General features: G+C 39.1%; 39 protein-coding genes, 6 pseudogenes and 1 riboswitch (1 of these 46 running past the window's edge). Of the genes and pseudogenes, 39 read left to right on the forward strand and 6 right to left on the reverse strand.

From position 1 onward, the window contains the following. Nucleotides 1-597, forward strand: a pseudogene (locus FLP15_RS04420) (M1 family metallopeptidase); it begins 1,943 nt to the left of the window's first position. 324 nt (nucleotides 598-921) lie between these two features. Further along, nucleotides 922-2,253: an NADP-specific glutamate dehydrogenase gene (gene gdhA, locus FLP15_RS04425; RefSeq protein WP_142766157.1), complete on the forward strand. Its 1,332-nt coding sequence runs from the start codon at nucleotides 922-924 to the stop codon at nucleotides 2,251-2,253. Nucleotides 2,254-2,933: 680 nt separating this feature from the next. On the opposite strand, the gene FLP15_RS04430 is transcribed toward gdhA, so the two are convergent. After that, entirely contained in the window at nucleotides 2,934-4,154 is a 1,221-nt protein-coding gene (locus tag FLP15_RS04430) for a cation diffusion facilitator family transporter (protein ID WP_142766158.1), read from the reverse strand. A gap of 517 nt (nucleotides 4,155-4,671) precedes the next feature. Between FLP15_RS04430 and FLP15_RS04435 the strand changes: the two genes are divergently transcribed. The 6 genes from FLP15_RS04435 (at nucleotide 4,672) to FLP15_RS04460 (ending at nucleotide 12,115) form a co-directional block, all read left to right on the forward strand. Then, nucleotides 4,672-5,007, forward strand: coding sequence for a PadR family transcriptional regulator (locus FLP15_RS04435; protein WP_142766159.1), 336 nt, complete (start codon nucleotides 4,672-4,674; stop codon nucleotides 5,005-5,007). 98 nt (nucleotides 5,008-5,105) lie between these two features. Beyond that, nucleotides 5,106-6,287: a DUF4097 family beta strand repeat-containing protein gene (locus FLP15_RS04440; RefSeq protein WP_142766160.1), complete on the forward strand. Its 1,182-nt coding sequence runs from the start codon at nucleotides 5,106-5,108 to the stop codon at nucleotides 6,285-6,287. Nucleotides 6,288-6,568: 281 nt separating this feature from the next. Further along, complete coding sequence (locus FLP15_RS04445; RefSeq protein ID WP_142766161.1) at nucleotides 6,569-8,290, forward strand: ABC transporter ATP-binding protein; 1,722 nt, start codon at nucleotides 6,569-6,571, stop codon at nucleotides 8,288-8,290. 3 nt (nucleotides 8,291-8,293) lie between these two features. Beyond that, nucleotides 8,294-10,420 (forward strand): ABC transporter ATP-binding protein, encoded by a 2,127-nt coding sequence (locus FLP15_RS04450; protein ID WP_142766162.1) that lies wholly within the window; start codon nucleotides 8,294-8,296, stop codon nucleotides 10,418-10,420. 167 nt (nucleotides 10,421-10,587) lie between these two features. Further along, complete coding sequence (locus FLP15_RS04455; RefSeq protein ID WP_142766163.1) at nucleotides 10,588-11,853, forward strand: UDP-N-acetylglucosamine 1-carboxyvinyltransferase; 1,266 nt, start codon at nucleotides 10,588-10,590, stop codon at nucleotides 11,851-11,853. A 43-nt stretch (nucleotides 11,854-11,896) separates the two neighbouring features. Beyond that, nucleotides 11,897-12,115: a YdbC family protein gene (locus tag FLP15_RS04460; protein ID WP_120773091.1), complete on the forward strand. Its 219-nt coding sequence runs from the start codon at nucleotides 11,897-11,899 to the stop codon at nucleotides 12,113-12,115. 37 nt (nucleotides 12,116-12,152) lie between these two features. Here the strand turns inward: FLP15_RS04460 and FLP15_RS04465 are convergent, their stop codons facing one another. The 5 genes from FLP15_RS04465 to FLP15_RS04485 all read right to left on the reverse strand — a co-directional run bounded on the left by FLP15_RS04465 (nucleotide 12,153) and on the right by FLP15_RS04485 (nucleotide 17,983). Then, nucleotides 12,153-12,509: a DUF3397 domain-containing protein gene (locus FLP15_RS04465; protein WP_190288346.1), complete on the reverse strand. Its 357-nt coding sequence runs from the start codon at nucleotides 12,507-12,509 to the stop codon at nucleotides 12,153-12,155. A 23-nt stretch (nucleotides 12,510-12,532) separates the two neighbouring features. Beyond that, nucleotides 12,533-13,081 carry a biotin transporter BioY gene (locus tag FLP15_RS04470; RefSeq protein ID WP_142766164.1) on the reverse strand — a complete coding sequence of 183 codons (549 nt, stop codon included), beginning with the start codon at nucleotides 13,079-13,081 and terminating at the stop codon, nucleotides 12,533-12,535. Between the two features lie 120 nt (nucleotides 13,082-13,201). Then, entirely contained in the window at nucleotides 13,202-13,681 is a 480-nt protein-coding gene (locus FLP15_RS04475) for an aminoacyl-tRNA deacylase (RefSeq protein WP_142766165.1), read from the reverse strand. A 115-nt stretch (nucleotides 13,682-13,796) separates the two neighbouring features. Then, the gene (gene thiT / locus FLP15_RS04480) at nucleotides 13,797-14,345 is read right to left on the reverse strand and encodes an energy-coupled thiamine transporter ThiT (protein ID WP_142766166.1); all 549 of its coding nucleotides are present in this window, start codon (nucleotides 14,343-14,345) and stop codon (nucleotides 13,797-13,799) included. Between the two features lie 52 nt (nucleotides 14,346-14,397). Further along, nucleotides 14,398-14,489: riboswitch (TPP riboswitch) on the reverse strand. Nucleotides 14,490-14,596: 107 nt separating this feature from the next. After that, nucleotides 14,597-17,983 (reverse strand): LPXTG cell wall anchor domain-containing protein, encoded by a 3,387-nt coding sequence (locus FLP15_RS04485; protein WP_142766167.1) that lies wholly within the window; start codon nucleotides 17,981-17,983, stop codon nucleotides 14,597-14,599. 557 nt (nucleotides 17,984-18,540) lie between these two features. On the opposite strand from FLP15_RS04485, the gene FLP15_RS04490 reads away from it, so the two are divergent. The 31 genes and pseudogenes from FLP15_RS04490 to era all read left to right on the forward strand — a co-directional run bounded on the left by FLP15_RS04490 (nucleotide 18,541) and on the right by era (nucleotide 57,039). Next, nucleotides 18,541-19,401, forward strand: coding sequence for a MetQ/NlpA family ABC transporter substrate-binding protein (locus FLP15_RS04490; RefSeq protein WP_142766168.1), 861 nt, complete (start codon nucleotides 18,541-18,543; stop codon nucleotides 19,399-19,401). Nucleotides 19,402-19,475: 74 nt separating this feature from the next. Continuing rightward, nucleotides 19,476-20,345 (forward strand): MetQ/NlpA family ABC transporter substrate-binding protein, encoded by an 870-nt coding sequence (locus FLP15_RS04495; RefSeq protein ID WP_142767429.1) that lies wholly within the window; start codon nucleotides 19,476-19,478, stop codon nucleotides 20,343-20,345. Between the two features lie 361 nt (nucleotides 20,346-20,706). After that, the gene (locus FLP15_RS04500) at nucleotides 20,707-21,813 is read left to right on the forward strand and encodes a methionine ABC transporter ATP-binding protein (protein ID WP_142766169.1); all 1,107 of its coding nucleotides are present in this window, start codon (nucleotides 20,707-20,709) and stop codon (nucleotides 21,811-21,813) included. Then, nucleotides 21,813-22,508 (forward strand): methionine ABC transporter permease, encoded by a 696-nt coding sequence (locus FLP15_RS04505; protein WP_142766170.1) that lies wholly within the window; start codon nucleotides 21,813-21,815, stop codon nucleotides 22,506-22,508. The genes FLP15_RS04500 and FLP15_RS04505 overlap by 1 nt, the downstream gene beginning before the upstream one ends. 74 nt (nucleotides 22,509-22,582) lie before the next feature. Continuing rightward, nucleotides 22,583-23,131 (forward strand): ECF-type riboflavin transporter substrate-binding protein, encoded by a 549-nt coding sequence (locus FLP15_RS04510; RefSeq protein ID WP_142767430.1) that lies wholly within the window; start codon nucleotides 22,583-22,585, stop codon nucleotides 23,129-23,131. 129 nt (nucleotides 23,132-23,260) lie between these two features. Then, nucleotides 23,261-24,966 (forward strand): annotated as a pseudogene (locus FLP15_RS04515) (ABC transporter ATP-binding protein). A 599-nt stretch (nucleotides 24,967-25,565) separates the two neighbouring features. Beyond that, nucleotides 25,566-26,387 (forward strand): energy-coupling factor transporter transmembrane component T family protein, encoded by an 822-nt coding sequence (locus FLP15_RS04520; protein ID WP_142766171.1) that lies wholly within the window; start codon nucleotides 25,566-25,568, stop codon nucleotides 26,385-26,387. A 699-nt stretch (nucleotides 26,388-27,086) separates the two neighbouring features. After that, entirely contained in the window at nucleotides 27,087-27,380 is a 294-nt protein-coding gene (locus tag FLP15_RS04525; RefSeq protein ID WP_120773104.1) for a helix-turn-helix transcriptional regulator, read from the forward strand. Then, nucleotides 27,304-28,083, forward strand: coding sequence for an ABC transporter ATP-binding protein (locus FLP15_RS04530; protein WP_142766172.1), 780 nt, complete (start codon nucleotides 27,304-27,306; stop codon nucleotides 28,081-28,083). The genes FLP15_RS04525 and FLP15_RS04530 overlap by 77 nt, the downstream gene beginning before the upstream one ends. Beyond that, nucleotides 28,076-29,026 carry a FecCD family ABC transporter permease gene (locus FLP15_RS04535; protein WP_142766173.1) on the forward strand — a complete coding sequence of 317 codons (951 nt, stop codon included), beginning with the start codon at nucleotides 28,076-28,078 and terminating at the stop codon, nucleotides 29,024-29,026. The genes FLP15_RS04530 and FLP15_RS04535 overlap by 8 nt, the downstream gene beginning before the upstream one ends. Beyond that, nucleotides 29,023-29,960, forward strand: a pseudogene (locus FLP15_RS04540) (FecCD family ABC transporter permease). The gene FLP15_RS04535 and the pseudogene FLP15_RS04540 overlap by 4 nt, the downstream one beginning before the upstream one ends. A 169-nt stretch (nucleotides 29,961-30,129) precedes the next feature. Continuing rightward, nucleotides 30,130-31,071, forward strand: coding sequence for an iron-hydroxamate ABC transporter substrate-binding protein (locus FLP15_RS04545; protein WP_142766174.1), 942 nt, complete (start codon nucleotides 30,130-30,132; stop codon nucleotides 31,069-31,071). Nucleotides 31,072-31,139: 68 nt separating this feature from the next. Next, the gene (locus FLP15_RS04550) at nucleotides 31,140-32,045 is read left to right on the forward strand and encodes a LysR family transcriptional regulator (protein ID WP_142766175.1); all 906 of its coding nucleotides are present in this window, start codon (nucleotides 31,140-31,142) and stop codon (nucleotides 32,043-32,045) included. Between the two features lie 353 nt (nucleotides 32,046-32,398). After that, entirely contained in the window at nucleotides 32,399-32,545 is a 147-nt protein-coding gene (locus FLP15_RS13015) for a hypothetical protein (RefSeq protein WP_223804725.1), read from the forward strand. Between the two features lie 119 nt (nucleotides 32,546-32,664). Continuing rightward, on the forward strand, nucleotides 32,665-33,366 hold the full coding sequence (locus FLP15_RS04555; protein WP_120773113.1) for a phosphoglycerate mutase: 702 nt from the start codon (nucleotides 32,665-32,667) through the stop codon (nucleotides 33,364-33,366). A gap of 542 nt (nucleotides 33,367-33,908) precedes the next feature. Continuing rightward, nucleotides 33,909-36,067: pseudogene (locus FLP15_RS04560) on the forward strand (penicillin-binding transpeptidase domain-containing protein). A gap of 192 nt (nucleotides 36,068-36,259) precedes the next feature. After that, nucleotides 36,260-36,856 (forward strand): recombination mediator RecR, encoded by a 597-nt coding sequence (recR, locus tag FLP15_RS04565; RefSeq protein WP_142766176.1) that lies wholly within the window; start codon nucleotides 36,260-36,262, stop codon nucleotides 36,854-36,856. Between the two features lie 589 nt (nucleotides 36,857-37,445). After that, nucleotides 37,446-38,495 carry a D-alanine--D-alanine ligase gene (locus tag FLP15_RS04570; RefSeq protein WP_142767431.1) on the forward strand — a complete coding sequence of 350 codons (1,050 nt, stop codon included), beginning with the start codon at nucleotides 37,446-37,448 and terminating at the stop codon, nucleotides 38,493-38,495. A gap of 731 nt (nucleotides 38,496-39,226) precedes the next feature. After that, complete coding sequence (locus FLP15_RS04575; protein ID WP_223804726.1) at nucleotides 39,227-40,186, forward strand: AraC family transcriptional regulator; 960 nt, start codon at nucleotides 39,227-39,229, stop codon at nucleotides 40,184-40,186. Between the two features lie 94 nt (nucleotides 40,187-40,280). After that, nucleotides 40,281-41,610, forward strand: a pseudogene (locus tag FLP15_RS04580) (UDP-N-acetylmuramoyl-tripeptide--D-alanyl-D-alanine ligase). A gap of 283 nt (nucleotides 41,611-41,893) precedes the next feature. Continuing rightward, on the forward strand, nucleotides 41,894-43,546 hold the full coding sequence (locus FLP15_RS04585; RefSeq protein WP_142766178.1) for a peptide ABC transporter substrate-binding protein: 1,653 nt from the start codon (nucleotides 41,894-41,896) through the stop codon (nucleotides 43,544-43,546). A gap of 197 nt (nucleotides 43,547-43,743) precedes the next feature. Next, the gene (locus FLP15_RS04590; protein WP_142766179.1) at nucleotides 43,744-45,414 is read left to right on the forward strand and encodes a peptide ABC transporter substrate-binding protein; all 1,671 of its coding nucleotides are present in this window, start codon (nucleotides 43,744-43,746) and stop codon (nucleotides 45,412-45,414) included. 27 nt (nucleotides 45,415-45,441) lie between these two features. Then, the gene (locus FLP15_RS12700) at nucleotides 45,442-45,579 is read left to right on the forward strand and encodes a hypothetical protein (RefSeq protein ID WP_190288347.1); all 138 of its coding nucleotides are present in this window, start codon (nucleotides 45,442-45,444) and stop codon (nucleotides 45,577-45,579) included. A gap of 79 nt (nucleotides 45,580-45,658) precedes the next feature. Continuing rightward, nucleotides 45,659-47,341, forward strand: a complete 1,683-nt coding sequence (locus FLP15_RS04595) for a peptide ABC transporter substrate-binding protein (RefSeq protein ID WP_142766180.1) — start codon at nucleotides 45,659-45,661, stop codon at nucleotides 47,339-47,341. Nucleotides 47,342-47,546: 205 nt separating this feature from the next. Further along, nucleotides 47,547-48,470, forward strand: a complete 924-nt coding sequence (locus FLP15_RS04600; RefSeq protein ID WP_142766181.1) for an ABC transporter permease — start codon at nucleotides 47,547-47,549, stop codon at nucleotides 48,468-48,470. Between the two features lie 16 nt (nucleotides 48,471-48,486). Further along, a complete protein-coding gene (locus tag FLP15_RS04605) occupies nucleotides 48,487-49,518 on the forward strand; it encodes an ABC transporter permease (RefSeq protein WP_142766182.1) in 1,032 nt (343 codons plus the stop codon). Nucleotides 49,519-49,538: 20 nt separating this feature from the next. Then, the gene (locus FLP15_RS04610) at nucleotides 49,539-50,591 is read left to right on the forward strand and encodes an ABC transporter ATP-binding protein (protein ID WP_142766183.1); all 1,053 of its coding nucleotides are present in this window, start codon (nucleotides 49,539-49,541) and stop codon (nucleotides 50,589-50,591) included. Beyond that, nucleotides 50,591-51,529, forward strand: coding sequence for an ABC transporter ATP-binding protein (locus tag FLP15_RS04615; protein ID WP_190288348.1), 939 nt, complete (start codon nucleotides 50,591-50,593; stop codon nucleotides 51,527-51,529). Before FLP15_RS04610 ends, FLP15_RS04615 begins: the two co-directional genes overlap by 1 nt. Before the next feature lie 959 nt (nucleotides 51,530-52,488). Further along, nucleotides 52,489-54,060, forward strand: coding sequence for a peptide chain release factor 3 (locus tag FLP15_RS04620; protein ID WP_142766185.1), 1,572 nt, complete (start codon nucleotides 52,489-52,491; stop codon nucleotides 54,058-54,060). Nucleotides 54,061-54,367: 307 nt separating this feature from the next. Then, nucleotides 54,368-56,052, forward strand: a pseudogene (gene cshA, locus FLP15_RS04625) (degradosome RNA helicase CshA). A gap of 75 nt (nucleotides 56,053-56,127) precedes the next feature. Beyond that, a complete protein-coding gene (gene era / locus FLP15_RS04630; protein ID WP_142766186.1) occupies nucleotides 56,128-57,039 on the forward strand; it encodes a GTPase Era in 912 nt (303 codons plus the stop codon). Nucleotides 57,040-57,671 lie beyond the last annotated feature (632 nt).

Raw genomic sequence — 57,671 nt, forward strand, 5'->3', positions numbered from 1 at the left:
GCTGTTGCAAAAGCAAGTGAAATATTTAAGCAGCATGAAAATAATTTAGCAACAATCCCAGCAGATGTTCGTCCAATCGTTTTGAACAATGAAATAAAAACATCAAATGCACCAACTCGAGTTCATGAATTTATGGATTTCTACGTAAAAACACCACTTCAAGAGCTTAAAAGAGAACTTGCAAATGCTGTCTCAAATATTAAAGATGAAGCTACAGTAGCTGAGCTTCTTGAAAACTTTAAAGATGCGGATATTGTAAAACCACAAGATATTGCTTTTTCTTGGTTCTATCTCTTAAACAAAGACTTTGCACAAGATGCAGCTTGGGGATGGGCGAAAGAAAATTGGGAATTTATCACAGCAAAACTTGGCGGCGATATGAGTTTTGACAAGTTTGTTATTTATCCAGGAAATGTTTTCAAAACACCAGCAAAACTGGCAGAATACAAGGCATTCTTTGAACCAAAACTTGAAAATCCAGCATTGAAACGCTCAATCGAAATGGCAATCAAACAAATCGAAGCACGTGTTGCTTTGATTGAACAGCAGAAATCATCAGTAGAGTCAGCGATTGCAGATTGTGCTGAAAAAATCTAATCCAAATATGAAAAACTTACTGATTGTTTTTAATCAGTAAGTTTTTTTATTCACTAAGATGAAGAAAATATATTTTTAAATCAAAAACAATACGTAATATTCTATATAGTAGTTTATAGTAGTTTTGTAGCTATCTCGAACAGAATTTTTATTTTCTATAAAATAAGTGCATCTCCCAAAATATACTTATTCACAAAGACACAAGACTACACGATCAATGATAGACAAAGATTGACAAAATTAATCATTTTTTACACAACAAAGTCTGTATATTCTGAATATTTTGTGCTATAATAATAAAATGCAGAAAGGAAATACAGTACTATGACATATATTGACGAAATAAAAAATCTTGTTGTTCAGAAAAATCCTTCTGAACCCGAATTTCATCAGGCGGTACATGAAGTTTTGGATACCCTGCGACCTGTAATTGAAGAAAATGAAGCTCATTACCGACGTGATGCTATTTTAGAGCGATTAGTAGAGCCTGACCGATTGATTCAATTTCGTGTTGCTTGGGTGGACGACGCTGGTCAAGTACAAGTCAATACAGGATATCGAGTGCAGTTTAACAATGCAATCGGTCCTTACAAAGGAGGATTGCGACTGAGGGAAAATGTTTATAGTGGTATTGTTAAATTTCTTGGCTTTGAACAAATATTTAAAAATGCATTAACTGGTTTGCCTATTGGTGGAGCAAAAGGTGGCTCTGATTTTGACCCAAAAGGTAAATCGGACCGTGAAATCATGGCATTTTGTAAAGCCTTTATGAGTGAACTTTACAACTATATCGGTCCTGATATTGATGTTCCAGCAGGTGATATTGGTGTTGGAGGGCGTGAGATTGGTTATCTTTATGGTCAATATAAACGGCTCACACATAGATATGAAGGGGTATTGACAGGAAAGGGCTTGAGTTTTGGTGGTTCTTTAGCTAGGACAGAGGCAACAGGGTATGGTTTGCTGTATTTTGCTGATGCCATGTTAAGAGCTAATGGCTTGAGCTTTAAAAATCAACGTGTTGTTATCTCTGGTTCTGGAAATGTGGCGATTTATGCTGCTGAAAAGGCAGAACAACTTGGGGCGACGGTTGTAGCTTTGTCGGATTCTTCAGGCTATATTTATGATGAAGCAGGGATTGACCTTGCAGTAGTCAAAGAGATTAAAGAAAAACGCTATGGACGAATTGTGGAATATCTGGACATTCATCCTCAGGCACAATATAGTGCTGATGATGGGATATGGAGTGTTCCTTGTGATGTGGCGCTTCCCTGTGCAACACAAAACGAATTAAACTTAGAAGATGCTAAAAAACTTGTTGCCAACGGCTGTAAAGCAGTAGCCGAAGGTGCAAATATGCCAACAAGTCGTGAAGCAACAGAATATTTACAAGAACAAAAAGTTTTATTTGCGCCAGGAAAAGCAGCAAACGCAGGAGGAGTAGCCGTTTCTGCTCTAGAAATGTCTCAAAACTCTGAACGCCAAGTTTGGACGTTTGATAAAGTAGATGATAAGTTAAAAACAATTATGGAAGATATTTTTGCAAAGTCTGACGAAGCGGCAAAACGTTTTGGTTTTTCAGGAAATTATGTCGTAGGTGCGAATATCGCCGGTTTTGAACGAGTTATCGCTGCCATGCAAGCTCAAGGTATTTAACTTAGCAAGTGCGTGCTAGTTCCCCCACCTCTTAAAGGTGGCGGGATAAGCAGCACTATCTCCGCTTCGCTACTCTGTCCATTTGCTCTATCTCCGTTTCACTGCGCTGTCGATTCTCGCTACGGCACGGACGTGCCTAGTCGAAGTCGCAAATCGCTACGTGCTTCGCCCGCCGTTCTACGAACGGTCTACGCAACTTCGTTGCTCCGCTGTCCGTTTGATTGCCATTTGGCGTTGTACAGCCAATGCCTTTTGCTCTTGGGGCTTTAACCCCTAAGCAAACGATAAGGCGAAATGGCAAACTCTGTTTTCGTTCTGCCCTAGGGTCTTAGCGCTTAGACTTCAGGGACAAGACCACTTCGCCTTGCGACTTTAGTCGATTGCGATTTGAACTTGCCACTTTAGTGGCTTAGTGAAATTGACAGCGCAGTGAAACGGAGATAGAGCCGAATGGATAACGAAGCGAAGCGGAGGTGTGACCTCATATCTTTGATGTTAAGCAGACTGTTTCAGCTTTAGCTGCGTACAGGTCGCTTAGTTGTTACACCTAGAGGTTGGGTCCTAACATTGATGGGAGAGAAAGAATCCCCATCAATGAAGTAATCACTTCAATCACGTAAATAAAGAAAAAGAATTTGACTCTAATTTTGTCAAATTCTTTTTTGTTTTCACGCTGAGATTTAATTCTTTGTTTTTTGTGTAATTTGACGATAAATGCAGTACCAGTAATCATTACGACGCCAAATGCTTGTGACGATAAAGTCATTATTATTATCCCAATAATCATAGGTCAGGATAAAAGTTTTTTTACTGACTTGAGAGGTCTTATAGTGTTTTATAGCAAAATGTTGTGGTGCTGGCAATCCTGTCAGTAAATTTTTTTTATCAGTAGCACTTACAGTTGTTCCATCAGCAGTAATTTCTTTAAAATTTTTGTCTAAAAGTTGTTCCAAACTTTCCAAGTTTAAAACTTGCTCTTCCTTTTCTAAAAGTTCAAGAGAGCGGCTGGCAAAATGCTCTTCTTCAGGTAGTTCAGCTGGTTCTACATGGACATCAACATCGTAAACACCAAAGTTATCAATAAGCATTGCCTCAATAAATTCGGTAGCTTCGTGGCTTTCAAATACACTCAAATCACGAGACATTTCAACGACAACATCAAGAAAAACATTGCTACCATAAGTTCGCCCACGCACCATTTTTACTCTTTTTACTTTTGGAACAAGGCTGATTGCTTCTTTATATTCTTCTACTAGGTTTTCGTCAAATCCGTCAGAAAGGCTAAAGACAGAATCATGGAAAATATCATAAGCTGTCTTTAAAATAAAGCCACAAATGATGACTGCCATGAGGGTATCAAGCCATTCCCAACCGATAGAAGCAGCTACAATCGCAATCGCTGTTCCTACGGAAGTCACAGCATCTGACAAGTTATCCTTACTTGCAGCCATAAGTGCTTGAGAATTTGTCTTTTTTGCCAAATCACGAGTATAAAAGAAAACACCAATCATAATGGCTGCTGAAATCAGACCAATCACTGCACCCAAAGGGTCAATAGCATGGCTTTTCCCAGAAATAATCGTCATCACTGTATCACGTAAGACTTCAAAACCAACAAAAAACATGATGAAACTAGAGATTAGACTAGCAATAGATTCAACTTTCCAGTGACCATAGACATGGTCATTATCAGCAGGAATACGAGCAATTCTGAGACCGATGAGAATGGCAATGTTTCCCAAGATGTCGGTCAAATTATTGAAACCATTGGCTTGAAGAGCGCTGGAGTGAACAATTGTCGCAAATGCAATCTGTCCAATAGACAAGATAATATACGCGAATATTGAAACCCAAACCCCTTTCTCAGCCAATTTTAAATTTTGTGTGCTTGAAGTTGACATTTAATTTCTCCTGATAGATTCGAGTGGAACAATTCAATAAAAAACAATACTCAAAAATATGATTTTTTCATCTCTCAATTATAACATTTTTAGATAAGACGTGTTTTGAAACTCGGTTATCTCAGCTAAATAAATGGCTAATCTAAAGTAAAATTAATGAAGTCAAGACTTATTCAGTGGGAGTTTCATAAAACATTTGTCCATTTTCTCTAGCCGCTGAAGCGACTGATAAAAGGGCAACTCCCCACTGAATTTAGTCGGACGAAATTCAAAGCTTAGTGCTGCTTTATCTCCGACCTAAGAGGTCGGAGTATTAGCACACACTTGTTTTGATAAAAAATACTTTTTTTAATAAAGTACCTTGACTTACACAGTAATATGAAGTAAAATGTACTATGTTAAAAATAAAAATGACCAAATATTTCACGAGAGCTAGTCGGAGTATAAAATAAGATTTTATTTCCAAACTCGTCAGATTACTTCAAGTAATACTTACCCTTATATAGAAAGGAAAAAGATGGCTGAAATACCAAGAGAAATGTTACGTGCGCAAGCAAATGTGATATTGCTGAATGTTCTCGAACAAGGAGATAACTATGTTTACGGCATTATCAAGCAAGTCAGAGAAGCATCAAATGGAGAGTTTGAACTGAATGAAGCTACCCTCTATACCATTTTCAGACGGCTTGAAAAAGATGGAATAATTACATCCTACTGGGGAGATGAAACTCAAGGCGGACGTAGAAAATACTATCGTTTGACTGACATAGGGCGTGAAAATATGCAACTTGCCTTTGAATCTTGGGCGAAAGTTGACCAAATTATTGAGAACATCAAAGCTAAAAATAATTAAGTCTGGAGTGTTAAAAAACTAGGCAGAAAGATAAAATACTAATTATGTAGATATTATCTGCTTTAAACAAATATTTCCACATCATAAGGAGGATTAAAATGAGTGAAGCATTGAAAACTCGCTTAAATATGATTTTTGCTAACTATCCACGAATACCTGAAACAGAAGATCTTTACGATGAGGTACTCGCTAATCTTACGGACCATGTTGCAGACTATATTACTGACGGGCTGACAGAAGATGAAGCAATAGAAAAAGCACTGACAGAACTGGGCGACCTGACAGAAGTCCTAGATGATATTGCTGTCAGCGAAGAACATTCACTGACAGATTTGTCACGAGATTCTGTCAGTAATTACAATACTGACAGCTATTCAAGTCTGCCATTGGTGAATGAACAAGTATTTTCACCAGCAGATTTTGACCAAATTTCACTGATTTATCAGCAAGATAATGTTGATATTTTACCTTCTGAAGATGGTCAGTTGCATCTATTGGAGTTTATGAATACATGGAAAAGCGATTATTTCGCACAAATCCAAAGTACAAAAAATCAGCTTCATATTCAATATGGAAAACGTCCAAAACTTTTTGGCAAACTTCTCCCTTTTCGTTCAAAAATCGTTTTTCTTATACCGACAGATTATCAAAAAAATCTCAATCTCCAACTTGCTTCAGGAAATTTAATGATTAATCAGGTTAAACTTGAAACATTAAACATTGACTGTCGTTCAGGAAATTTCAAAGCAGAAAATCTCAAAGTACGAACTTTAAAAACAATACTTAATAGTGGAAATGGAAACTTTGAGCAAATTGAAAGCGAAAAAATAATGATTGAAGCCAAAAGTGGTAATCTAAATCTGAATAAAATTGATGCTTACCAAGCTGACGTCATGGCGATAAGTGGAAATATGCGTCTAAATATTGCTGACATCTACACACTTAGAGCTAATGTAAAAAGTGGAAATTTAAAAGTTCAATCTTTGCAAACCAATACCGCAGAGCTTGCAGCCAAAAGTGGAAATGTAACAGTTGAAAGTGAACTTTTCACCCAGCTTAAAGTAACCGCAGCTAGTGGAAATGCTAAAGTTGTCGTAAGTGATGAAGCCATATTTAATTTTGACCTCCGTTCAGGACATGGCAATACAAGACTCAGTCTTCCTAATATCAACTATACAGTCAAAACTCAATCTCATAAAGCAGGCTATAGCAATTCAGAATCAGAGCGCTTACTTTATATTGAAACAAATTCGGGAAATGCTACCGTTAAGACACTTTAAAAGGAAACAGTATTTTCAATTAGGAAGTGATAAATCATTGACATAAAAGTCAAAATGAGCTAAAATAAGTTTGTTAGTTTTTGATTTTAAAAACTAACAATAATGTTTAATGGTATTAGCAATTATTGCTTGTTTACTAAAAAAAATAATGTTATAATAATTTGCTTAAAAAATTTCGTTGACATCATTTTGATTTTAAAATGAAATTAAAATTTAAACTAAGTGAATGTATTTTTACATTTTTACCTCTAGAAAGGAATTTTATGATATTCAAATCTATCATGAAACATAAATGGGTTGCAATTTTTTCTATCCTATCAACCTTTATTTATGCAGGAGTTCAGCTTTATCAACCCCAAATCATGAAACACATCATGACAGTAATGTCGTCTACGACTTATACTCGTCATCAAATGGCTGACAAAATCTCAGGCTATGGGATTGAACTTCTTGTAGTTGCAGGGATTGGGATTATAGGGGCGATTGCTAGTACCCTTAGTGCTGCACGTATTGCCCAAGAAATTGGTGCAGACGTTCGTGAAGCAACGTACAAAAAAATCAATACTTTCTCCTATGAAAACGTTGAAAATTTTAATGCAGGAAACCTCGTTGTTCGTATGACAAATGACGTCACACAAGTTCAAAACTTGATGATGATGGTTTTCCAGATTTTGATGCGTATTCCTGTGCTTTTAATTGGTGCAGTCATCCTCTCAATTACAACACTTCCAAGACTTTGGTGGATTACCGTCCTTTTAATTGTTCTTATTGTTTTGGTTACCGCTGTTTTGATGGGACGCATGGGTCCTCATTTCATGGCTTTCCAAAAATTAATGGACCGTATCAATGCTATCGCTAAACAAAATTTACGTGGTTCACGTGTCGTGAAATCATTTGTCCAAGAACAAAATCAAATTGAAGAATTTGATAAAACATCTGATGAACTCTACGACCATAACTGGGCTGTTGGTAAACTTTTCTCAGCGATGATTCCACTTTTCACTATTATTGCACAAGGTGCGATTTGGCTTGCTATTTACGTAGTATCTACATTTGTTACAGACTCAACAAAAGTCGCTCAAAACAGTATCGGTGGTATTGCTACTTTCATGACTTACATGGGAATGATTATGTTCGCGATTATCATGGGTGGTATGATTTCAATGTTTGCCTCACGTGGTATGGTTTCCATTGGTCGTATCAATGAAGTGCTGAATACAGAGCCAGCGATGAAATTTGATGAAAATGCAAAAGATGAAGAACTCACAGGTTCTGTTAAGTTTGAGCACGTTTCATTTAGCTATCCTAATGATAAAGAACCAACACTTAAAGATATTAATTTTGAAGTTAAACCAGGTCAAATGGTTGGGATTGTCGGTGCGACAGGTGCAGGTAAATCAACACTTGCTCAACTTATCCCTCGACTTTTTGATCCGACAGAGGGTACCGTTTCTGTTGGTGGCAAAGACCTCAAAACAGTCAGTCGTGGCACATTGAAAAAAAATATTTCAATTGTTCTGCAAAAAGCTATTCTCTTCTCAGGAACGATTGCAGGTAATATCAAGCAAGGTAAAGCCGATGCAACTCATGAGGAAATGACTCGCGCAGCCCGCATTGCTCAAGCTGCAGAATTTATAGAAACTAAAGACGGACAATATGAATCTATCGTTGAAGAACGCGGGAACAACTTCTCAGGTGGACAAAAACAACGGATGTCTATCACACGTGGTGTTGTTAAAAATCCGAACGTCTTGATTTTGGACGATTCAACTTCTGCGCTTGATGCTAAATCAGAAAAGCTCGTTCAAGAAGCTCTGAATAATGAACTCCAAGATACCACAACGATTATCATTGCCCAAAAGATTTCTTCAGTTGTTCATGCGGATAATATCCTCGTTCTTGACCAAGGAAAATTGGTCGGTCAGGGAACTCACCATGAGTTAGTAGCAAACAATGCTATTTATCAAGAAATCTATGAAACACAGAAAGCACAGGAGGACTAAGACATGGAAAACACCAAGACAACAAAGAAAATGTCTGACACCACTCGTGCCATTCGCTTTTTCTACCTTTACCTCAAAAAATATAAACTTCAATTCTTTGTTATTATGATTTTTATCATTTTAGCAACTTGGCTTCAAGTTGTTGCACCCTCTCTCTTAGGTGATGCAATCACAAACTTGACAAAATATGTTACAGATTTCTTTACACATCAACACGCAGGAGATGCGATTGAAGGCTTGAAGAAAATCGCAGCTTACTCTACTCAAGCGCAAGACTCGCTCCAACAAATTGCACAACAACTTTCGGCTGCAACTGGTCATACGGTGGATTGGCATAGCTTGACTTCTGCAAATGTTCCAGCGGCTGTCACTTCACACCTACCTAGTGGGACAACGATTGATAGCTTGCAACAAATGGCAAGTATGCCATCTCATTGGAACCAACTGACAACTAGCAATGTTCCAGCGGCGATTGCAGATAATCTGAAATCAAGCGGTACCTCACTGAGTCAGCTGATTTCAGTAGCACATTCACACGCAGCAAGCACAACGACCTTCATGAAAGGGATGTGGCAATTGCTTGCGGTTTATATCGCAACAGGTGTATCAATGTTGATTTACACTCTGCTCTTTAGCCGTATCGTTGCTCATTCAACAAACCGTATGCGTAAAGGGCTGTTCGGTAAGCTTGAACGCTTGACGATTTCATATTTTGATCGTCATCAAGATGGGGATATCCTCGCACGTTTCACATCTGACTTGGATAATATCCAAAATACACTTAATCAAGCGCTTGTTTCTGTCGTCAGCAACGCAGCAGTATTCATCGGAGTTATTCTCCAAATTTTCAACAAAAATATAACTTTTGCTTGGCTGACTGTTGCGGCATCTCCAGTAGCTATTTTGTCCGCTATTGTCATTATTCGTCAATCGAAAAAAGCAACAGACAAACAACAAGAAGAAGTTTCACAACTTAATGCCTATATGGACGAAAAGATTTCAGGTCAAAAAGAAATCATTGTTGAAGGCTTGCAAGAAGACTCAATCAATGGTTTCTTGGAACACAATGAAAATGTTAAGAAACGGACCTTCGCTGCTCAAGCGTGGTCTGGTATGATTTTCCCATTGATGAATGGTTTCCAACTTTTGAGTATCGCGATTGTCATCTTTGGTGGGACGGCTTATGTCCTCAACGACAATAGCATGACTATCGCCACAGGTCTTGGTTTGATGGTTGCCTTTGTTCAGTATGTGCAAACTTACTACAATCCAATTATGCAGATTTCATCAAACTTTGGACAACTTCAACTTGCCATTACAGGTGCAACGCGTCTGAATGTCATGTTTGATGAACCTGAAGAAGTTCGCCCAGAAAATGGTGTTAAGTTTGAAAACATTAAAGAAGGCGTTCAAATCGAAAAACTTGACTTTGAATATCTTCCAGGAAAACCAATCCTGAAAAATGTAAACATTGATGTGAAAAAAGGTCAAATGGTTGCACTCGTTGGTCCTACTGGTTCAGGTAAGACAACAGTTATGAACTTGATGAATCGCTTCTATGATGTTAATGGTGGTTCTATCAAGTTTGATGGTACAGATATCCGTGAATTCGATCTTGACAGCTTGCGGAGTAAAGTCGGTATCGTCTTGCAAGAGTCTGTCCTCTTTGATGGTACGATTGCAGATAACATCAAGTTTGGTAAACCAAATGCGACGCAAGAAGAAATCGAGACAGTTGCAAAAACAACACACATTCATGAATTCATCGAAAGCTTGCCTGATAAATATGAAACACACGTGAACGATGATGAGTCAGTCTTCTCTGTTGGACAAAAACAACAAATCTCCATTGCGCGTACCATTTTGACAAATCCAGAATTACTTATTCTTGACGAAGCAACATCAAACGTTGATACCGTCACAGAACAACAAATTCAATGGGCTATGGAAGCTGCGATTGCAGGACGGACATCATTTGTCATTGCCCACCGTTTGAAAACAATCCTTAATGCAGACAAAATCGTTGTCCTTAAAGATGGTCAGGTTATCGAAGAAGGCAACCACCACGAACTCGTGGCACAAGGTGGCTTCTACGCTGAACTTTATCATAATCAGTTTGTCTTTGAATAAAACTAAGCCAATATAAATAAAACTTCTACCTAAATTTAGGTGAAGTTTTTTTGTATGAACAAGTCTATGAAAAATTTGCAGAAAATGATAAAATAGAGAGCGGTGTTTTGATTGAGCAAGAACTGAACAATCAAACATGAATAAATGAAAAGTGATTTTTAATAAAAATGAAAAAAATAGTCATCAATGGTGGAAAGCGTATTTCTGGAAAAATTTCAATTTCTGGAGCTAAAAATTCAGTGGTTGCATTGATTCCAGCAACAATCTTGGCGAATGATATTGTTACTCTTGAGGGAGTACCAGATATTTCAGATGTTACTAGTCTAGTTGAGATTATGGAAATTATGGGTGCAAAAATAGAGCGTAATTTACAAGAAGGAAAACTCGTAATTGATACACGCTCTGTTGTTTCACGCCCGCTACCTTATGGTAAGATAAATTCATTACGTGCATCTTATTATTTTAATGGTGCGTTGTTGGGACGTTTTGGTAAAGCGACAGTTGGACTTCCTGGAGGCTGTGATTTAGGTCCACGTCCGATTGATCTGCATATTAAAGCTTTTGAAGCACTAGGCGCGGAATTTTCATATCTTGAAGATGCGATGCACTTAGAGCAAAAGTTGAATCATCTGCATGGAACGACAATCTATATGGATATGGTATCTGTTGGAGCAACGATAAATACAATGCTTGCCGCAAGCAGAGCAGAAGGAATAACAATTATCGAAAATGCTGCTCGTGAACCAGAGATTATTGATGTAGCTACCTTACTCAATAATATGGGAGCAAAAGTTCGAGGGGCAGGAACGGATGTTATCCGTATCACCGGTACAGGAGAAATGCATGGAGCTCGTCATACAGTAATTCCTGATCGTATTGAAGCTGGGACTTACTTGGCGCTTGCAGCGGCAATGGGCGATGGTGTTATCGTTGAGAACGTAATTTACGAACACTTAGAATCTTTCATTGCGAAACTTGAAGAAATGGGTGTTCACATGACAATTCGTGAGGACAGCATTGAGGTTCATAAATCTGAAAATCTTAAAGCAGTTAACATTAAAACTGTTCCTTATCCGGGCTTTGCTACAGATTTGCAACAACCTATTACCCCACTTTTGCTTAAAGCGGAGGGGCGTGGCTGGATTATGGATACCATTTATGAAAAGCGGATTAACCATGTTCCAGAACTTGCTCGTATGGGAGCTGACATTTCAATATTAGATGATAGAATTATCTATGAATCTCCCAATAGCTTGGTAGGGAGTTGCGTTAAAGCAACAGATCTTCGAGCTGGTGCGGCTCTAGTTCTTGCTGGTGTTATTGCAAATGGAAAGACAGAAATCTCAAATATTGAGTTTATTTTGAGAGGTTATGACCATATTATTGAAAAACTGACTTCTGTCGGTGTTGATATTAAACTTATTGAAGCGTGACTATTTTCCAGATTTTTCGTATAAATAAGAGGAGGAAAAACAAATGGCAGATAAATTGAAATTTGAGATTGTCGAAGAGCTGATTGTGTTGTCTGAAAATGCAAAAGGTTGGCGCAAAGAGCTTAATCGTGTCTCTTGGAATGATGCGGAACCAAAATATGATATTCGCACTTGGTCACCTGACCACGAAAAAATGGGTAAAGGAATTACTTTGTCCGAAGAAGAATTTGGTGTTCTTTTAAAAGAACTAGGAAATAAATAAGAAAAGTCCAGCATATTAGCTGAACTTTTTTATTTACTTAATGGACAAAGACCATCACAACAACACCGATGTAGATGATAAAAGTAATGAAAAATGTTATACGCCACCAAAGCTTTAAGAAGCGACGATAAGTAAAGTGCTTATAGTAGAATAAATCAAGTAAGAGTAAAACAAGTGCTAATCCTGAGATGATAAGCAGATAGTAAGGAAGAACGCTGATACTTGTCGCATTTTTTGAGAAAATCTGCATACCTAAAATCAGAAAAATCGTAAAGACATCTGGAATTTTGAGTTTGCGATTGGTAATGTGACGTAATTTGAAAAACTTGAAAATAAACACGAGCGCTATAAATACAATTAAAGGATAAAGCGCGATAAGGACTTTAGTAAACATAGGTTAATTGTAGCGGTTTTGAGCTAGTTTGTAAAGTATTTATTTACAGGAGAAAGTGCACGGATAATTGCAAGTCCAAAGATCGTAACAAGTACTGCTTTGATAATCTCCACGACTAAGAATGGAGTAAAACCTGCTCGCAATGCATTTGTCCAGTCAATGTTCATAAATAATTTAATCCAAAGCGTTCCTACAAGGAGCATAAGGATATGACCGATGATGTTAATTGTCAGTGCTGGTATGGGTTTATAGTCAATTTTGTGCAATCCCCATGAAATCAAAGTGCCTATAAATAGAAAAGCAACAAGAAACCCACCTGTTGCTCCAAAAAGAACTGCAATACCAGAAGTTCCTCCTGTGAATACAGGAATACCAATAAAACCAAGAATTAAATAAATTAAAATAGCAAAAAAAGTTTCACGAGCTTTGAGAAAGGTTGCGACAAGACCTACGGCGAGTGTTTGCAAAGTGATAGGGACGATTCCTATTGGAATAGCTAATGGTGAAAGCACTGCGATGATTGCGGCACCTATTGCAATCAATGTGAGTGAATAAAGTTTTGTATTTTGCATATAAAATCCCTTTAGGCATTAAATTTTGTGTAAAAATGAAGAGGAGATAGTTGTTTTATAGATAAAATAAAATATACTAAAAAATCAAAACTTTTGCAAGCTTTGATTTTTTAGTATTGGTCAAATTTCGCGTATTTCGGTAAATTGAGCATGAACAAAATCTGCTAAAGTTTTTGGTTCAATCTGAATACTACGTCCAAGTTCACCTGCCGAACAGATGATGAAGTCTTTATCTTGGGCAATTGTATCTATAAAAATCGGAAATTTCTTATTTTGCCAGATTCCGACAGGGTTATTTGCACCGTGGATATAGCCTGTTGTTTTTTGCAGATCTTTTTGTGGAATCATAGTGACTTTTTTGTTGCCGCTGACTTTTGCGAGCTTTTTCTCTGAGAGGTGTTCGGTCAAAGGAAGGATGCCGATGATTGGACCTGTCCTATCTCCGATAAGGGCAAGGGTTTTATAGATGTCGCTACGCGTGATGTTATCAGGGAGTGTGTCGCTTTCAAGTGCATTGATGGCAAGACCGATATGCTTTATTTTTGCTTTGTCAAGAATTTGCTCAACAAGTGTTTTCTTTAATTTTTGCTTTTTAGCCATGATTTCATTATAAGGACTTGGAGATAAAACTTCAAGTCCTTTATATGGTATGTATGTAAAAGCTGTTTTTGCTTTAGAATAAATGAGCTACAGTTTAACTTAGTTTTGGTGAAAATTAGTTTGTTTTGGGAACAAATATCTGAGGGAATTTTTTAATGAAGATGGAGAGAACAACCATTGCTGCTACGGCAGTAAGGATTCCGCTGATGCCGTTTACGGCGAGTGAGTAAGCCACGGCTCCCCAACCTTTCCATGCGTACTGACTCCAAAAGATGATACCTGCAATAAAGTGGAAGAAGTATTTAACAAGAACAGCTATGAAAATCCCTAATAAGACAGGGGGAAACTTGAGCTGGAGTGTTTTTTGGCGGAAAAGACCAGCAAGACCCAGAGAGAGTGGCGCTAAGATATATTCTAGAGAGGCTTGGCTGAGTGTGAGGATATAAGCATGCCCAGTGATAATTGCAAGGATTCCCCAAATGAGCCCGCCAATAACTCCTGCAACAAATCCACGACGTAAACTTAGTAGCAAGATTGGAATACAGGCTATTTCGATGATAATCCAGCCATAGACAGTATTAGGAATAAGGCTGATGATGAAAGCAAGCGCAGCCATGAAGGCTATCTCAGTCAACAAACGGATGTTGAATTTAGAATTAGACATAAAAAATCTCCTTTTTGATTAGCACGAAAGGAGGGTTTTGAGAGGTGGCATTATTTGCCTTATAACACATTCCTACGCTGGCATTACCCAGATCAGGTCAGATGGTATTTCTCACTCGCTTTTGCGAGACCCATTGTGCAAAAATATTTTACGTATCTAAGTTTAGCATAATTTTGAGAGAAAGTCATTTTAGAGGGATTAAAAGTAAAAGAAAACGAAGCTTATAAACTTCGTTTTTACAATCATACTGGCTATTTTTTCGTATTCTTTCTATCTTTATTTCGCTTTTTACCTACTAATGCGGTAGTAGCAACTCCTAGTGTGGCAAGACCTGCCAAACCTAGAGCAGAGGTAGCAGTCCCTGTTTGAGGGAGGTCAATATTTTCGGCGCCCGTGATAAGACCATTGATGTTAGTGTCGTTATCGCCATTAGCACTGTTATCATCATTGTCTTCGGCACCATCATTGACGTCTTCGTTTCCATTGTCTTTACCACTACCGTTTTGTTCATTATCTCCGTTTGGTGTAATATCTCCATTATCATTTTGTTCACTATCTCCGTTTGGTGGAGTACCGCCATTATTGTTTTGCCCATTTTCGCCATTACCGTCATTACCGCCATCTAGTGGGGGTACATTTCCATTATTGTTGCCGTTGTCGTCGTCTTCCTCTGGCGGAGGTGGCTCTTGCTCTAGCAACTCAAAGGCGCCTTCCTCGCCAAAAGTTGCGCCTTCCATGAATGTCATGGTGGCAAATCTAATATCGTGAAGCAAGCCTTCTGGAACAGCGGTAGAATAAGACACGAATGCAAACAAATCTTCTTTCTGTTGAGTGACACTAACCGTATATTTCTGCCAGATGAAGGATTGGGCTAAATGACTATCACTCTCATGTCGTCCTAGTTCAAGTACTCCAGATGCAATCATAGCATTACGATTGCCCTCATTGTTTCGGCGAATAGTCAGGAACATTAAATCATTGTCGGCGCCGGGAGTAACTCCTTCAATTTCAGGAATAACAAAGTCTGCAGTGCTTGCAAAGCCAGAATTGTAACTAGTACGTGGTAGTGCAATAGTTAGTGTGTCGCTTTCCGACATAGTGTTTAATAGATAGTGAATATTATTATCTTGCGTTCCAGTTGTACTCCACATTGCAATGCTACCAGATAAATTACTCCAAGTTTTCTCAGTTAAATCATCTGTAAGTATATTCTTTCCTACAATCCTCCAATTACCAGAGCTACCTAAACCGCTAGCAATCCATCCAGTTATAGCAATCAAACCGTTAGCTGGATTTTCAGTATATCCACCTAGTCCATTAATTGATCCAAACATTCCTTGATTGTACGGTCCACTTACCTTACGATTGATTTGCTCGGCCAAGTAGATCCCTGTTGCGTTAAGTCCAGTGTTCTCACCATCTCCCAAGATGATCTCTTCCCATAGTGGAGTGAAAATAACACGTCCGCCTTCTGGACTAGCTAGGAAGTCAAGTGATGCTTGTGTGAAGGTAAATTCAGGTAAGTAAGCTTCTTCCCCATTGGCAATTTTTTCCAAAAGTTTTGTCATTTCAGTGCGTAAAGTTTCAAGTTCTTCATTGTCAAGTTTCCCTTGTGCCTTTTGCTCCTCGAGATAAGCACCTATGATTTGGTTGGCTGTTAGTTGTAATGGCACTTGACTTGGGACTTGTATTTCCTCCCCGTTTGCCATACTATACCACAGGTTTCCATCGCTATCAAAGAAGTAGCCGTTTGCTGTATCTTCAGCGGACAACTCTTTTACATCATCTTTCGTCAGATAAGTTATTTCCCCGTCAACATCAATCACTGTTGGGTCAATCATCATCTTGATATAACGCGTGTAGTGTGCTTCATCAACATTGGTTTCTCGTTCTCCTACCATTCCAAATCCTCCCATAATAGCAAGACTTGGACCTAGGCTATACCCAGGACTTCTTAAGTGAGCGTAGTAACGACGTGCATTAACTTTGAAGACATTAGCAGCATCCGCACCATGTGCTTCTTTGATTTCATCCAATAAAGCTGCACGCGATGGTGCATTTAGTGCATTGTGTTCGTTACGATACTCATCATTATGTAGATTTTCTAAAGTCCCTGATGTGCGGAAACTATGCAGGGAAACATTTTGAACAATATTACCAACACGCTCTTTGTTTCCAAAACGAAATTCCTCATAGACATCCATATAGTCTAATCGTTTATCAAGGACATCAATTTGACTTTCGGTTAGTGCACCGTTGCGTGCTTCAGGATTATTTTGAAAGGTAATGTTTAATCTCTGCTCAGTGTGATAAAGCGGATGTTCTCCTAGTAAAGTAGGCGCTCCATCTTCATCATAAATCTGATGGAAAGACCAAGTCGCTCCTGGCCAATTTTCAGGGTCCCAGTTTTTAAGATTACCATCTATAGGATAGCCCTCTGGAGAAAAATTGTCCTTATCATCGAAAGGCGAGTCATTGACATCATAATAAATGATAATGGGAACTTGTGTCATCGCTGTAAAATTAGATTGTTCAGCAGGACTTAGAGCATTAAATTCTTCAACAGTAAGTCGCTGACGAGTACCATCATCGGATTGCTCATTTGCGACATAGTGGGTGATTTTATCTTCTCCTGTAGCAGGAACACTTCTCATAACAGGTCTTGACTCTCCAGTTTCATCGTCAATGTCTGCATTAATAATAAAGTGAGAAAGCACGAAGTCAACAATAGCTTGTTCATTATTTGGGTCTGTAGCCCAACTGTTTAGTGCTTCTTCTCTATCTCCAGAGGTTATGTCCAAGTTAGCTTCGGCAGCGATTGTCCCAAACAAATGAATGAGTAACTCGCGGAAATTGCCGTTTTGGCTCAAAGCCTTTGCGTCCCAAGTCATTATCCAGTCGTCATTTGAATTTTCGTGAATACGATTTTCGTCTTCATCATAATATCCACCAGCTGGTGTCTCGCCGTCAAGTTCAAGCTTGTCAAGGTCGATATCATCAGATTGCTCAATATCCCAATCAGGATCCCAAACAGGCGGTGTCCACGACACGTTTGATACTGTAGTATAAATTGTCTGAGGATTTGCTAATCCTGCTGTGGGGTTGTCCTCGTCAAATACTGGATTCCAGCCGTGTACGTCTCTATCCCAGTCAGGGTTTGCCATCTGAAAAAGTTCTTCAAATTGCCGTGGTATTTCTGGGGATTCCCAGCTTGGCGACACAAGGAGAAACTTCTGACTTTCCTCGTCCCGTGCGGCATAAGCCCAAATCAACCTGAGATTAGTTTCGCTTTCATCTTCCTCTGAATCAAAGTAAGGATTGAGCAAAACGAGCCAGCGTCCGCCAGTAAGTGTAGGTGGTGCGAGGTCTTCCGTGCCCAGCTGAAAAGGTCCATCAATCCCTACAGAGACACCAAAGTTTGTATCAAAAAGCTCAATATCCTCCAAAATCTCGTGTGCAAACGAGTTCATACCTGCTTCATCCTCGGCGAGACTCTGGAGGAAATGAATGGCGTCTTCCTCGTCTTTGCGCCGATAGGGGCGGTAAGCAGCAAGTGCGGGTTGCCCTCCCATTAATATCGTCATTGCGATTGTCAAAATTTTTAATGAATTTCTTTTATAATTCTTATTTTGATTCATGGATTATTCTCCTGTATTTTTATTTTTTAGGCCTTAACTCCATTATATATATATATATATATATATATATATATATATCAAGTGATTTGAGATTTTCTAATAAAACTCTAATTTGATTAAAAAATAAGAAAGGATAGAGAGAATGTTTTGGCTTGCATAAAATATTTTTAAGTCAACATAAAAAAATGATAAGTTCAGAATGGACAAATGTTTGTTAGAATGATTTCATAGACAAATTCGGATAGCAAAAAGCGGTCGAGTAAGTAACTATGAAAGTTAGCACAGAGAGCTTGTGGTGGTGAGAACAAGCGTAGCGGAAGTGGTGAAAATGGCTTGATGAGCGTGTGTTAGTGAGTTTTCGAGCTAACAACGGTGTGGTTCTCGTTATTGAACTTGAAAGTTGCTTTTGATAGCTTTGGCTCAGTTTGAGCTTGAGAGTATCAGTAGGCTTGAATTAAGAATGGTACCACGATTTAGCTCGTTTCTTTTGTGAAATGGGCTATTTTTTGATTATAAGAATTTGTTTGAAATAGATAGAAATTATAGGAGATTTGATAATGAATCCAAGAAACAGAAATATTTTGATTGCGGTAGTCATCGTAGTCATCATCGCAGTAGCCGCATTTTTCGGCTTGAATCACAAAGCTGGTGCTTCTAAAACAGCGAATAAGACCGTAAATATCGGGATTATGACTGGAACAAAGCAAGATGACTCAATCTGGAAGGCTGTTTCTAAGACAGCAAAAGACAAATATGGTATTACACTGAAATTTACACACTTTACGGACTATACGCAGCCAAATACAGCGCTAAAAAATGGCGATATTGATTTGAATGCTTTCCAACACTATGCTTTTCTTAATGATTGGAATAAAGCGAATAATGGAACTTTAGTTGCGATTGGGGATACAGTAATTTCTCCGATTGGTGTGTATTCTAAGACGCTTAAAAATCTTAGTGATATTAAAGAAGGTGGAACGATTGCAGTACCAAATGATGCCTCAAATGAAAGTCGTGCCCTTTATGTTTTGAAGTCTGCAGGGCTTATCAAGCTTGACGTTTCAGGAACTTCTTTGGCTACAGTAAAAGACATCACATCAAATCCTAAGAAATTGGTGGTTAAAGAACTTGATGCTTCACAAACTGCTCGTGCTTTGGACTCTGTAGATGCTGCTGTGATTAATAATAACTATGCGGTAACTGCTGGTCTTAAACAATCTGATGCCATCTATACTGAGCCAGTCAATAAAGATAGCCAACAATGGATTAATATTATTGTTGCTAACAAGAAAGATAAAAACAACACACTTTATAAAGATGTTGTGAAAGCTTATGAGTCTCCTGCAACGAAGAAAGCTATTGAAAAAGCTTATCCAGACAAGAGCACGATTCCTGCTTGGGGATTGAAGTTGAAATAGAAATACGGAGTGTGCCTACCTGCGCAAGAGTTGCGTATTTAGGGAGAAGGTAGTTTGAAGTTAGGGAGTGAATGATGAATCCAAGAAATAGAAATATTATTATTGCTGTTGTCGTTGTTGTGATAATCGCTGTTGCTGCGTTTATTGGTTTAAGTCATAAGTCCAATACGGCGGATGCAAGTAAAAATGGTACTAAAACAGTCAAGGTTGGTATCATGAGTGGAGATAAGCAAGACCAAGCGGTTTGGAAGTCTGTTGCTAAAACAGCGAAAGATAAGTATAATCTGAATTTGAAGTTTGTGTATTTTACGGATTATAATCAACCTAATGAAGCTTTGCTTTCAGGAGATATTGATGTAAATGCTTTTCAGTCTTATAACTATGTAGACAACTGGAATAAGGCGCATCATACTGATATTGTTTCTGTTGGAAATACTTATATTACTCCAATGCATATCTATTCTCAAAAAATTAAAGATATTTCAGATGTGAAAGATAGAGATTCTGTTGCGATTCCAAATGATGCGGCAAATGAAAGTCGTGCGCTCTTTGTCCTACAAAGTGCTGGATTGATAAAGTTGAATACGACTGACGCGACTAAGCTTGTGGGCTTGCCTGATATTACAAGTAATCCGAAAAATCTGCAAATTAAAGAAGTAGATGCGAGTCAAACACCACGTGCACTTAGCTCAGTTACGATTTCTGTGGTAAACTATAACTATGCGACTGCAGCAAGTCTGCCAAAGAGTGAGTCTATCTACATGGAACCTTTGGACAAAACTTCTGCACAATATATCAACTTTATTGCTACGACGAAAAAAGAGAAGAACAATAAAGTTTACAAAGAAGTGGCGAAAGCCTATGCTTCAGAGGAAACAAAGAAAGCAATTAAGACACAATATCCGGATGGTGGTGAGCTACCAGCTTGGAATTTAAAATTGTAATAAAGAGGATTCTTGCTTTGAAAAGCAGAAGTTCTTTGTCAATCCAATGCGATGAACAGGATGGCTTGGATTGATGGATAAATAAACTGTCAGATGGTGGATGAAGGATGATTTCAGTCTGCTGATTGGGGGCGCTTAGACTGGTCGCACTCATCTGACAGTTTTGTCGGTCATTTGGCAGGGAATGAAGTCAAGACTTAATTTAGTCGGACGAAAATCAAAGCTTAGTACTGTTTTCTCCTCCGTCTAAGAGGTGAAAAGAGGGGTTAGCACATACTTGCTTTGATAAAAAAATGGAAGGACTAAGTTTGACTGCTGATTTGAAGTCAGGGTAACAATAGGTCAAACTTATATTTTAATTATGACAGCGATTATTGAGTTAAATAATGTTTCTGTGCAATTTCATCAAAAAGGGCGCTTGATTACGGCGGTAAATGAGGCAAATTTGCATATTGAAAAAGGTGATATCTATGGTGTGATTGGCTATTCTGGTGCAGGAAAATCAACGCTTGTTCGTACGATTAATTTGCTACAAAAGCCAACGGCGGGGCAGATTGTTGTTAATGGTGAGGTGATTTTTGATAGTGAAAATCCGGTGAAATTTACTGGTTTGAAACTACGTGAGTTTCGGCAAAAAGTCGGAATGATTTTTCAGCACTTTAATCTTCTTTCTGAAAAGACGGTTTTTGCAAATGTTTCTTTTGCTCTACAACATACGCAGATTACAGATGAAAAAGGGAAGAAGCGTTATTTGACAAAAAATGAAAAAGCAGATAAGGTCAATCGGCTGCTTGAATTGGTTGATTTGGCGGAGCTTTCTGATAAATATCCTGCGCAGCTTTCGGGCGGACAAAAACAGCGGGTTGCGATTGCGCGTGCGCTTGCGAATGACCCAGAAATCTTGATTTCTGATGAGGGGACTTCAGCACTTGACCCTAAAACAACAAATCAAATTTTGGATTTGTTGAAAGATTTGCACGATAGGCTCGGTTTAACGATTGTATTGATTACGCATGAGATGGCGGTGGTCAAGGAGATTGCAAATAAGGTAGCTGTCATGCAAAATGGTGATATTATCGAGCAAAATAGTTTGATTGATATTTTTGCTAAGCCACAACAGACGTTAACAAAGCAGTTTATTGAAACGACGAGTTCGGTTAATCGCTTTATCGCTGGTCTTTCTAAGACGGATATTTTGCAAAATATTTCTGCTGATGAAGAATTAATTCATTTGGACTTTGGCTCTGGAACGGTGGAAGAACCAATTATTTCTTTGATTAATAAGAATTTTGATGTAACGACAAGCATTTTCTATGGTAATGTTGAGTTACTTCAAGGAAGTTCACTTGGTTCATTAATCATCACGCTAAAAGGGGCTGATGAGGAACGTGAGAAGGTTAAGAAATATTTGGCTGGAACAAGTATCGAGTTCGAAGTACTAAGTGCTTCAAATGAAGGAGGAAAATAATGGCAGAATGGTTTGCACACACCTTTCCTAATGTGGTTTATCTTGGATGGACTGGAGAAACTGGATGGTGGACATCAATTGTTCAGACTTTGTATATGACTTTTATTTCGGCAATTATTGGTGGTTTGCTTGGTTTGATTTTTGGGATTGGAGTTGTCGTGACGGCAGAAGATGGGATTACACCGAATCGTCCTCTTTTCTGGATTTTGGATAAGGTTGTGTCGATTGGTCGAGCTTTTCCTTTCATCATCTTGCTTGCCGCAATCGCCCCTTTTACAAAAGCTCTAGTGGGAACGCAAATCGGGATGACTGCGGCTTTGGTTCCTTTGGCGCTTGGTGTTGCTCCTTTTTATGCGCGTCAGGTGCAGGCTTCTTTGGAGTCTGTTGACAGAGGTAAAGTCGAGGCGGCACAGACGGTTGGTGCAGATTTTCTCGATATTGTTTTCACAGTTTATCTGCGTGAGGAGTTATCTGGATTGATTCGGGTTTCGACTGTTACTCTGATTTCTTTAATTGGTCTTACTGCGATGGCTGGTGCGATTGGTGCTGGTGGGCTGGGTAATACGGCAATCTCTTACGGTTATAATCGTTTTGCGAATGATGTGACTTGGTTTGCAACGATTTTGATTTTGATTTTTGTGTTATTGGTGCAGTTGATTGGTGATTTTTTGGCAAAGAGAGCTTCACATCGCTAGAAAGATTTCATAGGGAAGAGGTTTTTCTTTGTGTGATTACACTTGTTTTGATGAAAGATAAAAAAGGTAGTAAAATGAAAAATAATTCTGTAAAAATTGTTGTGGCGACTGGTATTGGTGCAGCGCTCTTTGTTATTATTGGTTGGTTGATTAATATTCCTACGCCTGTTCCAAATACGAGTATTCAGTTGCAATATGCGGTTCTGGCCTTGTTCTCTGCTTTGTTTGGTCCTTTAGCTGGGTTTTTGATTGGATTCATTGGACACGCGCTTAAAGATTCATTCTTGTATGGTTCTCCTTGGTGGACTTGGGTTTTGGGTTCAGGTTTGTCAGGTTTGTTCTTTGCTTTTGCGGTGAAACGTGATCAGCTGGTACAAGGGATTTTTGGTGGTAAGGAAATTGTTCGTTTTAATCTTGTGCAGCTGGTGACAAATGTTGTGGTATGGGGCGTTATTGCGCCGATTGGTGATATTTTGGTTTATAATGAGCCTGCGAATAAGGTCTTTACACAAGGTGTTGTTGCTGGTCTTGCAAATGCTGTGACGGTTGCTGTTGCTGGGACTTTGCTTTTGAAGCTTTATGCTGCAACGCGCACGAAGTCGGGGTCGCTTGACAAGGAATGAAAAAATTGTGATAAAATAAGGAGCAGCAAATTTTTGCTGCTTGATTTTGTTTTTTATGGTGTTTGTTGTAAGATGGCGATGAATGAACCTTAGCGTATTGAAATAATTATTAGTTATAAAAAGAAGAATATGAAACCATTAATTTCTTTTAAGAATTTTACATTTAAGTATGATTTACAAAAAAATCCAACGCTGAAAAATATTAATTTGGAGATTTTTCCTAGTGAAAAGGTGCTGATTGTGGGACCTTCTGGCTCTGGGAAATCAACGATTGGGCAGTGCTTGAATGGGATTTTGCCTCATCTTTATAAAGGAACTTCAACAGGCGAGCTGACTATTTCTGGCTTGCCTTTTGGTGCATCTATTGCAGAGCTGTCTAGTCAGGTCTCAACGATTTTGCAGGACACGGATGGTCAATTTATTGGATTGACGGTGGCTGAAGATGTGGCTTTTGCGCTTGAAAATGATGAATGTGAGTTGTCAGTCATGCGTGAGACGGTGGAGCATTGGTCAGAGGTGACAGAATTGTCGGCACTTTTGACGAAGCATCCGCAAGATTTATCGGGGGTCAAAAACAGCGGGTAACGCTTGCGGGTGTGCTGGTGGATGAATCGCCGATTTTGCTGTTTGATGAGCCGCTTGCAAATCTTGACCCACAAGCCTGTCGGGATACGATGGCATTGATTAGACGGATACATGAGGAAAATCAGGTGACAACAATCGTGATTGAACATCGGATTGAAGAAGTGTTGCCACTGGGAATTGATAAGGTGGTTGTGGTAAATGATGGTGAGATTGTGGCAGTTGGACATCCAGACGAACTGTTGCGAACGGCGGTTTTTGAGGAAAATGGTTTGCGTGAACCGCTTTATCTAACGGCTCTAAAGTCTGCTTATGTCTCATCACTACTTCCTGATTTTTCAAAGTTAGAAAATCTTGATAAGGAGCCTTCAAAAGTGGCTCTAGCTACTTTTGTCAGTGAAAACAGACGTGTTGACAAGCTTGTCAGTACTGACAAAATCCTGTCAGTGCGTGATTTGTCTGTTGCGTTTGATGAGCATGAAGTTTTGCGTGGGATAAATCTTGATGTTTTCGAGGGAGAGCGTATTTCGATTGTTGGGAAAAATGGGGTTGGAAAGTCAACATTTGCAAATAGTTTGTGTCAATTTGTGCGTTCTTCAGGTGAGGTTTTTTATCGTGGAAAGTCTGTCAGTACTGATACGATTGCTGAACGTGCGGGTCGGATTGGCTATATTATGCAGAATCCAAATCTGATGATTTCTCAAAACATAGTGGTTGATGAGGTTGCTTTTGGTTTGCGTTTACGTCAGGTTGATGAGGCTGTCATTACTGACAAAGTGGAAAAAATCTTGAAAGTTTGTGGTTTGTTTCCGTTTAGAAATTGGCCGATTAGTTCCCTTTCTTATGGACAGAAAAAGCGAGTAACGATTGCAAGTATTTTGGTGCTTGAGCCAGAAATTTTATTGCTTGATGAGCCAACGGCAGCGCAGGATTTACGTTCCTACCGAGAGATTATGGATTTTCTTTGCGAACTTAATCAGCGATTAAATTTGACGATGATTATGATTACACATGATATGTATCTTATCACTGAATATACTGACAGAACGCTGGTTTTTGCTGATGGAAAAATCGTGGCTGACCAAGCACCTTCTGAGGTCTTGGCATCAGAAGAATTGCTTTCGCTTGGAAATCTGACACAGACGAGCCTTTATGAGCTTGCTGACAGAGTGGAACTTGATCCAGTAGCGCTGAACGAGGCTTTCATAAGTAGACAAAAAACTGTCAGTTCTGACAAAGAGGTTTTAACTTAGCAAGTGCGTGCTATCTTCGCCCTTTGGGCTACGTTGTCCATCCTCGCTACGGTGCTAAAGCACCTAGTCGGAGTGGCAATTCCCCCACCTCTTAAAGGTGGGGGATAAGCAGCACTAAGCTCTGCTTTCGTTCTACTGCCCTAGGGTCTTAGCGATTTAGCGCTTAGACTTCAGGGACAGGGTGACCTCATATCTTTGATGTGAGGTTGTACCCTAACATTGGTGGGAGAGAAAGAATCTCCCACCAATGAAGTAATCACTTCAAATATAGAAGGGAACTAAGTTTGCCCACTTTGAAGTCAGTGAAAATATAGTTATGTTATCTATACCACGGTGTCTATTCGCTCCAAAGCAATCACTATCCTATAAAAGCGAAATGCAGGCAAGGACTGTAGTCGAAGTGATAACTGGTAATACTTATCAGCTAGATATATTTTGCTAGGGATAATCTGCTGTAAAAGTCAATAATGAATTGGTGCTGTGGTCTAACTTTAATTTGACTTTGATGCTTTGCATTCAACAGTCATGAGAAGCTAGAAGTAACAAAAGAATCATTGACAATTTTCATAACTTTTTAATAGTTGGGTCTATATCTTATCATGAATAATCAACTTAAAATTCTTGGCTTTACGGCGGGTGATGGCTTTGTCTATAGGCTTAATGCAACGAGTAAGCTGCTCTTTTTTATCCTCGTATCTATAAGTTGCATGGTGACTTATGACACGAGATATTTGGCTTTTGTTGCTATTTTTTCAACTTTACTTTTTCGTTTTTCGAAAATTCCATTTGCTTCAGTGAAACGAGTGGCGCAGTTTGCGGCCTTGTTTGCTGTGCTTAATATTATTTTTGTTTTTATTTTTGACCCAAACTATGGCGCGCGTTTGTATGGGTCACAGACCATGATTTTTGGCCCGTTTTCTGCGGAGGAATTATTTTATTTGTTCAATCTAGTGTTGAAATATTTTTGTACGATTCCGCTGGCACTTTTGTTTCTTTTGACGACAAATCCTAGCCAATTTGCGAGTAGTTTGAATAAAATTGGTCTTCCCTATCGTTCGTCTTATTCGGTGTCGCTTGCGCTTCGTTATATTCCTGATATGCAAGAAAAGTTCATCACGATTCGCAATGCTCAGGAGGCGCGCGGGATGGAATTATCGAAAAAAGGGAACTTTTTTGGGAAAATCAAACTTAATGTCCAACTTCTTTTGCCTCTAATTTTTTCGAGTTTGGAGCAGATTGATACGATTTCTACCGCGATGGAGTTGCGACGTTTTGGGAAGAAGAAAAAAAGAACATGGTATACCTATCAGAAGTTGGTCGGGCAAGATTTTGCAGCCATTGCCTTGGCAATTTTGTGCGTTCTAACTGTTATTGCATTATTTTTTGTTAATCAAGGTCGATTTTTTAATCCATTTCACTGACAATTTCCTGTCAGTGTTTTTTACTAGTTTGTCAGTAAATTTGGATAAAGATTTTTACAGAAATCTTGTAAACGAACAAGTTTTATGGCATAATAGACTTGTAAAATACTTTTGACAAACAAATCATTTGCAAAAAATAAAGAAGTTTGAAATGAAGCTATGACTTCATGTGTTGGTTGTAATTAGATAGAGTGACTCTCACATCTTAAATTGAGTTTGGAGCCAAAAGCTAGGCGATTGATAAAACGGAACCTGTGCTTCGCACAGAATCACATTTTCCTAAATCACTACGCTTTTGAACGAGCGCTCTTTACCTCTTATAATTGAGTTCGAAGCGCTTGAAATTAGTGAAAATAGACAACTTCCAGAACCGCGCTTTTGCACGAACCTGAAATTTTCTAATTTTCATAATTTCAGGACGAGCGCTCCTTACCTCTTAATCAACTGAGTTCGGAAGGCTAGAAACTTGCAAAAAAAGATGAAATTTTGAACCTGCTGCTTAAGCAGAACCAAAGATTTCCCTATTTTTCACAGTTTCTAAGCAAGCCTTCCTCACATCTTATAATTGAGTTCGGAGCGCTTGAAATTAGTGAAAATAGACAACTTCCAGAACCGCGCTTTTGCACGAACCTGAAATTTTCTAATTTTCATAATTTCAGGACGAGCGCTCCTCACATCTTATTTTGAAAGGAAATAGTAATGGAAAATAAAATACGTGAATTGCGTCGTTTGCACCATCTTTCGCAAGAGGATATTGCGCATATTGCACACGTCTCGCGTCAGACGATTAATGCAATTGAGAATGATAAATACGATCCTGAGTTAATGCTGGCGTTTAAGCTTGCCGATACGTTGGGAACAACGGTTGATGAGCTTTTCAATTACAAACCAGCTATAGTAAAAAGGAAAGAAAACGATGTATTTTGGTGCGAAAAATATCAATGTGTGCTATGGAAAAGAGCAGGTGTTGAAAAACATCACGTTGTCGATTGAAAAAGGGAAAACAACGGCGATTATCGGAATCAATGGTTCTGGAAAATCAACACTTTTAAAGGCTTTAGGGCGTTTAATCAAGTCTGACGGAGAAGTTATTTTTAATGACAGACCTCTGTCAGCACTGACAAATCTTGAAATTGCACGGATTTTATCACTTTTACCTCAGTCAGCAATGGCACCAGCAGACATTACCGTTTATGAGTTGGTCAGTTTGGGACGATTTCCCCATCAAAGATTGATGCAACAACATTTATCAAAAGATGATGAAGCTTTTGTTGAGCAAATTATGCGAGAAACAAATGTATGGGAAATGCGTAATAGTAAGGTATCGAGCCTATCAGGAGGACAACGTCAGCGGGTATTTATTACGATGATTTTGGTGCAAGACAGTGAAATTATCTTGCTAGATGAACCGACAACTTATCTTGATTTGGTTCATCAACTTGATATTTTGCATTTGCTCAAAGAATTTGCGACAAAGCGAAAAAAAACGGTTGTCTATGTGATTCATGACTTGAACCATGCCGCACGTTTTGCTGATAATCTAGTGCTTGTTAAAGAAGGAAAAGTCGTTGCCGAGGGGCCTGTTGAAGAACTTTTCACAGAAAGCTCGCTTAAAGATTGTTTTGGTCTGGATGTGACATTAGGGTGTGATACATTTACTAAAAGTTTGATGATTACAGGGGTGAAAAATGCCTAAGAAACGCTTTGCAATGCTTTTTTTTACCCTTGTTTTTTTCTTGCTCATCTTATCTGTACTTTATCTAATGTTAGGTGCAAAAAATTATCCACTGTCAGCGTTGTTACAAAATAAAATTGTCTTACAACTTCGGCTTCCAAGACTTTTGAGCCTATATCTCGTTGGATTTCTACTATCTACGAGTGGTTTTCTAGTTCAAATTATGACACGAAATCCGCTTGCTGAAATGTCAACCCTAGGAATTTCAGGAGGTGCAAGTTTTGCCTTGTCGTTATTGTTGACCCTCGGATTGTCAACGAATGATGGTATTTCAGTTATCATTTCATCTATTGGAGCTTTTCTTGCCCTCTCAATTGTTATGTTGCTGACCGCAAGAACTCATTTTCAGCCCTTAAAAGTAGTTTTAGTTGGGACATCAGTTGGATTATTCGCGACTAGCTTGGCAAGTTCATTGACTTTTGCAAGTCATAATACGCAAGCCTATTTTTTATGGATCGTGGGTTCTTTTTCCGGCATTACTGACACGAAAGTGATTTTGATGACAGTCGTCAGTTGTATTTTCCTTAGTGTTCTTTTTCTTTTCTCAAATCGTATCAAACTCCTCTCTTTTGGTGATGAGATGGCGACTTCTTTGGGAGTATCGGTCAATCAAGTTCGCTTTGCAATTATGATTTTGGTTGCTTTAGCATCAGGTGCTACGATTGCGTCAGTAGGAGTGATTAGTTTTGTTGGGCTGATTGCACCGCATATTGCCAAGCCTTTTGCTAGAACGAATTTTTGGCAAAATGTAATTTTGTCAGTGCTGACAGGAATGATATTATTGGTTTTAGCTGACCTTGTAGCAAGAAATTTGTTCAAACCCTATGAATTTCCCGCGGGAAGTTTGACGATGTTGCTTGGCGCACCATTTTTCCTCTGGATTATCGCAAAGGAGGCAAAATGAAAAAGAAATTTATTCTTTTATTTTCAATCCTTATTATCATTGCATTTATTGATTTGACGCAATTTTCAACTGATACACAAATGTTGGCACTCTTGATTCCTAATTTTCGGCTTCCAAGACTTATTATTATTTTAGCCGCAGGAATGGCGCTTTCAATCGCTGGATTTATTATTCAAACTGTTGCTGAAAATCCACTTGCAGATAGTGGAACAATAGGAATTACATCAGGTGCAAGTGCGGGTAGCGTCGCATTTTTACTCGTAGCAGATCATTTTAAACTCACAGGTTTTTGGAATTTTTCTTATCCTATCTTTGCATTATTAGGAGCGATTGTTGCATTTGGTTTAATTTACTTTTTCGCACTCAAGAAAAATGTAAGCTCAGTGCGTGTACTATTGACAGGGATTGCTATCACAGCATTTTTTCAGGCAATGATTACACTCGCACAACTATCTGTTAATAGTTTTGATTTCCAAAAAGTTGCGGTTTGGTTATCAGGTGATGTGTGGCAAACAGATACCAGTTATCTCTTGGTTTGTCTAGTTTTACTTGTCATAGCGCTTGGTTTTTTACCTTTTTCAATGAATAAGCTAGAAATTATATCGCTTGGTGAAGAAATGGCGACAACTTTGGGGTAGATATTCAAAAAACGAAGACACAGCTTTATTTTATTGCGCTTTTATTTGCTGCTGTTGGTGTCTTACTTGTCGGTGGACTTGCATTTGTCGGTCTAATTGCACCACATATTGCACGTGAAATCGTTGGCTTCAAATCACGTCGTAGACTTGCTGCAACGGCTCTAAGTGGAATGATTATCCTAGTATTTGCTGATATTATTTCGCAACTTGTGATTGCGCCATCAAGTCTTCCTTTGGGCTTCGTTGTTGCCTTTATCGGAGCGCCTTATTATATTTATCTCATCCAAAAAGTTTAAGAAATTAATTTGTAAACACAAATTTCTTATAAAAAATAACTGAGTTCGGTGCGCTAAAAGCTAGGCGATTAGATAAATTGGAGAACTGTGCTTCGCACGAACCGTCCAATTTTCTAAATCGCTACGCTTTTGGTCGAGCGCCCTCATATCTTATATTTAGGAGGTAATTTTGAAGAAATTACTCACAACGATAGTCGCTGCAGGTGCCTTGCTTACTTTGGCTGCTTGCTCAACCAATTCATCAGCTAAAAATTCAAAATCAGCTGATAAGACAGTTACTTTTCATGCCTTAAATGGTGATATCAAAGTCCCAGCAAATCCTAAACGTGTTGCTGTTCAAAATTACCCAGATGAAGTTGCATCTCTTGGGGGTAATGTTGTCGGAACGGATTCATGGGCATTTCCAAATCCATATTTATCAGAAAATCAAAAGAAAAATATGGTTGATTTAGGTGCTCCAAAGTTCAATCTTGAAAAATTGATTGAGCAAAAACCAGACCTTATCATCACTGTGGATAAAGACCAAGTTGCGGATTATGAAAAGATTGCACCTACTGTGCTTGTAAATTATCAAAAACTTTCAAGTATGAATAAGTCTTTGGACTATTTTGCCAAATTGCTTAACCGCAAAGATGAAGAAAAAACTTTCCTCAAAGATTTTAAAAAAGCAGCAGATGCACAGAAAGCAAAATTGGAAAAAGCAGGCGTTACACCATCTAAAAATACGATTTCTCTTCTTGAACTTCAAGGGGATAAAATCTACGCCTTTGGTGATAACTTTGCACGCGGAGGTCAAACCTTGACGACAGGTTTAGGCTTTAAACAATCAGCTAAAATGGCAGAGCTTTCAAAAGGAATCGGCTATGCTGAGGTCAATGCAGAAAGCTTGAAGGATTTTGATGCAGATTATATCTTTGTTGACTTTGCGACGGTAGATAAAGCACAATTTACAGCATTGGAAAATAATCCAAGTTGGAAAAACCTTAAAGCGGTTAAAGAGGGTCACGTTGTGACAATGGATTATAACAAAGTTTATTTCTTTGCTGGTCCAACAGCGACTAAAAAAGAGCTTCCACTTTATACGGATGCTATCATCAAGGCTACAAAATAAGTTTGGAAAAGTGTATAATCATTTTATACACTTTTTATATGTAATAATTATTTATAGGACTTATTGAGATGAACATTAAACAACTTAGGTACGTGGTGGCTATCGCCAATACTGGAACTTTTCGAGAGGCTTCGGAACAACTTTTTGTAAGCCAACCGTCAATGTCAATTGCTGTCAAAGATTTGGAGCAAGAACTGGGTTTTCAGATTTTTGATCGAACAAATACAGGTGCAACATTGACAATTGAGGGTGAGCGTTTTTATGAACAAGCGCAAACAGTTTTGAGAAATTTTGAATCGTTTGAATCAAAATACTCCAAGCCGAAAGAGTCAGATAAGATTTTTTCTGTGGCAAGTCAGCACTATGATTTTTTGGCACCAGTGGCAGTGGATTTTGCAAAGAAAAATCCTGAAATCAAAAACTTTAGAATTTTTGAATCCACGACTTATAATATTTTGCAAGAAGTAGCTCAAGGACATAGCGAACTTGGAGTGGTTTATCTCAACAAACACAATCGCTCAGGGATTGTTCGGATGTTGGACAAATTAGAGTTGGAGTACGAGGAAATTTTCTTATCTCAAACACATATTTATATTCGCAAGGGACATCCTTTGGCGGAGCGGGCATCAATCAATGCAAATGATTTGAAACCACTAGATAGAGTTCGATTTACTCAGGAAAATGAACAATTTCTCTATTATTCAGAAGATTTAGTTGAAACTTTTGAGAATACATTTATCTATAATGTTACGGATCGCGCAAGCTTAAATGGAATTTTAGAGCGGACTGATGCTTATGCGACAGGGCTTGGATTTATTGATGATGCGAGTGTGCATAATGTAACTGTTGTACCAATGGATGGCGATAATGGAAATAGTTTGATTCTTGTTAAACATCGTGGTCATCTCTTATCCAATGCAGCGAGTTCTTATAAACGAAGCTTAGAAGTTTATTTTGAGAACTATAAATTTTAGTGAATTATTTATCTTCGCTAAGAACTAATGAAGTCAAGACTTATTCAGTGGGAGTTTCGACTCACCACTGAATTTAAGGTACAACCTCACATCAAAGATATGAGGTCACCTTGTCCAAGAAGCCTAGGCGCTAAAAGCGCCAACGCCCTATGGCAGTCGGACGAAATTCAAAGATTGCCATTCCGACTAGGTGCTTCTGCACCGTAGCGAGGATGGACAGCGTAGCGCAGCGGAGATAGTGCTGCTTTATCTCCGACCTAAGAGGTCGGAGTATTGCGATTGCGACTAGCCACTTTAGTGGCATAGCGAGCATCGACAGCGGAGTCGTAAGGCGGAGATAGCACGCACTTGTTTTGACAAATGAGATTAAAAAGTTCTGTCAGTTTAATGCGATTACAATGAGCATTGAATTGGCGAATAAAAGACTTATCAGCATAGCTGATAAATCTGTCAGCATACTGACAGAACTTTTATTTAATAAATTAGAGTTTTGTCAGTGAATAAAAGGGCTTACAGAAAATCAGGGCTAGAAAAAAAGTAGAAATTGTAGTAAAATTATCTTTGTAAATAAGCGAACAAAAGCTCGCTTAAACTCAAATAAAATAAATGGAGAAAAATCATGCCAAAATTAGTATTTGCACGTCATGGTGAATCTGAATGGAATCTTGCTAACCTTTTCACAGGTTGGGCTGATGTTGACCTTTCTGAAAACGGAACACAACAAGCAATTGATGCAGGTAAATTGATTAAAGAAGCAGGTATCGAGTTTGATATTGCTTACACTTCAGTATTAAAACGTGCGATTAAGACAACTAACCTTGCACTTGAATATTCTGACCAACTTTGGGTACCAGTTGTTAAATCATGGCGCTTAAATGAACGCCACTATGGTGGTTTGACAGGATTGAACAAAGCTGATGCTGCTGCAAAACATGGTGACGAACAAGTTCATATCTGGCGTCGTTCATATGATGTATTGCCACCTGCGATGGATCATGATGATAAATACACTGCTCATGGTGACCGTCGTTATGCTGGTCTTGAAGACTCATTGATTCCTGATGCAGAAAACCTCAAAGTTACTTTGGAACGCGCGCTTCCATTTTGGGAAGACCAAATCGCTCCAGCTTTGAAAGAAGGTAAAAATGTCTTTGTTGGTGCGCATGGTAACTCAATTCGCGCTCTCGTTAAACAAATCAAAAAACTTTCAGATGATGAAATCATGGATGTTGAAATTCCTAATTTCCCACCACTCGTGTTCGAATTTGATGATAATTTGAATGTTACATCCGAATACTATTTGGCACCAAAACAAGCTTAAAGGCTTGGATAAAGTCTGTCAAAAGGAGTTGTCAGTTCAATACGATTACTATAAGCATTGAATCGGCGGATAAAAGCTTTATCAACGGAGTTGAAAAAGCTGTCAGTTCAATGCGATTAACGTGAGCATTGAATCGGCGGATAAAAGCTTTATCAACGGAGTTGAAAAAGCTGTCAGTATACTGACAGCTTTTTTGTTATTTGAATCGGACAAATGAGTTTGCATTTTAATTGAAAAAAACAAAAGACTTGTATAAACTAGGATTATATCAGCGGTATTTGGTAAGAGATTTGAATGCTAAAATTGGCTACAGTGCTGATTTATCATTACTTTTTTCAATGGATTATCTATCATCAAAAATTGTAAGGAAAAGTTTTTATAAATGTGGTAAAATATGTAAGTATAATTTTAAAGAAAATTGATAAGGGATAGAGTTGTTCCAAAGATCATCTTGCTCTTGCTTGAACTGTTCTGAGCAAAAAGTGAAAAAAACTGATAAATAAAGTAGAGATGAGGAACACATCAAATGTATCGGAGTGCAAATGCCAACGAATAGAAGAAAAAACGACAAGAATGAAAGTGTAAATAAAGAAAAGAAAACGATGAAACATCCAGCAAAGTCAATTCCTGCTCGGGTGAATATTTTGTTTTTTGTGATTTTTATTCTTTTCATGATTTTGATTGCAAAACTTTTTAATATGCAAGTGTTAAACTCACATTTTTATGCGGATAAGATTGTTAATTCGGGGTCGAATGTTCAGATTATTGAAGGGCGCCGCGGGGAAATATCTATGATGCGACAGGTAAGCCCTTGGCAACGACTACTCCTGTTCAAGCTGTTGAGTTTACTCGTGGACAAAATACAACGGCTGAGGAGATGCGACAAGTTGCTGACCGTTTGGCAACGATTCTCCCAAGTACCATTGATGCAGGGAATCTGACTACTCGTGATAAAAAAGACTATTTTCTCGCAGATACAAAAAATCTTGATAAAATCGCAAATAGCTTGACTGAGAAAGAAAAAACGGATAAGCAAGGGAATGACTTATCTGGTTCGGAAATCTACGATGTTGAGTTGACCAAAGTCAAAGATAGTGATATTAATTTTACCCCACAACAAACTTTTGCAGCGAAATTATTCAAAGAGATGAATGGTACAACGACTTTTAATACCACAATGATTGCTGCAGGAGATATTACCCCAGAGCAACAGGCCAATATTGCCGAACACGAAAGTAGTTTACCAGGGATTAGCATCGGAACTTCTTGGACCCGCACTTACGCTCAAAATGCGCTCACTCCTCTAATGGGTGGTGTGACTAGTGAAAAACAAGGTATTCCAGCGGATGACCTTGATAAATATTTGAAAAAAGGCTATCAACGAAATGACCGAGTGGGTGTCGCTTTTCTAGAAAAAGCTTATGAAAGTGATTTGCAAGGGACGCATAATATCAGTAAGGTTGAAATTGATAAAAATGGCAATGTGTCAGGGACAAAGACAGTTCAGCAAGGAAAACGTGGCGATGATTTGAAATTGACGATTAATTTGGATTTCCAAAACAAAGTAAACAATATCGTCAAAACCCAGCTTGACCAACTGATACAACAAGGTTTTGGTGAGTACAACAAGGGAGCTTATGCAGTAGTATTGAATGTTAAAACTGGTGCGGTGCTTGCCTTATCAGGATATCAAAGAGATCCAAGTACAGGTAAAATAACAGAGGACACGCTTGGAACTTTCCAATCTGTCTTTACCCCAGGGTCTGTCGTGAAGATGGGGACATTGACGGCGGCATGGAACGCAGGTGTGATTTCAGGCAATGCAACTCAAACAGCACAAGCTATTCAATTCCAAGGTTCAAACCCTATTCTTGACTGGTGGGGAAGCAACGGAGCTGAAAATCCGATGGTACTCACTGCTGTGCAAGCATTGCAATATTCATCAAATACTTATATGGTTCAGCTTGCAATGAAAATGCTTGGTGACCCATATGTCAAATCTGGTCAAACACTGGATGATACCGACCGAGTGAAAGTTTATAATGAGCTGCGTAAAGCCTATGCCTCTTACGGTTTGGGGACATCAACAGGGCTTGATATTTCGGGAGAATCACAGGGGTACATTCCTGCGGCGGATTCAAAAGAAGCAACAGGTTCAAATCTTTTGATGGAAGCATTTGGTCAGTATGACAACTATACACCACTACAACTTGCCGTTTATGCAGCAACATTGGGAAATAACGGGACACGTCTTGCTCCTCATCTTGTTCAAGGTGTCTACGAAGGAGATACCAATGGTGGTCTAGGTGGCTTAGTGAAGAATATTACGCCTAAAATCATGGATAAAGTGAATATTACGCCAGATAATTTGGACGTTTTGCATCAAGGGATGTATCAAGTTGTTCACGGAACAGATGGATTGACGACAGGTCGAGGAATGAGTGAAGGAACGAATGTTTCTATCTCAGCTAAGACAGGGACGTCAGAAACATCATTCCAACTTCCAAATGGAACATGGACCAATCTGACTGCAAACAATGCGGTAGCTTTTGCTCCTACAGATGACCCACAGATTGCGATTGGTGTCGTTATCCCAAATAACACAGAAAATAATGCAAGTAATGGAACAAAGGCGAACCAAAATATAGTCACTCAAATCACAAATCTTTACTATTCCAATGCAGCATATCAAAAAGAATGAAGTCAAGACTTATTCAGCGGGAGTTTCGTAAAACAGTTGTCCATTTTCTCTAGTCGCTTCAGCGACTAGAGAAAATGGACAACTCGCCACTGAATTTAGTCGGACGAAATTCAAAGCTTAGTGCTGCTTTATCTCCGACCTAAGAGGTCGGAGTATTAGCACGCACTTGTTTTGATAAAGAATTGAGGAGAAATGTACTATCCAGAACCTATAGCAAAGCTGATTGAATCGTTTTCTAAATTACCTGGAATTGGGCAGAAAACGGCGACAAGGTTAGCTTTTCATACCATTGGCATGGATGACCAAGATGTCAATGAATTTGCTAAAAATTTGCTATCTGCAAAGCGTGATTTACGTTTTTGCTCAATTTGTGGCAATTTGACTGAAACTGACCCTTGTGGAATTTGTACGGACACCACTCGTGACAAATCTACCATTCTAGTAGTAGAAGAGTCTAAAGATGTGTTAGCAATGGAAAAAATCAGAGAATATCGTGGACTTTACCATGTGTTACATGGGACTATTTCGCCGATGAATGGAATTAGTCCTGATGAGATTAATGTAAAATCGCTCATTACCAGGTTGATGGATAGTAGTGTTTCAGAAGTTATTATTGCGACAAATGCAACTTCTGATGGCGAAGCGACGGCGATGTATTTAGCGAGAATGATTAAGCCAGCAGGGATAAAAGTGACACGATTGGCGCGTGGTTTAGCGGTTGGCTCTGATATTGAGTACGCCGATGAGGTAACGCTGTCCAAAGCTGTCGAAAATCGTATGGAGATATGATTTTTAACTAAAGCATATATTTTATCACTGAAAAAACAGACGGTCAGTGATAAAATGAAGTCAGGACTTATTTAGAGGGAGATAAAACTCCCTCTAGATTTAGGGTACAACCTCTAGGTGTAACGACTAAGCGACCTGTACGCAGCTAAAGCTGCAACAGTCTGCCTAACATCTTCGATATGAGGATTGTCCCAGAAGCCTAAGTGTTTGTTGCGCTGTGCTGTCCACACCTAGCTACGATGCCACGTGCTTTGCACGCCATTCTGCGAACGTTATACGCAACTTCGTTGCTCCGCTGTCCTTTTGCTTAGGGGCTAAAGGCAAAGCCACAAGTTGAGTCGCAAAGCGCTAACACCTTAGGGTAGTCGGACGAAAGTCGAAGAGAGTGTGGTTTCATTTCCACCCTGAAAAGCTGGAAATGTTAGCATACACTTACTTTGATAAACAAGGACAATGAATTTTTATCGTTGGCCATTTTCTGTTCGCCTCAGAGGCTGAGCGAGGATGGACGAATAAGTTATAATAGCAAAAGAGACGTTTGTCAGTATACTGACAGGATTGTCAATGATTACAGGAGTTAAGAGAGATGATGTCAAAAGAAACTTTAATTTTACTTTATGGTGGTCGAAGTGCAGAGCGTGAGGTTTCTGTTTTGTCGGCTGAAAGCGTGATGCGTGCGGTAAATTATGACCGATTTAATGTTAAAACATACTTCATCACAAAGTCTGGTGATTTCATCAAAACGCAAGAATTCACAGCGTTACCTGCTACTGACGAAAAATTGATGACTAATGACAGCGTTGTGTGGAATGACAAGATTGCGCCGTCAGCGATTTATGAAACAGATGCTATTGTTTTTCCTGTGCTACATGGACCAATGGGAGAAGATGGCTCTATTCAGGGCTTTTTAGAGATTTTGAAATTGGCTTATGTTGGCCCAAATATTTTGTCGGCAAGTAGTACAATGGATAAATTATTGGCAAAACACGTCTTTGAGTCTGTCGGAGTTCCTCAAGTTCCTTATGTCGCTGCATTTGCAGATGAAAATCAAGCTGAGATTGCTGAAGAAGTTGTCGAAAAACTTCAATTTCCAGTCTTTGTAAAACCAGCAAATATGGGCTCAAGTGTCGGAATTAGTAAGGTTGAAGATTTGACAGAACTAGCGCGTGCGCTGACAGAAGCTTATAAGTATGATAATCGCGTTGTGATTGAACAAGGTGTGGATGCTCGTGAAATTGAGTGTGCCGTCCTTGGGAATGGTGGCGAAATTTCAGCAACTCTGCCAGGCGAAGTTGTAAAAGATGTCGCTTTTTACGATTATAATTCTAAATATATTGATAATAAAATTCAGATGGATATTCCAGCGCACATTGCGCCAAAGCTTGCTGAACAAATTCAAACTTATGCGATTAAAGCGTATAAAGCGGTCAATGGTACAGGATTATCACGTTGCGATTTTTTTGTAACAGCAGATGGAAGATTGTATCTCAACGAAATTAACGCTATTCCAGGATTTACGCAGTGGTCAATGTATCCATTACTCTGGGAAAACATGGGCTTGAGCTATTCAGCTTTGATTGAAAAACTTGTCGATTTGGCAAAATCTGCCTTTGAAACCCGAGAAAAACACCTTTTGTAAGATTTGAAGTGATTACTTCATCTCCTACTGATGTTAGGGCACAATCCCACATCAAAGATATGAGGTCACACCTCCGCTTCACTTCGTTATCCATTCGCTCTATCTCCGCTTTGCTCCGCTGTCGATTTCACTAACCGACTAAAGTCGGAAGTTCAAATCGCAATCAACTAAAGTCGCAAGGCGAAGTGGTCTTGTCCCTGAAGTCTAAGCGCTATCTCCGCCCTTTGGGCTACGCTGTCCATCCTCGCTACGGTGCTACGTGCTTCGCACGCCGTTCTGCGAACGGTCTATGCAACTTCGTTGCGCCGCTGTCCGTTTGCTTAACTGCTAAAGCAGTAAGAGCAAAAGGCAAAGCACCTAGTCGGAGTGGCAACTCCCCACCTCTTTAGGTGGAGGGATAAGCAGCACTAAACTTTGTTTTCGTTCTACTGCCCTAGGGTCTTCTCGACTTGTGGCTTTAGCCACTTAGCAAGAGTGGACAGCGTAGCTCAAAGGGCGGAGATAGGGTTAAAAAGCTGTCATAAAAGTCTGTCAGTTCAATGCGATTACGGTGAGCGTTGAATCGGCGAATGGAGGACTTATCAGCACAGCTGAGAAGTCTGTCAGTATACTGACAGGCTTTTTTTGTTGAAAAATTCGTGAAAATCGCACTAGTGTACACTAGTGAAGGAGTTCTTGACAGAACTCCTTCATCAATTAATTGAATAGAGGTTTAAAGCGTGCAAAGTGAGTTGGAGAATATTTATCATTCAAAGATAAACAATCTGAATTTTTTGTTAGTGGATATTGCTTATCGTAAACCCCATTTGCACTTTGATATGGAAGTATCGTTTGTCCTTGAGGGAAAAGGAAAAATTAGAACTCAAGAACAAGAATTTACTATTCAAGCAGGGCAGGGCATTATTTTTAATAGTTGCCAGATTCATGAGTTTATCTCAGAACAAGCGATGAAAGTCTTGGTCGTGCAGTTTAGTACAACAATCCTTGAGATTATTTTTCCTCAGTTGGATCGGACAAACTTTGAAAGCCGACCCTTTGATTTGGAGAATAATCCTGAAGTCCTTTATTTTATTCTTCAAGCAGCTCTGAGTTATTTTGAAGAAGGGACGCATTCTCCGTTGCGCGTGCATGGTTACACCTCGTTGGTTCTGGATGGGCTGATGGAAATCTGCAATTACGACATTCTCAGTGCAGCCCAACAAAATAAATTGATGGACTTACAAGAGCGTATCCAGCGGATTTCTTCGTACATCCATGAACACTACACCAGCAAGATTTCACTAGATGATTTAGCGACACGTGAAGGATTTTCTCGGACTTATTTTAGTCACTTTTTTAAAAATAATTTTGGTATCACTTTTAAAGAGTACTTGGATAACTTACGCTGTGAAAAAGCACGAACTCTTCTTGCATCGACGAATGAAAATCTGCTCACAATTTCCTATATTTGTGGTTTTTCTGACATCAGGACATTGAATAATGCATTCTCTAAATGCTATGGTGTTTCTCCAAGAGATTATCGGAGAAACAATTTGAACTCATCAGTTAACCTAAAAATGTCTTTTAACCAAGATGAGATTGACAACCAAAAAATGTATGACGATAAGGAAAGTTTCGACTTGCTCCAAGATTATTTAGAAGCACGATTTACAAATTTTAGACTTAATAGCACCACACTACATCATCAATGAAAGCCGTAAGTAGCCGAAAAGCAGTAGAATACTGACAGGAACTGGCAACTATTGTCGCCTTTTTTGTCAGTAAAAATGCTATAATGAAACTACTATGAAACTCACAATCCAAGAAATTGCAACAGTAGTCCATGCAAAAAATAATCTATCAGAACTGACAGACGCAGAAATCCATAACATTGAATTTGATAGCCGTCTGATTAAGCCAGGTGACATTTTTCTTCCGCTCAAAGGAGCTAGAGATGGGCATGAATTCATTGACATAGCTTTTGAAAATGGCGCTATTATCACGTTCTCCGAAAAAGAAATCAATCAACCCCATTTTCTTGTAGAAGACAATCTTGTCGCCTTTCAAACCTTAGCTCAGTACTATCTCCAAAAAACAAAAGTGCCTGTTATTGCAGTGACAGGGAGCAATGGTAAGACAACAACCAAAGATATGATTGCCGCGGTCTTATCAGAAAAATACATGACTTACAAAACACAAGGAAACCATAATAATGAAATTGGTCTTCCTTACACGATTTTGCATATGCCTGAGCGGACAGAAAAGCTTGTTCTTGAAATGGGTATGGATCACCCAGGGATATTGATTTTCTCTCAAAACTTGCCCAACCAGAGCTTGCATTGATTACACTGATTGGCGAAGCTCACTTGGAGTTTATGGGTTCCAGAGAGGCAATTGCTAAAGGAAAAATGGGGATTACCGCAGGTCTTCACGGGAGCTTATTGCACCAGCTGACCCGATTATCAATACCTACATTCCTGAAAACCAAAAAATAACACGCTTTGGGCCAAATGAAGATATTTTTATCACAAAGCTTATAGAACACAAGGACTATTTGAGCTTTAACGCTAACTTTCTTGATGAAACAATCACAATCCCAGTTCCCGGAAAATATAATGCCACAAATGCGATGTTGGCAGCCTATGTCGGACGTCATTACGGATTATCCGAAAAGCAAATCAAAGAAGCACTAGGAAGAGTTGAACTCACCCGTAATCGCACAGAATGGAAAAAAGCTGCGAACGGAGCCGATATTTTAAGTGACGTTTACAATGCAAACCCTACGGCGATGAAGCTGATTTTAGAAACTTTTCAAGCCATCCCCAAAAATGAAAATGGGAGAAAAATCGCAGTGCTTGCGGATATGCTAGAACTTGGAGAGACAGCAGCACAGCTTCACGCAGATATTTTGGAAACTCTAGATTTTGCGACAATTGATCAAGTCTATCTTTACGGGCCATTGATGGAAAATCTAGCAAAAGTTGCAACAGACAAGCCAGTCAGTCACTTTACAGACCTGTCAGCACTGACAGAAACTCTATCAGTTACTCTGACTCCTCAAGACCAGATACTCTTTAAAGGTTCTAATGGTATGAAATTAGCGACCGTTGTTGAAGCTCTGATGAATAAAAAATAAAACACTGATATTCAGTGTTTTTATTTTAACTTAGCAAGTGCGTGCTAATTTCCCACTAATGAAGTAATTACTTAAAAGCTAAATTATCAGAAAATTTAACTAATTCTTGACATTTAAAAAGCAGTTAAGTATAATATCAATACATTGAATGTTCAGAAAAATCAGAACGTTCGCTGAATGTCATTGTTAAAGAAATGAGTTTGCTCACTCCGCCTTAGCAACTTGGATTTATAGTAATTTCCAAATAGTTTGGACTCTAACTCATCTCTTAAGGAGAAAATAAATGAAAAAAAGTAAACTCATCGGCTTGTCCGTCCTTTCGTTAGCATCAGTTGGCGTTCTTGCCGCTTGTGGAAATAGCAACAGCGCTCAAAAAAATATTCAATTTTCCATTCCGACAGATGTCGCTTCTTTGGATACTACTTTACTCACAGACCAATACTCTTACGACGTTGCAGGAAATGTTGAAGAAGGAGCAACTCGTGTAAATAGTAAGGGTGATGCCGCACTAGCTTTAGCAAAATCAATTGATGTTTCAAAAGACGGTTTGACCTATACGATTACTCTAAGAGATGGCTTGAAATGGTCAAACGGAGATAAACTCACAGCTAAAGATTTTGTCTATGCATGGCAACGCGCTGTAGACCCAAAAACAGGCTCAGAATACGCCTACCTCATGGGTGCAGTAAAAGGTGCCAATGATATAATGGCGAGCAAAGCTGCGGTAAATACTTTGGGCATCAAAGCAGATAGCGATACTCAATTTACTGTCACTCTGGCACAACCAACACCTTACTTTAAATTCCTCCTCTCAGAACCCGTTTATTATCCTCTTGACCAAAAAGTTGTCGAAAAATATGGCAAACAATTCGGTACAACATCCGCAAAAATGGTTTATGACGGACCATTTATGTTTACCTCGAAAAATGGTTGGACAGGAACAAATAAAAAATTCTCTATCTATAAAAACCCAAATTACTACGACAAATCAGCTGTGAAGTCTGACGAGATAGATTTCCAAGTCATTAGCAATGCCAATACTGGTGCACAACTCTACAAGCAAAAGAAACTTGACTTCACTCTGCTCCCAACAACAGACCTTATCAATGCAAACAAAAACGTCAAAGGCTTTACAGTGTTTAAACAAGCCAGAACAGACTATATTGAGTACAACCAATCAGGAAAAAATGCTTCAAGTACAGATGCTCAAAAAGCATTAGCCAATCAAGATATTCGTGAAGCACTCAATCTTGCGACAAACCGTAAAGAAGTTGTTCAAACAGCATTGCCAGATTCAACACCAGCAACGAGCTTCACTCCAGTGGGCATGAGTAAGACAGCGACAGGAGAAGATTTTGCGACATATGCCAAACAAGATTATACCTATGATGCTGCAAAAGCTAAGACCTTATGGGAAACGGGACTAAAAGAAACGGGACTTACAAAAGTCACTCTGAGTTTTGAAGCAGCAGGTGACCTCGCGCCATCTGCCGCCACAGCAAACTATCTCCAAACTTCCTATGAAAAGGCACTTCCAGGATTAACCGTTAATCTGAAACTTGTACCATTCCAACAACGCTTAAAAGATGCGCAAAATGGTACATTTGACATGATTCTTTCAGGCTGGGGCGGAGACTATGCAGAACCTTCTACATTCCTCCAACTCTTTACCACAGGACAAGCCTATAACGATGGTAAATTCTCAAGTAAAGCCTATGATAAAGCATTTACAGCAGCGACGACCACGCCAGATGTCTTAGAGCCAGCCAAAGTAGATGCAGACTACAAAGAAGCAGAAACAGCACTCTATCAAGGCTCATACATCAATCCAGTAGATTTTCAAGCCAATCCAGCTCTGATGAATCCGAACATCAAAGGATTAGAATTTCACTCCACAGGACTTGCCTATGATTTGAAGACAGCATATTTAAAATAATAGACGAAAATAGCTCAGTAGAGCTATTTTTTCATATCTATAAATGACTAATAAAAATAAAACAAAAAATATTCAGAAAAATCTATCATTTCTCTTGACAAGCTTAAATGAACCTGATAAAATAAAGCATATCGAATTTTCAGACAATTGTAATTAAACTAGAAAATTCAAAAATAAAGATAAAAGAGGGAAATCACATGAAAACTTGGAAAAAAGTTACTTTAGGTACAGTAGCACTCGGCTCTGCAGCATTACTTGCTGCTTGTGGCTCAGGCTCAGGTTCAGCTTCAAAATCAAGTCGTGCACCACAGCTTGCCATTCCGACAGACATCACAACACTTGACTCGTCAATGGCGACTGATACATATTCAAATATTTTCATCGGTAACACTGAAGAAGGTGCAACACGTGTTAACGCTGAAGGGAAAGCAGTTCCAGCATTAGCTAAAAGTGTGGAAGCTTCATCGGATGGTTTGACTTATACCATTAAATTGAGAGATGGATTGAAATGGTCAAATGGAGATGCTCTTACAGCAAAAGATTTCGTCTATGCTTGGCAACGTGCAGTAAATCCTAAGACTGGTTCACAATATGCTTATCTCATGGCTAATATTAAAGGCGCATCTGAAATTATGGCAAGTAAAGCTGACCCAAGCACTCTTGGAATTAAACAAGTTTCAGATACAGAGTTCACCGTCACTTTGACGACACCAACACCATATTTTGACTTCTTGCTTTCTCAATCAGTTTATTATCCTTTAAATCAAAAGTTTGTTGAAAAGTATGGTAAAGACTATGGTACTTCATCAGATAAAACACTTTATTCAGGACCATTTGTCTTCAAAGGAAAAGGATGGACAGGAACCAATGGTTCATTCAAATTAGTTAAAAATCCTGACTACTGGGATAAGAAAAATGTAAAATCAGACGAAGTTGATTATCAAGTTGTCAAAAATCCAAATACAGCTGTTCAACTTTACAAACAAGGGAAACTTGACCAAGTTGGTCTAGGAACTCCAGACCTTTACAATGCGAATAAAGGCTACACTAAAAACACGAAACTTGTAAAACTTAAAGAAGCGACTACAGATTATATTGAATATAACCAAACAGGAAAAGGAACATCAAATCCTACTGCAGCCAAGGCTCTTCAAAACAAGAATATTCGTGAAGCATTGAATCTGGCAACAGACCGTGCGACTATCGTAGCTCAAACTACAGCAGGTTCAACAGTAGCAACAGGCTTGACACCAGCAGGTATGGCTAAGACTTCTGATGGTACAGACTTTGCAGAATATGCAGCTCAACCTTATACTTATGACCCAGCAAAAGCAAAAACACTTTGGGAAAAAGGATTGAAGGAAATCGGAGCAACATCTGTTAACCTTTCATACGAAACAGATGCTGATTCTCCAACAGCGAAACAACAAGCAGACTTCCTCCAAACATCATTGGCTAAAAACCTTCCAGGATTGACAATCACTGAAAAGATTGTACCATTCCAACAACGTTTGAAAGACTCTCAAAACCATCAATTTGACATGGTCAACTCACTTTGGGGTGGTGACTACGCAGAGCCATCTACATTCTTGTCACTCTTTATCAAAGGTTCAGGATACAATGATGGTGGATTTGTTAATCCAACTTATCAAGCAGCATGGGATAAAGCATCAACTCTTCCAGATGTGACAAATGATGATGCACGGAATGCAGACTATAAAGCAGCAGAAAAAGCACTTTATGATGAATCAAGTATCAATCCAATCTACTTCCGTACAACTCCAGCGCTTCGTAACACAGCGATGAAAGGATTGCAATTTAATTCTACAGGGCTTAACTACGACCTTAAAGGTGTGTATATCAAATAAAAAAATATCTCTTCGGAGATATTTTTTATGAAAATTATTGAAGCGTCTCAAAGTGTTAAAAGTGATAAGAAAAATTTTGTAGAAAAAACGTTCGGCAAAAATATAAAAATTCCCGCTTTTTTAGAAATGGTTATCCATTATACTTTACATTTCAGATTGAATTAAGTATAATACCAATATAATAAATTTTCTGACAATAATAAACATTGCAAATCAGAGAATATTTATGAAAGAGGGAAATCACATGAAAACTTGGAAAAAAGTTACTCTAGGTACAGTTGCGCTTGGTTCAGCTGCACTTCTTGCAGCTTGTGGTGGAGGTTCATCTTCATCTTCAACTTCAAAAAATCCACAACTTGAGTTGACGACAGATATTACTACACTTGATTCTGCTTTGGCAACAGATACTTATTCTGGAGAAATCATCGGTAATACGCAAGAAGGTCTGACTCGAGTAAATAACGAAGGCGTTGCTGAAAATGCTCTTGCAAAAGACATTAAAGTTTCTGATGATGGTAAAGTTTACACCATCACTTTACATGATGGACTTAAATGGTCTGATGGAACACCTTTAACAGCAAAAGATTTTGTTTACTCTTGGCAACGTGCAGTTAATCCTGCAACAGGTTCACAGTACGCTTACCTTTATTCAGATGCGGGCCACATCAAAAATGCTTCTGAAATTAACTCAGGTAAGATTAAAGACCTGAATCAGCTCGGTGTAGTAGCGAATTCGGATACAGAGTTGACAGTTACATTGACACAACCAGTTCCTTACTTTAAATTCTTACTTGCAGCTCCTGTCTATGCTCCAGTACAAAAAGCTGCGGTAGAAAAATATGGCAAACAATATGGTACAACTTCTGATAAGATGGTTTACTCAGGTCCATTTGTCTTCAAGAAAAATGCTGGTTGGACAGGAACAAATGCTAACTTCTCACTCGTTAAAAATCCAAATTACTACGATAAGAAGAATGTAAAATCTAATGAAATTGATTTCCAAGTTGTGAAGAATCCTAATACAGCAGTACAGCTTTACAAACAAGGTAAACTTGATGAAGCACCAATCGCATCACCTGAACTTTATAGCGCTAACAAAGGCTTTAATGGTGGTAAAGATTATGTACCTTTGAAAGAAGCTACAACAGCATATATTGAGTATAACCAGTCTGGTAAAGGAACATCAAATCCTACTGCTGCTAAAGCATTGCAAAATGTGAATATTCGTGAGGCAATCAATCTTGCTACAAATCGTAATGAACTTGTTAAACAATTTTACCCAGGTTCAGCACCAGCGACAGGCTTAGTGCCAGCAGGTATGGCTACAACTCAAACAGGAGAAGATTTCTCTAAATATGCAGCTCAACCTTATACTTACGATGTAGCTAAAGCAAAAGAATTATGGCAAAAAGGTTTGAAAGAAATTGGTGCTAAATCTGTAAATCTTACTTATACAACTGATGCAGATAAACCAGTAGCCAAAGCAACAGCAGATTATCTCCAAACTTCTCTTGCTAAAGCCCTTCCAGGTTTGACAATCACTGAAAAAATCGTACCATTCCAACAACGTTTGAAAGATTCACAAACTCAAAACTTTGATATGGTAATGACACTTTGGGGTGGTGACTATGCAGAACCATCTACTTTCTTGAATCTCTTTACACAAAATTCAGGACAAAATGATGGTAAGGTTAATAACCCAGCATATGAAGCAGCCTTCAATAAAGCATCTACACTCCCAGATGTAATGGATGATGCAGCACGTAATGCTGATTACAAAGATGCAGAACAAGCACTCTTTGAACAATCAAGTATCAACCCAGTATATTTCCGTACTACACCATCACTTCGTAACCCTAACCTTAAAGGCTTTAACTTCCACGGTACAGGTTTGAATTACAACCTTAAAGGGACTTACGTTAAATAATTGATAAATGAAGTCAAGACTTATTTAGTGGGAGTTTCAAACCACTGAATTTAGTCGGACGAAATTCAAAGCTTAGTGCTGCTTTATCTCTGACCTAAGAGGTCGGAGTATTAGCACGCACTTGCTTTGATAAATTTTATTTAATGAAAAAGCAGGGCTCTTTGTAGCGCCTACTTTTTCGTGTTATTATAGGAAAACTTAAATTATGCTAGTTAAATATATTTTGAAGCGCGTCCTTTTGATGGTGCTCACTCTTTTCTTGGTTATCACAGCAACTTTCTTCTTAATGCAAGTTATGCCAGGGACACCATTCAATAATCCCAAATTATCACCAGACCAAGTTCATGCGTTGATGATTACTTATGGACTTGATAAACCACTTTGGCAACAGTACTTGATTTATCTAGGTCATGCTTTTACAGGTAACTTTGGTACATCTTTTACTTACATGAATCAACCTGTTAGTATGATGATTGCGCAACGTTTGCCAGTTTCTGCCCAACTTGGTGTCGAAGCGATGATTATTGCTATTGTCTTCGGTGTTCTATTTGGCGTATTGTCTGCTCGTTATCGTAATACTTGGGTTGATGGACTTTTGTCGGTCATCTCAACTTTTGCTTTCTCAGTTCCTTCATTTGTTGTTGGTACTTTATTACTCTTGCTTTTTGGTTATACATTAAATGTCTTGCCAGTTACGGGTTGGGATGGTTTCGGAGCTTCGACATCTGTCATGCCTGCAATCGCCCTCTCTCTAGCTTCTATGGCACAAGTGACAGCATTTGTACGTTCTGAGATGATAGAGTCTTTAAGTTCTGACTATATTCTCTTAGCTAGAGCGAAAGGTTTATCTAGCAATGAAGTGCTTTGGAAACACGCACTTCGTAACTCTCTTATCCCAATGCTTACCTTGATTGGTCCAATGACAGCTGCTCTTTTGACTGGTTCAGTTCTTATCGAAACCATCTTCAGTATTCCTGGTATTGGTCAACAATTTGTTCAATCTATCCCATCTAAAGACTTCCCAGTTATTATGGGGACGACAATCGTTTATGCAGCGATGTTGATGATTATGATTCTTGTGACGGATATTATCACGGCATTTGTTGATCCACGTGTAAGATTGGACTAGAAAGGAGAGTAGAAAAATGGAAAATGTTAATAATAAATTTACCCTTGTGGGAACCAAAGGTTCTCATGATATGGAACTTATCTCAAAACCTGCTCTGACTTTCTGGCAAGATGCTTGGCGTCGATTTAAGAAGAATAAAATTGCAGTTGTCGCGATGGTTGTTGTTGTCTTTACTTTGCTCTTTGCACTGGTTTCTACTGTACTTGTTCCTCAAAAAGCAGCGAATAATTTTAACCCTAATAAAGTACAAGTTTATAAGAATTTACCTCCTAAAATCGGTAATCTTGGAATTCCTGGATTTGATGGTAGGTTTACCCCACCAGGTAACTCAGAAGCTTCCAATGTTTATAAAGACCAAAATGTTCCAAAAGGTACTTCATTCATTTTGGGAACGGATAATCTTGGACGGTCGTTGGCAAAACGTACGATTGTTGGTTTGCGTATCTCACTTTTGATTGCCTTTGCAGCGATTCTCTTTGATATTTTCATTGGTATTACCTATGGTTTGATTTCAGGCTGGGTCGGTGGTAGGGTCGATAATGTGATGCAGCGGATTATCGAAATCATTTCATCTATTCCTTATCTAGTTATTGTAACAATGTTGGGGATGCTTTTTGGTCAAGGGGTTACTTCAATTATCTTGGCGATTGGTATGTTTATTTGGACAGGGATTGCCAGACAGGTGCGTAACTTAACTTTGAGCTGGAAAGAACGGGAATTTGTCCTTGCAGCCCGTACCTTGGGAGAGTCTACTTTCCGAATCATGGTGCGTCATTTACTTCCTAATATGCTTGGTGTTATTATCGTTCAGATCATGTTTGATATTCCATCAGTTATCTTTGCTGAAGCTACGTTATCTGCAATTAATCTCGGAGTTAAGCCGCCAACATCTTCGCTTGGTTCATTAATTTCTGACGGTATTTCAAGTTTGCAATTTTATCCATTCCAACTTGCTGTGCCAGCCGTTGTCCTCTGTCTTTTGTCACTCTCATTCTTCCTCTTTGGTTATGGGCTTCGTGATGCGTTTGACCCTAAATCTGCGGATTAATAATGAAAGGAGAATGAGAAATGTCTGAAGAAACAATCTTAGAAGTAAAAAATTTACACGTAAACTTTAAAACATATGCTGGACAAGTCAAGGCTATTCGTGATGTATCTTTTAGTTTAGAAAAAGGTCAAACGTTGGCCATCGTTGGCGAATCAGGTTCTGGGAAATCTGTAACAACTAAAACCTTGATGGGTTTGAATGCACCAAATGCTGAGATTCCTGAAGGGCAATTACTTTACAAAGGTAAAGACCTTCTTAAAAATACAGAGAAAGAGTGGCAAGCGCTCCGTGGAAATGAAATCTCAATGATTTTCCAAGACCCTATGACTTCTCTTGATCCAACAATGAAAATTGGAAAACAAATTGCGGAGCCTTTGTTAAAGCACAATAAAGGGATGAGTAAAAAAGATGCTTTAGCACGTGCGTTAGAATTGATGAAGCAAGTTGGTATTCCTAAAGCAGAAGAACATATTAATGATTATCCGCACCAATGGTCAGGTGGGATGCGTCAACGTGCGGTTATTGCGATTGCACTTGCGGCAGATCCAGAAATTCTGATTGCAGATGAACCTACTACGGCACTTGATGTAACAATTCAAGCACAAATCATGCATATGATGGCTGAATTGCAAGCACGTATTAAATCATCTATTGTGTTCATTACCCATGACCTTGGGGTAGTAGCTGGATTTGCACACAAAGTTGCGGTAATGTATGCGGGGGAAATTGTAGAATATGGAACGGTTGAGGAAATCTTTTACAATCCGCAACATCCTTATACATGGGGATTGTTAGACTCTATGCCTACAGTAGAAACAGATGTTGACCGTTTGGTTTCTATTCCAGGGACACCTCCCGACTTGCTTAATCCTCCTAAAGGGGATGCTTTTGCAGCGCGGAATAAATATGCTCTTGATATTGATTTTGAAGAAGAACCTCCATTTTTTGAAGTATCTCCTACGCATTTTGCGAAAACATGGTTGCTTGATGAAAGAGCACCAAAGGTTGAGCCTTCTGATAATATTAAAGCTCGTTGGGCTCGTTGGGCTAAAATTTCAGGAGGTGCGGAATAATGGCTGAAGATAAAAAAGTATTGGTTGAGCTCAAAAATCTTGACTTGACTTTTAATAAAGGTAAACGTAATGCAAATAAGGCGATAAATGATGTTTCTTTTCATATCTATGAAGGTGAAACATTTGGTCTTGTTGGTGAGTCTGGCTCAGGTAAAACAACAATTGGTCGAGCAATCTTAAAACTTTATGATAAAGATATTACTGGTGGAGACATTCTCTTTAACGGAATAGATGTCCGAAACCTCAAAGGACAAGAACTTAGAGATTTTCGTTCGCAAGCACAAATGATTTTCCAAGACCCACAAGCATCATTAAATGGTCGTTTGCGGATTAAAGATGTTGTTGCTGAAGGAATTGATGTGAATGGTTTGGCTAAAGATGAAGCTGACCGTACAAGACAAGTCGAAGAACTATTGAAGCTGGTTGGTTTAAATCGAGATCATTTGACGCGATATCCACATGAGTTTTCTGGTGGACAACGTCAACGGATTGGTATTGCACGTGCTTTGGCTGTAAAACCTAAGTTTATTGTTGCGGACGAACCTATTTCTGCTCTTGATGTGTCTATTCAGGCACAAGTTGTCAACTTGATGAAAGACATTCAAGCAAAAGAAAACTTGACTTATCTTTTCATCGCTCATGATTTGTCGATGGTAAAATACATTTCTGACCGTATTGGTGTTATGCATTGGGGTAAAATTTTGGAAATCGGTACTTCTGACCAAGTTTATAATCACCCTATCCATCCTTATACAAAGAGCTTGTTGAGCTCTATTCCTGCGCCAGATCCAATTTCTGAACGTGACCGTACACCTCTTATCTATGACCCTACTACTGAGTTAGATGGTCAAGAGCGTGAAATGCGTGAAATTGAGCCAGGACATTTTGTCTTTTCTACAGAAGCTGAGGCTACTGAGTATAAGAAAAATCTTATTTAATAAGCTATTTAATTTATCTCTTTGGTATTTACTGAAGGATAAACTAAACCTCTGGGAGTGGGGGTTTATAGATAGATATGGTGTCCAAGCTGCACCTAAAATCGGCTATTTAAGTTTTCTGAGCCTGTCGTAGCTGACAGGCTCATTTTTTGTGGTAATAGATTTAAACAAAAATATGCTATAAAATTAGCTAGAATTTTGATATAATTGACGAGATAGAATTTTCTAATCAGTTGAATGTTTCTAGTTATGCCAGTTCCACTTTAGAACTTATCACGATTTTGTGTCTATTTGCTTTATTTTCTGTTCGTGCTGAATCGGCAATTTTAAGCGATTAAGAAGGACAGAGCGAGTAACAACAGTGTGTACGGATAGCATGGGGATAGTAAATGCACACGGAGAGCGTTAGCAGAAGATGTGTGGAGATACTGATTTTGCGTTGTGAAATTTGAGTGTGATAGTGTATAGAAGAATAGATGAAGTCAAGACTTATTCAGTGGGAGTTTCGTAAAATATTTGTCCATTTTCTCTAGTCGCTGAAGCGACTGATAAAAGGGCAACTTGCCACTGATTTAAGGTACAACCTCACATCTTCGATATGAGGTCACACCTCCGCTTCGCTTCGTTATCCATTCGCTCTAAGCGACTAAAGTCGCAAGGCGAAGTGGTCTTGTCCAAGAAGCCTAAATTCTAAAGCACTAACGCCCTATGGCAGTCGGACGAAATTCAAGGATTGCCATTCCGACTAGGTGCTTCAGCACCGTAGCGAGGATGGACAGCGGAGCGAAGCGGAGATAGTGCTGCTTTATCTCCGACCTGAAAGATCGGAGATTAGCACGCACTTGTTTTGATAAAAATGATTGTCGCTTAAGATAGAGCTATCTGAGGGAGTATTCCGATGTAGAGAATAATAAAGATTCTATGAAAATAAATACAAGAGAAAGTTTAGATGATTTAAAATGAATGTAGCAGAAGAAATAAAAAAACGGCGCACCTTTGCGATTATTAGTCACCCGGATGCTGGTAAAACAACGATTACTGAGCAATTGTTAAAATTTGGTGGTGCCATTCGTGAAGCGGGAACTGTTAAGGCGCGTAAGACTGGTAATTTTGCTAAGTCTGACTGGATGGATATTGAGAAAGAACGGGGAATTTCGGTTACTTCATCTGTCATGCAGTTTGATTATGCAGATAAAAGAGTTAATATTTTGGATACTCCGGGGCATGAGGACTTTTCGGAAGATACTTATCGGACTCTGATGGCAGTGGATGCTGCTGTGATGGTCATTGATAGTGCAAAAGGGATTGAGGCGCAGACTAAAAAGCTTTTCCAAGTTGTGAAACGTCGTGGTATTCCTGTTTTTACTTTTATTAATAAACTTGACCGAGATGGCCGTGAGCCGTTGGATTTACTTTCTGAACTGGAGGAAATTCTTGGGATTGCCTCTGTGCCGATGAATTGGCCGATTGGAATGGGGAAAAATTTCCAAGGTTTATATGATTTTACGCATGGTCGGGTTGAAGTTTATCAGCCTGATGATGGTGAACGTTTTGTCGCATTTGATGCTAATGGAGAAGTACCTAGTAGTCATCCGTTGACGAAGAACCCGTTTTTTACTCAGGCTTTGGAAGATGCTGAACTACTTTTAGATGCTGGGAATCAGTTTAAACCAGAGGAAGTGGTTGCTGGACAGTTGACTCCTGTGTTTTTTGGCTCAGCGTTAACAAGTTTTGGTGTGCAGACTTTCTTGGAAACTTTCTTGGAATATGCTCCTGAGCCACATTCGCATAAAACGGTGGATGCTGAAGAAATTGAGCCTTTAAATCCTGATTTTTCTGGATTCATTTTCAAGATTCAGGCAAACATGGATCCACGACATCGTGACCGTATTGCTTTTGTGCGGATTGTGTCAGGTGAATTTGAACGTGGAATGGATGTGAACTTAGTTCGGACGGGAAAAAAGGTGAAGCTGTCTAATGTCACACAGTTCATGGCAGAAACTCGTGAAAATGTTGAAAATGCGGTGGCTGGTGATATTATTGGGGTTTATGATACAGGAACTTATCAGGTTGGTGATACATTGACAACAGGTAAGTTGAAAAAGGCTTTTGAGGCGTTGCCAACGTTTACTCCAGAACTTTTCATGCGTGTTCAGGCTAAAAATGTGATGAAGCAGAAGTCGTTTCAAAAGGGAATTGAGCAACTTGTGCAAGAAGGTGCTATCCAACTTTACAGAAGTTTTACGACTGGTGATATCATGCTGGGAGCTGTCGGACAACTGCAGTTTGAAGTGTTTAAAGACCGAATGGAACGTGAATATAATGCTGAAACGGTGATGACACCAATGGGTGCTAAGACAGTGCGCTGGATTAAAGAAGAAGATTTAGACGAAAAAATGTCTAGTTCACGTAACATTTTGGCGCGTGATCGCTTTGGTCATCCACTTTTCTTGTTTGAGAATGAATTTGCGATGCGTTGGTTCAAGGATAAGTACCCTGATGTTGAGTTGATGGAACAGTTTTCAGTTTGATTTTTGAAGTGACAGTCTTATCAATAAGGGAATTAGACTAAAAATGTGCGTTTATTGAGTTAAAAAAATTCTTGTCAGCACTGACAGGAATTTTTTGTATGCCATTTTTTCTGTCAGTGCTGACAGAAAGCGATTAGTGAAAAAAATTTCAAAAAAATAAATACCGTAAGCATTTTCAGATGAAAAAGTATGCTATAATAGATAAGTTACGTCAGGCGGGTCACACAAATTTCGCCTGTATCAAGCATTTCGGATGCTGTAATAGAAGAATTGTCGGAAGACAAAATTTAGAAATATAGGTGAAAATTTGAAATTTAGTGAACTCGGCCTGTCAGAAGGTATCGTAAATACACTTACAGAAATCGGCTATGAACAGCCAACTCCAATCCAAGAGCAAACGATTCAGCTCACGCTTGCAGGTCGTGATGTGATTGGTCAAGCCCAAACAGGAACAGGAAAAACAGCAGCTTTTGGTCTGCCAACGATTGAAAAAATCAATCCTGAGAATCCAGCCGTACAAGCGCTTGTTATTGCGCCTACGCGTGAACTTGCTGTGCAAGGTCAGGAAGAACTTTTCCGTTTCGGGAAGTCAAAAGGACTTAAAGTTCGTACTGTTTTTGGTGGTTCAAGTATTGAAAAACAAATCAAAGCACTCAAGTCTGGTGCGCATATCGTAGTTGGAACGCCTGGGCGTTTGGTGGATTTAATTAAACGTAAAGCTTTGAAAATCGACCATATCAGCACTTTGGTCTTGGACGAAGCGGATGAAATGTTGAATATGGGATTTTTGGAAGATATTGAATTTATCTTGTCAAATACGCCAGAAAATCGTCAAACTTTGCTTTTTTCTGCGACAATGCCTGCTGATATTAAAAAAATTGGCGTGAAATTCATGAAAAATCCTGAGCATATCAAAATTGCAGCGAAGGAAATGACCGCTGACCGTATTGACCAATATTTTATCAAGACAAAAGAATTTGAAAAATTTGATATTTTGACACGCTTGTTAGATGTGGAACGTCCTGAACTTGCGATTGTTTTTGGACGGACAAAACGTCGTGTGGACGAGTTGATTCGTGGACTTAAACTGCGTGGTTATCGTGCTGAGGGTATTCACGGTGACTTGGACCAAAATAAACGTCTTGCGGTTTTGCGTGATTTCAAAGCAGGACATATTGATGTCTTGGTAGCAACGGACGTGGCGGCACGTGGACTTGATATTTCAGGTGTGACGCACGTTTACAACTATGATATTACACAAGATCAAGAAAGCTATGTTCACCGTATCGGACGGACCGGTCGTGCTGGTAAATCTGGTCGTTCAGTAACACTTGTTTCGTATAATGAAATGGGCTACCTCCGTGCCATTGAAAATCTAACGAAAAAACCAATGAAAGGTTTGAAACCACCAACAAAAGAAGAAGCTTACCGTGCTTCATTGGCTGTTGCGATGGACGATGTTTTGCGTGATTTGACAGATGAATCTGCAAAGCTTTCGCTTGCAAAATTTGACAAGCAAGCAGAGAAGTTGTTGGAACAATTTGATGCTAAAGAATTGGTAGCATTGCTACTTCAAGGTCGAGTAAAAGACCCAGATAATCAAGAAGAAGTGAAAATTACGGCTGAACGTCCACTACCATTTAACGGCGAAGGTCAAGGCTTTAAGAAAAAAGGCAAAGGCGGCGGTCGTTACAAGGGTAGAGGAAATGGTGACCGTGAAGGTAATCGAGGCGGCTACCGTGGTGGAAATCGTGATGGTGAACGCGGTGGTGATCGCAAACGCTGGAGTCGTGATCGTGATGAAAATCGAGGGGTTACCGAGGAAAACGCGATGATCGTCGCTTTGATGACCGTAAACAAGCAGAAAAAACACCACGTAAGCGGACAACTGGTACTGAAAAAGCAGCAGGATTTGTGATGCGTAGCCGTGGGATAAATAAAGTCAAAAATGAATCTGTCAGTATACTGACAGATTTTTTAAGCTCTAGCTAGTGCTGGTATAAGGGATACGCTGATATTTTGAGAGCAGTTCTTGACGGTAACGTCCACTTCTTGTATAATAGCGCTATGACAAATAACAAATTTAAATCAGGTTTTGTGGCGATTTTAGGTCGTCCAAATGTAGGAAAATCTACATTTATGAATCATGTGATGGGCCAAAAAATTGCCATCATGTCAGATAAACCACAGACAACGAGAAATAAAATCCAAGGGATTTACACGACAGAAAATGAACAAATCATTTTTATTGATACGCCAGGAATTCATAAACCACATAATGCACTGGGAGATTTTATGGTGCAATCTGCTTATTCTACCTTGCGTGAATGCGATATGGTTTTATTTATGGTAGCTGCTGATGAACCAAGGTCTACTGGGGAAAATATGATTATTGAACGTCTGAAAAAAGCAGAAGTTCCAGTCATTTTGGTCGTTAATAAGATTGATAAAGTGCATCCTGACCGACTTTTTGAGATTGTCAGCGATTATACGTCACAAATGGAATTTGCAGAAGTTGTACCTATTTCTGCGAAAATGGGAAATAACACTGACCGACTTCTGTCAGCACTTACAGAAAAATTGTCAGAAGGGCCGCAATATTTCCCAGAAGACCAAATTACTGACCATCCAGAGCGTTTTTTGGTCAGTGAGATGATCCGTGAGAAAATCTTGCTTTTGACGCGTGAGGAGGTGCCACATAGTATTGCTGTGACTACAGATCAGATGACACGTGACATTGATACTGGAAAAATCCATATCATGGCAACAATTATTGTGGAGCGTAAGTCACAAAAAGGGATTATTCTTGGCAAAGGTGGCGATATGATTCGCAAAATCGGTAAAATGGCGCGGCGTGATATTGAGATTATGCTTGGTGATAAGGTTTATCTCGAAACATGGGTCAAAATCAAAAATGACTGGCGTGATCGTAAGATGGATTTGGCTGACTTTGGTTACAATAAAGACGACTATATGTAAAAATATGAAGTTAAGACTTATTCAGTGGGAGTTTTGTAAAATATTTGTCCATTTTCTCTAGTTGCTATCTTCGCTGCGCTACGTCGTCCACACCGCAGGTATACATGCTCGCTAAGGCGCTACGTGCTTCGCACGCCGTTCTGCGAACGGTCTACGCAACTTCGTTGCTCCGCTGTCCGTTTGCTTAACTGCTAAAGCAGTAAGAGCAAAAGGCAAAGTGCTGAGCCGCAATGGTTCTCGCTAAGTGGCTACGTACTGCGTATGCCGTTCTACGAACGGTCTACACAACTTTGTTGCTCCGCTGTCCTTTTGCTTAGGGGCTAAAGCCCCAAGAGCAAAAGGCAAAGCCGCAAGTCGAGTCGCAAATCACTAACACCCTAGGGCAGTCGGATGAAATTCAAAGTTGCCATTTCACCTTATCGCTTTAGCGAGTTGCGACTTCGACTAGGCACGTTCGTGCCGTAGCGAGAATTGACAGCGTAGCGAAGCGGAGATAGTGCTGCTTCATGTAAGGGTGTTGCGATTGCGACTAGCCACTTTATAGGATGATATGCTAGTTGTTGCACCTAGTGGCATAGCGAGCATCGACAGCGTAGAGATAGGAGATAGCACGCACTTACTTCGATGAAAAT

Origin of the sequence: Lactococcus protaetiae, from assembly GCF_006965445.1 — a bacterium.
Lineage (GTDB): Bacteria > Bacillota > Bacilli > Lactobacillales > Streptococcaceae > Lactococcus > Lactococcus protaetiae.

Coding starts and splice junctions, on each gene's coding strand:
- FLP15_RS04435 (WP_142766159.1), top strand. CDS start 4,672: ATGGCTGAAATACCAAGAGAAATGTTACGTGCGCAAGCAAATGTGATA.
- FLP15_RS04440 (WP_142766160.1), top strand. CDS start 5,106: ATGAGTGAAGCATTGAAAACTCGCTTAAATATGATTTTTGCTAACTAT.
- gdhA (WP_142766157.1), top strand. CDS start 922: ATGACATATATTGACGAAATAAAAAATCTTGTTGTTCAGAAAAATCCT.
- FLP15_RS04510 (WP_142767430.1), top strand. CDS start 22,583: ATGAAAAATAATTCTGTAAAAATTGTTGTGGCGACTGGTATTGGTGCA.
- thiT (WP_142766166.1), bottom strand. CDS start 14,345: ATGTCTAATTCTAAATTCAACATCCGTTTGTTGACTGAGATAGCCTTC.
- FLP15_RS04505 (WP_142766170.1), top strand. CDS start 21,813: ATGGCAGAATGGTTTGCACACACCTTTCCTAATGTGGTTTATCTTGGA.
- FLP15_RS04605 (WP_142766182.1), top strand. CDS start 48,487: ATGGAAAATGTTAATAATAAATTTACCCTTGTGGGAACCAAAGGTTCT.
- FLP15_RS04485 (WP_142766167.1), bottom strand. CDS start 17,983: ATGAATCAAAATAAGAATTATAAAAGAAATTCATTAAAAATTTTGACA.
- FLP15_RS04535 (WP_142766173.1), top strand. CDS start 28,076: ATGCCTAAGAAACGCTTTGCAATGCTTTTTTTTACCCTTGTTTTTTTC.
- FLP15_RS04465 (WP_190288346.1), bottom strand. CDS start 12,509: ATGTTTACTAAAGTCCTTATCGCGCTTTATCCTTTAATTGTATTTATA.
- FLP15_RS04490 (WP_142766168.1), top strand. CDS start 18,541: ATGAATCCAAGAAACAGAAATATTTTGATTGCGGTAGTCATCGTAGTC.
- FLP15_RS04620 (WP_142766185.1), top strand. CDS start 52,489: ATGAATGTAGCAGAAGAAATAAAAAAACGGCGCACCTTTGCGATTATT.
- FLP15_RS04590 (WP_142766179.1), top strand. CDS start 43,744: ATGAAAACTTGGAAAAAAGTTACTTTAGGTACAGTAGCACTCGGCTCT.
- FLP15_RS04430 (WP_142766158.1), bottom strand. CDS start 4,154: ATGTCAACTTCAAGCACACAAAATTTAAAATTGGCTGAGAAAGGGGTT.
- FLP15_RS04610 (WP_142766183.1), top strand. CDS start 49,539: ATGTCTGAAGAAACAATCTTAGAAGTAAAAAATTTACACGTAAACTTT.
- FLP15_RS04550 (WP_142766175.1), top strand. CDS start 31,140: ATGAACATTAAACAACTTAGGTACGTGGTGGCTATCGCCAATACTGGA.
- FLP15_RS04520 (WP_142766171.1), top strand. CDS start 25,566: ATGAATAATCAACTTAAAATTCTTGGCTTTACGGCGGGTGATGGCTTT.
- FLP15_RS04570 (WP_142767431.1), top strand. CDS start 37,446: ATGTCAAAAGAAACTTTAATTTTACTTTATGGTGGTCGAAGTGCAGAG.
- FLP15_RS04585 (WP_142766178.1), top strand. CDS start 41,894: ATGAAAAAAAGTAAACTCATCGGCTTGTCCGTCCTTTCGTTAGCATCA.
- FLP15_RS04555 (WP_120773113.1), top strand. CDS start 32,665: ATGCCAAAATTAGTATTTGCACGTCATGGTGAATCTGAATGGAATCTT.
- era (WP_142766186.1), top strand. CDS start 56,128: ATGACAAATAACAAATTTAAATCAGGTTTTGTGGCGATTTTAGGTCGT.
- FLP15_RS04595 (WP_142766180.1), top strand. CDS start 45,659: ATGAAAACTTGGAAAAAAGTTACTCTAGGTACAGTTGCGCTTGGTTCA.
- FLP15_RS04470 (WP_142766164.1), bottom strand. CDS start 13,081: ATGCAAAATACAAAACTTTATTCACTCACATTGATTGCAATAGGTGCC.
- FLP15_RS04600 (WP_142766181.1), top strand. CDS start 47,547: ATGCTAGTTAAATATATTTTGAAGCGCGTCCTTTTGATGGTGCTCACT.
- FLP15_RS04445 (WP_142766161.1), top strand. CDS start 6,569: ATGAAACATAAATGGGTTGCAATTTTTTCTATCCTATCAACCTTTATT.
- FLP15_RS04495 (WP_142767429.1), top strand. CDS start 19,476: ATGAATCCAAGAAATAGAAATATTATTATTGCTGTTGTCGTTGTTGTG.
- FLP15_RS04615 (WP_190288348.1), top strand. CDS start 50,591: ATGGCTGAAGATAAAAAAGTATTGGTTGAGCTCAAAAATCTTGACTTG.
- FLP15_RS12700 (WP_190288347.1), top strand. CDS start 45,442: ATGAAAATTATTGAAGCGTCTCAAAGTGTTAAAAGTGATAAGAAAAAT.
- FLP15_RS04455 (WP_142766163.1), top strand. CDS start 10,588: ATGAAAAAAATAGTCATCAATGGTGGAAAGCGTATTTCTGGAAAAATT.
- FLP15_RS04460 (WP_120773091.1), top strand. CDS start 11,897: ATGGCAGATAAATTGAAATTTGAGATTGTCGAAGAGCTGATTGTGTTG.
- recR (WP_142766176.1), top strand. CDS start 36,260: ATGTACTATCCAGAACCTATAGCAAAGCTGATTGAATCGTTTTCTAAA.
- FLP15_RS04450 (WP_142766162.1), top strand. CDS start 8,294: ATGGAAAACACCAAGACAACAAAGAAAATGTCTGACACCACTCGTGCC.
- FLP15_RS04475 (WP_142766165.1), bottom strand. CDS start 13,681: ATGGCTAAAAAGCAAAAATTAAAGAAAACACTTGTTGAGCAAATTCTT.
- FLP15_RS04525 (WP_120773104.1), top strand. CDS start 27,087: ATGGAAAATAAAATACGTGAATTGCGTCGTTTGCACCATCTTTCGCAA.
- FLP15_RS04530 (WP_142766172.1), top strand. CDS start 27,304: ATGTATTTTGGTGCGAAAAATATCAATGTGTGCTATGGAAAAGAGCAG.
- FLP15_RS04500 (WP_142766169.1), top strand. CDS start 20,707: ATGACAGCGATTATTGAGTTAAATAATGTTTCTGTGCAATTTCATCAA.